This window comes from Sphingobium abikonense NBRC 16140, assembly GCF_001598335.1.
GTDB classification, from domain to species: Bacteria; Pseudomonadota; Alphaproteobacteria; order Sphingomonadales; family Sphingomonadaceae; genus Sphingobium; species Sphingobium abikonense.
Genome location: NZ_BCYT01000019.1, coordinates 1 through 55,439 on the forward strand (window position 1 = coordinate 1; position 55,439 = coordinate 55,439).

Consider the following 55,439-nt stretch of genomic DNA (forward strand, 5'->3'; position numbering starts at 1 on the left):
AACACTCCCACCTTAGCGCGATACCGGCGACTGGGCCTGTCGAAGCAATATGCAACTACAAATTTGATACCTCAGTTTTACCGCAAATTCAAATCCGCGCATAAAGTTCTGGATGTGTCTGAGCCAGCTTGAGCCTCGCGGCTCGCGCCACCTCGAGTCGAGGAACGGTCGCCTCCCAGGCTGCCAACACCGCAACGAGATGCCCAGATCGTTGCAGAATTCGATCGGCCAATTCTACGACAACGAGATTGGGTGTAGCCTCAGGGCGGACCGCCAGCATGCGATCGAGCGCTTCGCGCTCTGCGCCCGGACCAAGCCGGTCGGCAATTATGGCCAGAGCGATCGCTGCAGATCGCCCGACGCCATGAAAGCAGTGAACCAATATTGATCCTTCGACATAAAACCGCGCAAATTCGATCGCCTCACGAACCTCTTCCAAGGTTGCGACCCGGATGCCTAGGCTCGTGACATCTACATCTTCGAACGTGAGGACGAGATGCGCCGGCGCAGGCTTCCCGCCAAATCGGAGCCGCAAATTTTGACGTGCATGTGGATCTTCAAGTGTGATGACAGCGTCAAATCGCCGCTTGTGCCTCTTTGCCTGAGCAAGGCTCCCGACCGCGATGGAGCCAGGGGCAGGTTCACTAATTTGCGATGACATGTTTCGATCTACCTCATTTCGTCTAACCTGCTAGGCTTACGTCGTTTGGCGCCCAAAATTTGACTTCAGAACCTTTCCGCCGGTCTGCAAGCCATCAAGGTAGTTCGACCAGTGCCGCATCATCCTCACACGCTCATCCCAATGGGTGCCGCGCGCATAGGCGCGGCGAACATCGTTGGATTCGACGTGGGCTAGCTGGCGCTCAATGGCGTCCGGATGCCACTTGCCCATTTCGTTCAGAAGCGTGCTGGCGGTGGCTCGGAACCCATGAGCCGTCACCTCGTCTTTCCCGAATCCAAGCCGTCGGAGCGCTGCATTCAGAGTATTGTCGGTAATTGGCCGCTCTGCGGAACGAACGCTGGGGAAAAGAAATTTACCACCGCCAGTGATCGGTTCCAGTTCGGCCAGCATGTCCAGAACCTGCTGCGTGAGCGGCACCTTGTGAGGACGACGCATCTTCGTCTTCGGCGCCGGTATGGTCCAGACGGCCGCCTCGAAATCGAATTCCTTCCATTCGGCCATCCGGAGTTCGCCGGGTCGGGGAAACATGTGCGGCAGCATCTTCAGCGCGATTCGCACAGTGGGCTGGCCGTCATGAGCATCGACCGCGCGAAGGAGGCCGCCGAGCGCCTTGGGTTCCAAGATTGCCGCTCGGTGTTGCGGCTTCGGCGTGATCAGCGCACCGCGAAGATCGACTGCTACGTCCCGCTGCGCCCGCCCGGTCACTATCGCGTAACGAAAGATCGTGCCGAAGGTGCTGCGAAGGCGGTTAGCCGTCTCATACCGCCCACGCAACTCAACCGTGCGGAGGACTTCCAGCAGTTCGGGTGCAGTGAGGTCTGCGATGGGCCGGTTGCCAATGAGCGGGTAGGCGAGATCGAGCAGCCAGCGCATCTTCTGGAGCGTCTTGGACGCGCGCCCTTCGATCTCTAGGCGGGCAAGCCATTCATCGGCGATCGCCTTGAAGGTCTCTTCCGATTTGGCCTTCGCCTCGCGAACCTTGGCCTTCCGCACTTCAGCCGGGTCTTGCCCGTCTGCCAGCGCCTCTCGCGCCGCCGTTCTCTTCTCGCGAGCCTTAGCGAGAGACACTTCGGGGTAGCTGCCGAACGAGAGCGTCTTCTGTTTTCCGAGGAAGCTATAGTTCATCCGCCAAAGGCGGCCGCCGTTCTCCTTGACCAGAAGATACAGGCCCAAGCCATCGGTCAACTTGTAGGGTTTATCCTTTGATTTTGCTGCATTTATCGCCGTCACTGTGAGGGCCATCATGGTATCTCCGAAATGGCAAATTGCCGGATACCATGAAAATACCATGATCAGTGTGTGGCTGACAGTGCACCCCCGGGGACGTGCGGGGACGATGGGTTATTCAAAAACCCACGTTTTCCGCCATTTTCTGGATGGCTCTGGATGCTGCTGGATGAGGGAAAAAGAACAAATGGTGCCCGGGGACGGAGTCGAACCGCCGACACTGCGATTTTCAGTCGCATGCTCTACCAACTGAGCTACCCGGGCACGGGATTTCGGCGAAGCGTGCGCCGATTGGAGGCGTGCCTATAGGCGTCAATCGAAGGGGCTGTCCAGCCCTTCGTCGCGGTTTTTTTGCTGCATGTCGTCGGCGGGGGGACCAGCCACGCGATACCCCTCGCCCAGCCATTGCAGCAGGTCCCGGTCGCGGCAGGCCGCACTGCAAAAGGGACGGCTTTCGGGCCGGGAGGGCGCCGAGCAAATGGGGCAGGTGGCGGGTTTAGGCGACATGGCCGCCCGATATGGTCAGGGCCGGGTCCGCGCGCAAGCCCACCTCTCCGCCCCGCCGCCGCGCGAGCAGATCGATCCACTCGGACCGCTGGCGCAGCAGGTCGATGACGGCGGGCGCGGCGATCAGCGTCGCCGCGCCGCCCGTCCCATGCCGCTCAGCCCGGCGCAGCAGGGCCAGTGCGGCCGTCAACACCGGATTTTCGCGCAGCAACTCCATCACATTTGCGCGCTCGCGGCGGCGAATGATCTGCAGGAAGCCAAAGCCGTTCACCGCCGTCCGTTCAAAGGGCAGCGACAGATATTTGTCGATCTGGGCGGCGGCGATCATCCGCTCGTCCTTGTTGTTCATCGTGGGCAGGTCGATGCCGATCGACCCGCATAGCCCCATGCGCCGGATCGTCTGCGCCGCGAGCTTCGCGCCCTTTGGCCCCAGCTGCGCAGGGGGCAGGGAGCCGTCGACATCGATCAGCAGCATGGCAGGCGTCAGATAAAGGCGCAGGGCGGCCGCTTCGGTGCCCACCTCCCCGCTCATCGCCTCCTCCATCAATTCGCTCCAGCCATGCGCCTCCAACCGGTCCTCCTCATGCGCCGGGCATGGGACGACGGGCACGCCGGTCGCGCGGATGCGCTGGAGCAGGCTGGGGCCGGGATGCGGCTTGACGCCGGGCGGCGCGACGCGGGCCTTGGCGCGCTTGGGCCGCCCCTCTTCCGCAATCGCCTCCCGCAGGATTTCGACCAGCACATTGGCCCCTTCGGCCAAGCGCGGCGGGATCGGCTCCAACAGCGCTTCCTCGCCGGAAAGCAGGCGAACGACGCCGCGCTTCTTGGGAATAAGGGTAGCGATCAACCGCCCCTGTACGACAGAGCCAGCGCGCGCAGCGTCCGTTTCCCGCTCGATCAGCGCCTCGACCAGTCGGCCATGTTCGATCAGCCCGGCCCGCGCCTCGCCAATTCCTTCTTCATAAAGCCATTCGGCCATTATCTGTCCTAGTCGAGAGGATAGCCCGCAGCCTTCAGCAGCGCGCGGGTTTCATAAAGCGGCAGGCCCATGATCGCACTATGGCTGCCCTGGATCGCGCGGATCAGACCAGCGGCCCGGCCTTGGATAGCATAGCCGCCCGCCTTGCCGCGCCATTCACGACTGACGATATAGGCGTCGATCTCGGTCGGGTTCAAAGACTTGAACGTCACCATATTGGTGGACAGGCGATGGCGCGCCACGCCCTTGCCGTCGATCAGCGTGATGGCGCTGAACACGCGATGCCGCCGCCCCGAAAGAAGGCTGAGACAATCACGCGCCTCATCCTCCGCCTCGGTTTTGGGGAGAATGCGTCGCCCCGCGGCCACGACCGTGTCGCCCGAAAGAATAAGCGCGCCAGCATGGCGACCTGCGACCAAGGCCGCCTTTTCGGCCGCCACGCGCGCGGCATAGGCGGCTGGCAATTCCGCCTTTTGGGGGGTTTCGTCGATATCGGCAGGGTCCACCGCGTCGGGAACAACGCCGATTTGCCCCAGAAGGTCACGCCGTCTGGGGGAAGCCGAAGCAAGGATGAGCCGCATCGTGTCTGCGGCTTATTTGAAGCGGTAGGTGATCCGACCCTTGGTCAGGTCGTAGGGTGTGAGTTCGACGAGCACTTCGTCGCCCACGAGCACGCGGATGCGGTTCTTGCGCATCTTGCCGGCCGTGTGGCCGAGAATTTCGTGATCATTTTCCAGCCGCACGCGGAACATGGCGTTGGGGAGAAGCTCCACAACCTGTCCGCGCATTTCAAGCAGTTCTTCTTTGGCCATAATATCCCGGATATGCGAAAAATCGCGCCGCCATAGCGTTAAACGGTGCAAAATGAAAGTCAGGCGTGCGAACCGAATTTTTCGCCGGCCGCATGCAGCGCCGCGAAGATCCTATCGAGCTGATCAGCATCGAGACAATATGGCGGCATCAGGTAAATGGTGTTGCCCAGCGGCCGAAGCAAGAGGCCGCGTTCCAGAAAGAAAGCGCGCAGCCGCGGCGCCAGATCCGACAGATAGCCCGCGTCCGGCGTCACCAGGTCGATCGCGACGATCGTGCCGGCCTGGCGGGGATTGGCAAAGGCGGGCTGGCGCGCAAGAGCCGCGAGTCGATCCGCCATGGCCTGCGCCAATCGCGTGATCCGGCCCAGCACATCCTCCTCGCGCCAGATCGCCAGATTGGCGACCGCCGCGGCGCAGGCGATCGGGTTGGCGGTGTAGCTCGACGAATGGTAAAAGAGCCGGGCGCGATCGGTCGACCGGTGCGCTTCGAAGATCGGCGCGGTGGCCAGCGTCGCCGCCAGCGGGATTGCACCGCCCGTAATCCCCTTCGCCACCGCCATGATGTCCGGAACGACCCCCGCCTGTTCGCAGGCAAAGACCGTGCCCGTCCGCCCCCACCCCGTCATCACTTCATCCGCGATGAACAGCACGCCGTGACGGCGGCAAATGGCCGCCATCTCGCGCAGGACTTCGGCGGAATAGACGAACATGCCGCCCGCGCCCAGGATCAGCGGCTCGACGAGGAAGGCGGCGGGATGGCGGGCGCAGGCGGCCTCCAGCGCATCCAGGCACGCCTGTTCCTGGCCCGGCGCGGGAAAGGGGATGGTGTCGACGTCGAACAGAAGCGGGGCCCAGGCGGCATTATAGACACCTCGTTCCCCCACCGACATCGTGCCGATCGTGTCGCCATGATAGCCATGCTCCAGCACCAGAATGCGGCTGCGCGCCTGGGCCGCCCCTTCCAGTGCCATATTGTGCCAGTAGCCTAGCGCCATCTTGAGCGCGACTTCGACCGCCGTGGAGCCGCTGTCGGAATAGAAAACATGCGCCAGTTGCGGCTGGTCATCCGCGCGGGGCGCCAAAGCAATCAGGCCCCGCGCCACCTCTTCGGCCGGTTCGTGAGTGTAGCCGGCAAAGATCAGCTGATCGAGCGTCCCGGCCTGCTGCGCGATGGCTGCGGCGATGCGGGGATGGCAATGGCCGTGCGTCGTCACCCACCAGCTGGAAATGGCGTCGATCAGCGTCGAACCATCGGTCAGATGCAGCAGCGCGCCTTCGGCGCGAACCACATGGGGTATGGCTTCGTTGAGGCCATGCTGGAAAAAGGGATGCCAGACAGGAGAGGTCATGGACGCCCCTTAATCCAAGGTCCGGTTGAAGACTATGGCGACTTGGGGGCAGCTTTGGGCGCAGGATCGGCGGCGTTGGGCGCGACCGGCAGCGGGACCACCACCGTGGGCAGGGCGACCGTCACGTCCACGCGGCGGTTCTTCGCCTGGCCTTCGGGATCGTCGCTGCCGTCTTCCCGGACATTGGGCGCAACCGGCCGGCCTTCGCCAATGGCGATGAGGGTGATGCGGTCCTTGGCCACGCCCTTTTCGACCAGATAATCGCGCACCAGTTCGGCTCGCTTGGCTGAGGCGACCTTGTTGTCGCCATCGGCCCCGCGCGAATCGCTATGGCCCCGCAGCGTGATGGGGCCGCCAGCCTTCATCGCCGGTGTGGCGATCAGCGAGTCGAGCGCCTGCCGGGCGGCGTCATCCAGCTTCATCGGTGTTTCGCCAAAGCCGATCACTGCCTGCGCCGGCTCGATCTTGGGAGGCTCTTCCGGCTCGGCCACTTCGGGACGCAGGATGGATCGCTGCGGTTCTGCGGCGTTGGCGCTTTCATTGGCGCCCGCCATCACCGAAACCGCATTGTCGGCGTCGTCGACCGCGACATTGGTCCCATTGGCCGGATCAGTCGCCTCGGGCGGCTGACAGGCACATAATGCGCCCAGCAGCAGGAGGGCTGGAGCCAGTTTTGTCATTCATCCTCTCCTTTCGGCTTCGGCTTGGACGGCGGCACATAGGTCAGGATGGTGTCGCCCGGTTGCGGCGTCGGCCGCGACGCGTGGGTGAAGAAGCGCAGCGCGCCGCTTTTGCGCAAAAGCAGAAGCATGTCGCCGCCTTCGGACAGGGACGCTTTGGCCGCATCGAAATCGAACTGCTCGCTGATGCGCGTCTTGCGGAAGGTCCAGCCCTGCTCCTCGCGCTGGATGATGTCCTCCACACCATGGCCGGCGGAAAACAGCGCCCGTCCGCGCAGCGATTCGGGCAAGGCGCGCGGGTCCTCGTCATTGCTCGCGTCGCCCAGCTGATACACATTGTCGCGGCCGATTTCCGGCGCGAACTCGGTGCAGACGAGCGCATTATAGGCTTCATTGTCGGTGGTTGCGGCCAGCACCTGAAATTGCGCCAGGTCCAGCCGTTCGTCCGTCGCCTCCGACAAAATCTCGCCATGATAGGTGGGAATGCCGGCATGGCGCGCAGGGGACAGGCGCTGCCAGCTATTGTCCGCGATCGTCACCGGCACTTCCAGCTGCCGCAACTGCGTCGCCAGCTCCAGGCTGAACGGCGTCGCCCCGACGATCAGCAGGCCGCGCTCGGCCGCGCCCGTCACCTTGAGCAATCGCGCCACCGGTCGGATCGAAAAGCCGTGGAACAATATGGTCGCCACCACCACGGCAAAGGACAATGTCACCAGGATCGACCCGTCGCTATAGCCCAGCCGATCGAGCCGCAGCGCAAACAGGCCGGAAATCGCGACCGCGACGATACCGCGCGGCGCGATCCAGGCGACCAGCAGCCGCTCGTTCCAGGGGACCTTGGTGAAGGCCAGGCTGATCAACACGGTCGCGGGCCGCACCAGGAACATCAGCACCAGCAGGAAGGCCAGGAAGCGCCATTCGAACTGGCGCAGCGCCTCGAAATCCAGCGAGGCGGACAGGATGACGAACACGCCCGATATGAGCAGGACGGTGACATTCTCCTTGAACGGCTGAATGTCGCGCAGGGAATCAAGCCGCATATTGGCGAGCGCCACGCCCATGATCGTGACCGCCAGTAGCCCGGTTTCCTGCTGGATCGCGTTGGAAAGCACGAAGACGCCGATCACCGCGACCAGCAGGACGGGCGCCTTCAGATATTCAGGCACATGACCGCGCGGAAAGGCCCATCCAAGTGCCCTTGCCGCCAGCCAGCCGATCAGGCCCGCGACCACCGCCGCCGCGACCAGTGCGAAGATGACCGAGGCGAGCGAACCGCCTTCCCCAGCGCGCCGCAGATATTCATAGGTCACGACGCCCAGCAGCGCGCCGACCGGATCGTTGACAATCGCTTCCCATTTCAGGATCGCGCGCGGCCGCGCCGCGACATTGGACTGGCGCAGCAGCGGCAGCACCACCGTCGGCCCTGTCACCACCAAAATGCCGGCGAATAATATGGCCACCGGCCACACCAGGCCCGCGACATAGAAGCAGGCAACCGCCCCCAAAATCCAGCCAATCGGCGCACCCAGCAGGACCAACCGCGTGACCGCGCCGTCGGTCTTGCGCAATTCGCGGAAATTGAGGCTGAGCCCCCCTTCGAAAAGGATCAGCGCGACGGCCACCGACACCATCGGTTCCAGCAATTCGCCGAACACATGCTCGGGATTGATGAGATGCAGCACGGGCCCGCTGATGACACCGGCCGCCAGCATCAGCGCGATGGCGGGCCAACCAGTGCGCCAGGCGATCCATTGCGCGCCGATGCCGAAGATTCCGATCAGCGCAATGGATAGGGCCTGGTCATGCATGGCGCGGAGCATAATCAGACTGGATCGTTGCCGTCACCCCCGATATTTTCTCACGCGCCGGGAACCAATTTTGTGCGCTGGATACGCCAAAGGGCAGCCTCCTTTCGGAAACTGCCCTCCTGCTCTGCTATGCCGTATGGCTTATTGGGGCGGCTGAGCCGGCTCGGCCGGTTGCATCGCGCCCGCCTCCGGTGCGGCCGGGGTTGCAGGCGCGGCGGGTGCCGATGCCTGGATACGCTGCTGAAGCGCGGGATCGGCCGCTGCGGCCTGCCCGATCTGGTTGAACTTCTCGGGCGGAAGGCCCGACGACTGCACTGCGGCCAGCATCTTGGGCTGCTTGTCCGCTGCCGAAATCGTGCTGTCCTGCTGAATTTTCGTCACTTCGACGGCTGCGGCGGCAAATTGCTTGATCTCCGCATCCGTGAAATTGCCTGCGCCAGCCGCGGGCGCTGGTGTCGCCGATGGCGCCGCAGGCTCTGCGGGGGCTGCCGGGCTCATCTGCGCATAAAGCGGGGTGGCGACCAGAAAAGCGGCCGATACAAGACCGGCCTTGGTCAAACGGGATTGGATCAGACCCTTCATGTTCAGTCTCCTGCATGTCATTACCCAATCAAAATGGGTGAAGCGTGCAGGGGAGGAAAGACCCTTTTGGCTGAATCGAGCCATTCGATAGACGACTGCCCGGTTCCATTCAGCCGACCCGTTTTTCGTCACGGCCTATCGGCGTGACATCATGGACAAGGCCGGCGAATTTCTCCGCCGGCCGTCGTTATTCTTACCAGATCTTCACGCGATTTTCCGGCGTCAGATAGATTTTGCCATTGGGCGACGGCTTGAATGCGTCATACCAGGCATCGAAATTACGCACGATGTCGGTGCGATATTGCGACGGTGCGTGCGGGTCCGTGACCAGCCGCTGACGCAGATTGGCTTCGCGGTAATTGCGCCGCCACACTTGTGCCCAGCCCAGGAAGAAACGCTGATCGCCGGTCATTCCGTCGATCACCGGCGCCTTCTTGCCGCCCAGCGAGGCATGATAGGCGTCCAGCGCGACCGCCAGACCGCCCAGGTCGCCGATATTCTCGCCCAGCGTGAAGGCGCCCTTCACATGCGCGCCGGGGAAGGGTTCATAGGCGTCATATTGCTTGACCAGCTTGTCGGTCAGCCCCTTGAAATTGGCGACATCCTGATCGGTCCACCACTGGTTGAGCTTGCCCGTCTCGTCATATTTCGCGCCTTGGTCGTCGAAATGATGGCTGAGTTCATGGCCGATCACCGCGCCGATGCCCCCATAATTGACGGCCGGGTCCGCCTTGGGATCGAAGAAGGGCGGTTGCAGGATGGCGGCCGGGAAGACGATTTCCACCATGCCGAAATTGGCATAGGCGTTGATCTCCATCGGGGTCATGCCCCATTCCCAGCGATAGATGGGCTTGCCGAGCTTGCCGATATTATAGTCGAACTCAAACGCGTTGGAGCGCATCGCATTGCCGAGCAAATCGTCGCGCTTGATGTCCAGCCCCGAATAATCGCGCCATTTGTCGGGATAGCCGATCTTGGGCGTGAAGGCCGCCAGCTTCTTGTGCGCGCGCGCCTTGGCCGTATCGCTCATCCAGGGCAGCGCGTCGATGCGGCGGCCCATGGCGGCGAGCACATTCTTGACGAGGTCGTCCATCGCCGCCTTGGTTTCGGGCGGAAAATATTTGGCGACGTAGATTTTGCCGACTTCCTCGCCCAGCGATTCCTTGAGGAAGGTGACGCCGCGCTTCCACCGCTCCTCGCGTTCGGGCGTGCCCGACAGGGTCGTGCCGTAAAAAGCGAAGTCCGCGTCGGCGACCGTATCGGGCAGATAATCGGCATAGGCGTGCAGGCTGGACAGCAGCAACCCGTCCTTGAGCACCTGCATCGGCGCCTTGGCGATCAGCGCCGCTTCGCCGGTAATGGCGCTGGGCTGCGCGACCAGCAGACTCGTCGGCTTGAGATTATTCGCGGCATAATAGCCCGCAAAGTCGAAGCCCGGCGCGGCCTGCTCCAGCTGCGCCAGCGTCATCTTGTTATAGGTCTTGTCGGCATCGCGGCTGTCGATCTGGGTCCAGTGGACCTTGGCGATCTCCGTTTCAAACGCCATCAATGCGGCCGCGCGCGCCTTTGCGTCGCTCTGGCCGGCCAGAGTCAGCATCTTTTCCAGATGGGCGACATAGGCGGTGCGGATCGCCGCCATCTTCTCACCCTGGTCGAGATAATAGTCGCGATCGGGCAGGCCAAGGCCGCCCTGCATCATCGAGAGGATGTAGGTTTCAGGGTCCTTGTCATCCTGTCCGACATAGAATCGGAACGGGCCGCGAATGCCGGCGCGCGCGGCTTTCGCCGCAACCTTGGCATAGCCGGCGCGATCCTTCACCGCCTCGATTTCGGCAAGCCATGGCTTGATCGGCGCCATGCCCTTCGCCTCGACCGCGGCCTTGTTCATATAGGCGGCATAGGCATTGCCGATCTTGCTGTTGGGATCGGTCTGCGCGGCCTCCAATATCCCCTTGGTGCGCTCGCGCGACAGGTCGTCCAGGATATTGAACGCGCCATAGTTGGACTTGTCGGCCGGAATCGGCGTGTTCTTCGCCCAGGTGCCATTGGCATAGTCGTAGAAATCGTCGCCCGGCTTGACCGACCTGTCCATGCCGCTTTCATCAAAGCCATAGCTGCCATAAGTCGGCTTCGCGGTGGCGGACGATGCAGATGCCGGCGTCGCGGCCTGATCGGCATGGGCCGCAGTCGCGGCCAGGGCGAGCGCGCTGACAGCGGCCCCCAGAATATATTTGGTCATCAAAGCGTCCCTTGCTTGGCATAGACTGGGCGCGCCTGTGACACACCCGGCATGAGCGGGACTTGAACGCCCGTGCAACAGGCTTGTCCATGTCGTTGGTCGAAAATTATGGCAGGTTGATGTGCCGGGCAAAGGCGTGCGCCAGCGCGTCCGGCGTCATCTCGGCCAGCATCGGCAACCGGCCCAGCGCCGGCACCTTGGCCAGCGCGGGAATGATCCGTTCATTTTCGGCATGTTCGTCGCCAATGAAGGCAATGCCGGCAATCGGCACGTCGCGGGCGCGCAACGCCTCGATGCTGAGCAAACTGTGGTTGATGGTGCCAAGGGCGGTGCGCGCGCACAGGATGACCGGCTGGCCCCAATGGGCAAACAGGTCGATCATCAGCATCGTTTCGCTGATCGGCACCATCAGCCCGCCTGCCCCTTCGACCACCAGCGGCCCGTCGACGCGCGGCAGCGCCAGCCGGTCGAGCCGTATGTCCACCCCGTCGATCCGTGCGGCAAGATGGGGCGATGCCGGCGTCGCCAGCCGATAGGCCTCGGGCAATATGCGTTCGGCCGGCAGACCGGACAGGGCGGCGACGGTTTCCTTGTCGCCTTCCGGATCGACGCCGGCCTGGATCGGCTTCCAGTAACAGGCGCCCAGCGCGCCGGCCAGCCCGGCGGAGAACACGGTCTTGCCAATGCCGGTATCGGTTCCCGTCACGATGAAGATGGTCATGCGACGTGACTCCGCAACAACTCGCCCAGCGCCAGCACATCGTTGCGACCGACATTCAGGCTGAGCGAAATGCGCAGCCGGCTGGTCCCCGCCGGCACGGTGGGCGGGCGAATGCCGCGCACGTCGAACCCTGCCTCCTGCAAGGCGGCGGCGGTTGCCATGGTGCGGGCGTCATCCTCCAATATGACGGGGATGATCTGGCTGCGCGGGCGCGGCAGGCCGAGCGGCGCGCAGATCGCTTCCGCCGCATCCTGGCGCAGCGTCGCCAGCCGGTCGCGGCGATTGTCCGCCGCCTCGATGCGGTCGATCGCGGCGGCGGCCGCGACCGCCATCAATGGCGAGGGCGCGGTCGAATAGATGAAGGGCCGGGCGCGATTGACCAGATAATCGATCAGGATGCGCGGGCCACAGATCAGCGCGCCCTCCGCGCCCATAGCCTTGCCACAGGTGTGCAGCGTCACGACATTGTGCAGCCCGTCCAGACCCGCCGACAGACCACGGCCGGACGGGCCGAAGACGCCGGTGCCATGCGCTTCATCCAGCAGCAGCATCGCTTCATGCCGGGCGGCGAGCTTTGCCAGGTCCGCCAGCGGCGCCATGTCGCCATCCATGGAATAGAGCGTTTCCACCGCGATCCACACCCTTCCCTTGCCCCCTTCGGCGCGAAAAGCGGCGATCAGGTCGGCAAAACTCTGCACATCATTGTGCCGCGCGAACACCGCGCTCGCCTTGCTCATGCGGATGCCGTCATGGACGCTGGCATGCACCAGTTCGTCAACCACGATCAGGTCGCCGCGCTGTGGCAGCGCCGACAGCAACGCCAGATTGGCGACATAGCCATTGGCCAGGAACAAGGCCGCCTGGGTGCGGAAAAAGTCCGCCGCCTTCGCCTCCAGCCCTTCATGTTCGGGCGCATTGCCGCGCAGCAGTCGCGATCCGCCCGACCCCAGCGGCACGCCCCGCGCGACCGCATCGGCCACCGCCTGCGCGATCATAGGGTCGCTGGAAAGGCCGAGATAATCGTTGGAGGCGAAATCGCGACCGGCGCGGGGTGAAAGCCGGCGCAGGCGCCCGCGCTGTTCCAGCGCGGCAAGCTGGGACCGGAAGGGTTCGGCATTCATGGCGCGGGCTATAGGCGCGCCCGGAAAGGGGGGCAAGCAAGCCGCTGCGCAGGTGCAGCAAGGACGCGAGATCTACCATGAAAACATGCCGGCCCCGCTGGTGTAACGGAGCCGGCACGGTCGGCCAATACAGGCCTATGTCAGTCAGCCTATCCGGTCATCCCCCATGCGCCAGCGCGGCGAGCAATAGCAGCGCGACGATATTGGTGATCTTGATCATAGGGTTGACCGCAGGACCGGCGGTGTCCTTGTAGGGATCGCCCACCGTATCGCCCGTCACGGCGGCGAGATGGGCAAAGCTGCCCTTGCCGCCATGATTGCCGTCCTCGATATATTTCTTAGCATTGTCCCATGCGCCGCCGCCCGACGTCATCGACAGGGCGACGAACAGCCCCGACACGATCACGCCCAGCAGCAACGCGCCCAGTGCGGCAAAGCCATTGTCGATGCCCGCCACCGCCGCGATCGCGAAATAGACGATGATCGGGGCCAGCACCGGCAGCAGGCTGGGCACGATCATTTCGCGGATCGCGGCGCGCGTGACCAGATCGACCGTGCGCGCATAATTGGGCCGCGATTCGCCGCGCAATATGCCATGGTCGGTGGCGAACTGGTGGCGCACATCTTTCACCACATGCCCTGCCGCTCGGCCGACCGCCGTCATCCCCATCGCACCGAACAGATAGGGCAGCAGCGCGCCCAGCAGCAGCCCCACGATCACATAGGGGTTGGACAGGCTGAAATCGACCGGCGCGGTCAGGCCCAGCGCCGAATTATAGAATTTCAAATCCTCGGTATAGGCGCCGAACAGCACCAGCGCCGCCAGCCCCGCCGACCCGATGGCATAGCCCTTCGTCACCGCCTTGGTCGTATTGCCGACTGCATCGAGCGCATCGGTCTTCACCCGCACCGTCTCGTCCATGTGGCTCATTTCGGCGATGCCGCCGGCATTGTCCGTAACCGGGCCATAGGCGTCGAGTGCCACCACCATGCCCGCCAGCGCCAGCATCGCGGTCGCGGCAAAGGCGATGCCGATCAGCCCTGCCGCCTGATAGGCCAGGATGATGCCGACGACGATCACGAGCGTCGGCAGCGCGGTCGCCTCCAGGCTGACCGCCAGCCCCTGGATGACATTGGTGCCATGGCCGGTTTCCGACGCCTTGGCGATGGAGCGGACCGGGCGGTAATTGGTGCCGGTATAATATTCGGTGATCCACACGATCAACGCTGTGACGCCCAGCCCCACCATCATCGACCAGAACAGCGCCATGCCGCTATAGCCGCCAACGCCGTCCAGATCGGCGCCGAACACCGTCGTCATGTCGCCCAGCACCCAGTTGGTCGCGAGATAGATGGCCGGAATCGACAGGATGGCAGTGGTCCAGAAGCCCTTGTAAAGCGCCCCCATGATCGACTGCGACCGGCCCAACCGCACCATATAGGTGCCGATGATCGACGTGATGATACACAATCCCCCGACGATAAGCGGCAGGCCCATCAGCTTCATCAGGAATGCATTGTCCACGCCTGTCACCAGCAGCGCGGTCAGCACCATCGTCGCACCGACGGTCACGACATAGGTTTCGAACAGGTCGGCTGCCATGCCGGCGCAATCGCCCACATTGTCGCCGACATTGTCCGCGATGACGGCGGGGTTGCGGGGGTCATCCTCGGGGATGCCCGCCTCCACCTTGCCCACCAGGTCCGCGCCGACATCGGCCGCCTTGGTGAAGATGCCCCCGCCCAGCCGCGCGAAGATGGAGATGAGCGACGCGCCGAAGGCCAAGGCGACCAGCGAATCGATGACCAGCCGGTCGTCGGGCGCATGGCCCGCCGGGCCGGTCAGGAACCAGAAAAAGCCGCTGATCGCCAGCAGCGCCAGCCCCGCCACCAGCATCCCGGTGATCGCGCCCGCGCGAAAGGCGACGGTCAGGCCGCTCTGCAACGATCCGCGCGCCGCTTCGGCGGTGCGCACATTGGCCCGCACCGAAATGGTCATGCCGATGAAACCGGCCGCGCCCGACAGGATCGCGCCGATCAGGAACCCGATCGCGGACGTCAGCCCCAGGAACAGCGCGACCAGAACAGCGACGACGACGCCGACGACGGCAATGGTGCTATATTGCCGCCCCAGATAGGCCTTTGCTCCTTCCTGGATCGCACCTGCGATCGCCTGCATCGTGGCGTTTCCCGGCGACGCGGCCAGCACCTGCCGTGCGGTGAAAAGGCCATAGAGCACGGCCAGCAGGCCGCATCCTATGGCGATAAAGACTATCTCCATGCTTGATCCTCTCCCCCTGTCGTTGCTGTCATCGGCCGCTCCGCAGGGAATGACGGGCGAACGAAGGGCGCAAGGGCGGGCGGCCGGACAAATGGCGTTCGGCATCTGGCACCGCGTCAATCAGCATCGGGCGTCACGCATGGCACGTGCCTTCCAACCAACTGAGAAATAGGCAGCGATCAAGCTACAGGCGCGATGGCGCGCGTCAAGATGGTCGCGGAACATGGCGCAACCGGCCGCCGATGCTCTGGGTCAATGTTCCCAGCCAAGTCTTTCGGGCAGCGGCATGGCCGCGCCGTCGATCATCAGCGTCAGGCCGGCGCCGGACGACACATGGCCGATGGGAATGGCGCGCACGGGCGGAGCGACGCCGCGCGGCAGGGTAAAAAGCAGTTCATAGTCATCGCCCGCCCGTGCCGCCGCCATCTGGACGGCGGTGCTCGCGCCGCGCGCCTTTTCCAGCGCCGGGGACAGCGGGACATGATCGATGGTGATCGCGACCTGGCTGGCCTGCGCCATGCGCGCCGCATCGATCAGCAGCCCGTCCGACAGGTCCATCATCGCGCTGACCACCGGCGCGAGCAGAGTGCCTTCGGACAGGCGCGGACGCGGCCGGCGATAGGCGTCGACCAGCGGTCCCGACGCCGCCGGATCGGCGCGGGCCAGGTCCAGGCCAATGCCTGCGTCGCCGACCGGGCCTGTCACATAGAGCCGATCCCCCGCCCGCGCGCCGGCGCGGCTGGGCACCGCGGCCCGCGCCTCCCCCATGGCGGTCAGGCTGTAGCTGCGCGCCGACCCCGCTGGCATCTTGACCGTGTCGCCGCCCAGCAGCGGCATGGCATGGCGGTCCAGCAGGTCGTGCAGCCCGCCAAGAAAGGCCGCGTCCCACGCCGCGTCGCCCGACAGCGCATAATTGAGCATGCACCCCACAGGCCGCGCCCCTTTGGCTGCCAAATCCGACAGGTTCACCGCCGCCAGTTTCCAGCCAATGTCGGCAGGCGGATCGGCGGGCAGATAATGCACCCCCTCCACGATCGTGTCGCTGGTGAGGACGAGGCGCGTCTCGCCAAGGGGCAGCACCGCCACATCATCCATCAGTCCTCGCGCGCCATCATGGACGATACGGCTTCTTAGCAATGTCAGGAATTCGTATTCATCGGACATGGGATGCCATCCTAGGGCATGGGCAGGAACAAGACCATGACGAACGAGGAGGGTGGTTGATGCGCTGGGTCGGGTTGGTCGCCCTGTGGTTGAGCGCCCTGTGGCTGAGTGCTCTGTGCGCCGGGACGGGAAATGCGCAGACGCCCTCGACCGGGCGGATCGTCACCATCGCGGACATGCCGTCGGCCTTCGTCGCGCCGCGCACCATCACCATCTGGCTGCCGCCAGGCTATGACGCGGGCGCGCGGCGCTTCCCGGTCCTCTACATGCACGACGGGCAGAATCTGTTCGACGCCACAGCGGCCAATTTCGGCGTCGAATGGTGCATGGACGAAGCGATGACGCGACTGTCCATGCTTCGGGCCGGCCGCCCCGCCATCATCGTCGGCATGGCGAGCACGGACGCGCGCTACCGCGAATATATGCCAAAGGGCGTCCATGACCGGCTGCCCGCAGCCTATGCCCGCATGGTGCGCGACAGCCATGGCGGCGAACCGCTGTCGGACGCCTATCTGCGGTTCATCGTCGAGGAACTCAAGCCCCGGATCGACCGCGACTATCGCACCCTGCCCGGCCGCGACGACACCGCGATCATGGGATCGTCCATGGGCGGGCTGATCTCGCTCTATGCGCTGGGGCGCTATCCTCACATCTTCGGCCAGGCCGCTGCGCTATCGGTTCACTGGCCGCTGGTCGGAGCAGGCGTCGCCGGGGATGTGCCGGCCGATGCCCCCGCCATCGTGGTGGCGGCCTTTTCCGCCTGGTTGCAGGACAGCGGCGTCGATCCGGCCGTCAACCGCCTCTATATCGATCATGGCACCGCCACGCTCGACCGCTATTACCCGCCCTTCGCGCGCGCAATGGAGTCGGTTCTTGCCCGGCGCGGCTGGCGGACCGGCCCCGCCTTCCAGAGCAGGACCTTCACCGGCACCGCCCATGACGAGCGCGCCTGGAGCGAGCGGGTTGATATTCCGCTGCTGTTCCTGCTCGCGCGGCCTGACCGCTGATCAGTCGCGAACGTCCTTCGCCACGCCGTCGAGCAGGCCGTTGACGAACCCGGCTTCGCGCTTGTCGTAAAAGGCGTGGGCGACATCGACATATTCGCTGATGACCGTCCCGGTGCCGACATCCTTGCGCGCCAGCAATTCATAGGTGCCCGCGCGCAAAATCTGGCGCATCGGCTTGTCCAGCCGATCCATCGACCAGCCGCTCGACAGCCGCGCGGCGACCAGCCCGTCAATCTCCGCCCGGCGCTTGTCCACGCCCGTCACGATATCGTCGAAGAAGCTTTCCTCCGCCTGCGCATAGGTCACGTCCTCGATGGTCGCGCCCAGGCGATGCTGGTGGAATTCATGCAGCAGGCTGGCGAGCGGCGTGCCCTCCATGTCCAGCTGGTAAAGCGCCTGGACCGCGGCAAGGCGCGCGGCGGAGCGGGATTTGGAGCGGTCGTTCATACGCCTAGATAATCCGTTCGGTTCGAGCCTGTCGAGAACCCTGTTCCTCCGGTTCTCGACAGGTTCGAACCGAACGGGGATGGTTGTCAGGACAAACGCAGCGCCACGGACGCTGCGTGGGCCGGCAACCCCTCCGCCCGCGCCAGCGCGACGGCGGCCGGGCCGATCGCGCCGATCGCATCGCGATCAAGGCTGAGGAAGCTGGTGCGCTTCATGAAATCGAGCACGGACAGCCCCGAGGAGAAACGCGCGCGCCGGCCGGTCGGCAGCACATGGTTCGGCCCAGCGACATAATCGCCCACTGCTTCGGGCGTCATCCGGCCCAGGAACACCGATCCGGCATGGCGCACCTGCGCGAACAGGGGTTCAGGGTCCTCCACCGCCAGTTCCAGATGCTCCGGCGCCAGCCGGTCGACCAGCGGCATCGCTTCATCAAGGTCGCGCACGATGATGATCGCGCCATTGGCGTCCCAGCTGGTCCGCGCAACCGCGCTGGTGGACAGCGCTGGAATCTGGCGCTCCACCGCTGCGGCGACGGCATCGGCAAAGGCGGCGTCGTCGGTGAAGAGGATCGACTGGCTGGTCGGGTCATGTTCCGACTGGCTGAGCAGGTCGGCCGCGGTCCATTCAGGATCATTGCGGCCATCGGCGACGACGACGATTTCCGACGGCCCCGCCACCATGTCGATGCCGACCACGCCATACAGCTGGCGCTTGGCTTCGGCGACCCAGGCATTGCCAGGACCAGTGATGACGTCCACCGGCCTGATCCGATCGGTGCCATAGGCGAGCGCGGCCACCGCCTGCGCCCCGCCCACGCGCCAGATTTCCTCGATTCCCGCGATCTGCGCGGCGGCAAGGACGAGCGGGTTGATCTCGCCCCCCGGCGTTGGCGTCACCATCGCGATGCGCTGGACGCCCGCGACCTTGGCCGGGATGACATTCATCAGCAGCGAGCTGGGATAGGCGGCGCGCCCGCCCGGCACATAAAGCCCGGCCGCATCGACCGGCGTCCAGCGCGCGCCCAGCCGCACGCCCGCCGCGTCCACGCCGTCGCTGTCCTGGGGCTTCTGCTTTTCATGATAATCGGCGATGCGCGCGGCCGCGAGTTCCAGCGCGTCGCGAAGCTCTGCGGAGATCCCGTCGAGCGCAGCGCGTGTTTCCGCCGCCGTCACCGCCCAGCCGCTGACATTCAGGTCATGCCGGTCGAACCGCTGCGTATAGTCGGCCAGCGCCGCGTCGCCGCCGGCGCGCACGGCCTTGAGGATCGCGGTCACGTCACGCGACACATCTTCATCCGCTTCCCGCCGCGCATCGACCAGGGTGGTGAAGGCGGCCGGAAAATCGGCGTCGCTGGTGGAAAGGCGAAGGGTCATGTTGACGGCCCTTGCATCAAAGAGCGGCGTGTTCCTGCGAAGGCAGGAACCCAGCTCCGCCCTCTCGCCTGGGCTCCCGCCTGCGCGGGAGCATGGACTGTTGAATCACGCCGCATCCTTCACCCCCACGGCGGCGCGGAAGGCTTCGACCAGCGGCACCAGGTCGGCCGACCGCATCTTGTAGGCAGCGCGGTTGACGATCAGCCGCGCGGAAATCGGCATGATGATATCGGTTTCGACAAGGCCATTGGCTTTCAGCGTCGCACCCGACGACACCAGGTCGACGATCCGGCGCGACAGGCCCAGCGACGGCGCCAGTTCCATCGCGCCATTCAGCTTCACGCATTCGGCCTGAAGCCCGCGCGCCTCATAATAGCGGCGGGTCAGGTGCGGATATTTGGTCGCGACGCGCACATGGCTCATCGCCGCCGGGTCTTCATCGGCCAGGCCAGCCGGCTCGGCGACCGACAGGCGGCAATGGCCGATATCGAGGTCGACCGGCGCATAGAGTTCGGAGTAGCCGAATTCCTCCACCACGTCGGATCCCACGATGCCGATCTGCGCCGCGCCATGCGCGACAAAGGTCGCGACGTCGAAGGCGCGCACGCGGATGATCGACACGTCCGCCCGATTGGTGGCGAAGCGCAGCGCCCGGCTCTTCTTGTCATGAAATTCCGCCTCCGGCTCGATACCGGCCCTGGCAAGCAAAGGCAGCGCCTCATCGAGGATGCGCCCCTTGGGAATGGCGAAAGTGAGCGAACGAGTCATGACGCGCGGCACTTAAGCGCGAGGGCGCAAAAGGGCAAGGTTTGGGGGCTGTGACCAAATCAGGACATCGACAAAAGCGAAAAGCGCGATCCAGATGGTGACGCCCACATAAAAGAGGACAGAACTTCCGCCTTTTCGGATTTCCGTCAATGCACCGCCACGATATCAAATAAATCTATCGCCCGGCCATCCCGCGAGCAAATTCCTATCCGTCATCCCGGCCTTGAGCCGGGATCCCACTGCTTTTTTTGCGCCAAAATTGAAGCGGGATGCCGGGTCAAGCCCGGCATGACGTTGTGAGAAAGGTCAAGCCGCCTGCGCCATCGCGCTTTCCGTGCTGGCGATCCAGCCGCCGCCCAGCACGCGGTCGCCGGCATAAAGGACCGCCGCCTGCCCCGGCGCGACGCCATATTCCGGCGCGTCGAAGATCAGCCGGTCGCCGTCGAGGCGCGCGGGGACGGGTTTCGCCATGGAGCGGACCTTGGCGGTCAGCGGCCCCGTAAAATCCCCGCCCAGCCAGTTGATATCCGACAGAAGCGCGCCCGACACCGCCAGCGCCGCCTTTGGCCCCACGATCACGCGACGCGCCTCCGCCTCCAGCCGCACGACATAGAGCGGGTCGGGCTGGCCACCGATTTCCAGCCCCTTGCGCTGGCCGACCGTATAATGGATCAACCCCTTGTGCCGGCCCAGCACGCGGCCGTCGACATGGACGATGTCCCCGCCTTCATCCGCGTCGGGGCGCAGTTTCCGAACGATCTTGGCGTAGTCGCCATCGGGAACGAAGCAGATGTCCTGGCTGTCGGGCTTTAACGCGACGGACAGGCCGAGTTCGGCGGCGATCTCGCGCACTTGGGCTTTGGGCAGGCCACCCAGCGGGAAGCGCAGATAGTCGAGCTGCGCCTGGGTCGTCGCGAACAGGAAATAGCTCTGGTCGCGCGCCGGATCGGCGGCACGGTGCAGCTCCGCCCCGGCCGCGCCCTCGACCCGGCGGACATAATGGCCGGTCGCCAGGCAATCGGCGCCCAGGTCGCGCGCGATCTGGAACAGGTCGGTGAACTTCACGCCCATATTGCATTTGACGCAGGGGATAGGCGTGCGCCCGGCCATATATTCATCGGCAAAGTCGGCGATCACCGAATCGCGAAACCGGCTTTCATAATCAAAGACATAATGGGCGATGCCGATGCGGTCGGCGACCGCGCGCGCGTCGCGAATATCCTGCCCCGCGCAGCAGCTGCCCGTGCGGCCGACCGACGCGCCATGGTCGTATAGCTGCAGCGTGACGCCGATCACTTCCGCGCCGGTCCTGGCCGCGAGCGCGGCGACCACGCTGCTGTCCACGCCGCCGGACATGGCGACAACGATTCGCCGCCGGTCGAGCGGCGGGGGAAGCTGAAACTCTGGCTGCATGGGCGCGCATATAGGGCCAAGCGCTGCCGCGCGCAAAAGTTAACGAAATATGACGCGCTTTCTTCGTTTTACCGCCAGAATGACTCGCAGAACGGGGTGAAGCGTTGGCCGAGTTTACTCTCGATTATCCATTGCCCGCTACAAGCATCCTCCATGGACTTGAGTTTCCTCCGGGCAGGCGGGCTGACCCCCGCCAACGCCAGAGTGACCGGCTGGCCGCGCGTGCCGGTCTGGCCCTTCCTGCGCGCCGCCACCGCGGCGGCCCAGGCGGCCAGCCCGACCGCCAAGGCCGTGGCGGGAAGCCTGCGGGGGCAGGATGGAGGCGATGATTGGGTCCAGGGACTGGCGGATATTTTTGCGCCACGTCCCGGCGGCATGATCGAAGCCGAGCGATTGTCGGGCAGTTTCAACCCGGTGGTCGCAGGTCGTCTGACAAGGGGACAGGAGGAATGAAGCCGGTGTTTACCTTCGCGCTTTAGCCCCTGTTCAGGGCTGATGGAGATAACAGGGTTTCACGGCAGAGTTCGGCAAGGCCAGCGCCGCAAATTGAGGTAAGAATGATCGAGAACCAGAAAATCAGGCCAGCCCAGGTCGTCGGTCCGCTCGGAGAGCCGCTGACGCTCGACAGCCTGCCGCCGCGCGACACGACGCGATGGGTGGTGCGGCGCAAGGCCGAAGTGGTCGCCGCCGTCAATGGCGGCCTGCTCAGCGTGGATGAAGCCTGCGCCCGCTATAATCTGACGCTGGAGGAATTTGCCGGCTGGCAGCGCGCGGTCGACCGGTCGGGCATGCACGGCCTGCGTGTGACGCGCATCCAATATTATAAGTCGCTCTACGAGCGGCAGCAGAAATACTGACCTCCCCCGGCTGATCGCCGCCCCTGCGGCAAGGACGACAGCTTATCCTTAAAGCCGCCGGCGCGCTCCGGCGGCTTCTTTTCTTTGGCGCATGAAAAAGCCTGCTCTAACGGGCGGAAAGCGAAGATGGTTTCAATCCCGGAATCATTTTTGTGCGATGGAACGCGATGCCCCTTGCTCCGTTGAATAGGCACCCAACCCGATGGGGGCCTGGTCAAGGAGAGTAACATGGGAATCATCTTGTGGCTGATCGTCGGCGGCATCATCGGCTGGCTTGCCAGCATGGTCATGCGCACTGACGCACAGCAGGGCATCTTGCTCAATATCGTCGTCGGCATCGTCGGCGCGTTCATCGGCGGCCTGATCTTCAGCGGCGGTTCGATCAATGACGGCCTGACCGTCTACAGCTTCCTCGTGTCGCTGGTCGGCGCGATCATCCTGCTGGCGATCGTCAATCTGGTGCGTCGCGGCTCGATGCGCTAAGCGCGAAAGCGCCTTAATCCTAAAAGGCCGTGCCCGCCGGGCGCGGCCTTTTTTGCGTGCGCTTAACGCCGGGCGATAGTCAGCCGATACAATATCAAGATCGCCGCCGATCCCATTAAAGCCGCAATAAAACCCGCTCTCTGATCCGCGCCGTAAAGCCCCATCAGTCTACCCGTGAAGCCTGCGAGCAACGCGCCCGCGATCCCCAGCAAAATCCTCACCACATGACCGCCCGGATCGCGCGCCGGCATCCGGAAACCCGCCACCACGCCCGCAAGTAGGCCGATGACAATCCACCCCAGCACGTCCATGACGCACTCCCCTCATGCCTGAATATGCGACCCGCGCGGATAGCGCCACAAAAGCGCGCGGTTGGCAAGTCGATGCGCTATCGAAACGGCCCAATCCGTGCTATGGCGTCGCCACGACGAAAGGCCCGGTTAAGGCTGGCCGACGGTCACATTATCGCTTTGCCCTGTCCCCTGCCCCCATGATAAATGGGCTTGAGGCAGGTGATATATTCATATAACACAGTCGCCAACAGGGGCAAAGCGCCGGAGAGATGGAATCGGCATGAACTACGAAACCCAGCTGCTGGGCGACTCGGCAATCATCATGGACGGGGATGATCGGCGCCGCAGCAGGAAGAAGCTCATCATCGGCGCTGGTGTCGTCGTTGCGCTGATCGCGGTCGCCGCCGCCATTTCGATGCGCGGCGGTGATACTGCCGTGACGCCTGCGCCGGGAGCGGTCGCGCCGGTCGTCACCGTCACCAGCCCTGGCCAGTCGACGGTCGCCCGCACCGTGCGCGCCACGGGCTCGCTCGCCGCGCGCGTCGACATGCCGGTCGGCGTCGTGGGCGAAGGCGGCATGGTCAGCCGCGTTCTGGTTCAGCCGGGCGACTGGGTGAAGGCGGGCCAGACGCTCGCGACGATCGAACGGTCGGTGCAGAGCGAGCAGGTGCGCTCGCTCGCCGCGCAGGTCGAGGTCGCCCGCGCCGACGCCAAGCTCGCCCAGGCGCAGCTTGATCGCGCCAAGGCGCTGGTCGGCCGCGGCTTCATCAGCGCCGCCGACATCGACCAGCGCACCGCCACCCGCGACCAGGCGGAGGCGCGCGTGCGCGTCGCCCAGGCGCAACTGGCCGAACAGCGCGCCCGGACGGGCCGACTGGATATTCGCGCGCCTGCCGCCGGACTGGTGCTGACGCGGTCGGTCGAACCGGGTCAGATCGTGCAGGCGGGCAGCGGCGTGCTGTTCCGCATGGCCAAGGGCGGCGAGATGGAAATGCAGGCGCAGGTCGCGGAGGGTGACCTCGCAACGCTGCGTCCCGGCAACAGCGCCGTCATCACCCCCATTGGCAGCGATGTGCAGCTGACGGGTCGCGTCTGGCAGGTGTCGCCCGTGGTCGATCCCCAGACGCGCCAGGGCATCGCGCGCATCGCCATTCCCTACAGCAAGGCGGTCCGTCCGGGCGGCTTTGCCTCCGCCACCATCACCAGCGGATCGGGCAGCGCCCCGCTGCTGCCGGAATCGGCGGTGCAGAGCGATCCCAAGGGCAGTTTCGTCTATATCGTCAATGGCAAGAATCAGGTCGAACGGCGCAATGTCACGGTGGGTCAGGTGTCCGATGACGGCGTCGCCATCACCAGCGGCATCACCGGCGCGGAAAAGATCGTGACCTCGGCCGGCGCCTTCCTGACGCCGGGGCAGAAGGTGAAGCCGGAGCTGGCGAAGGGTCGCTGAGGCGACAGGGTCGGTCCCGGCCCGGCAAGGACAGACAAAGCGATCGCCAAGGTTGGCGGTCGGTGAAGGAAGCGCGTCATGAACTTTCGCAACATTTCCGCATGGTCGATCCGTAATCCGGTGACGCCGCTGGTGCTGTTCGCCGCCCTGGTGCTGGCGGGCGTCGTCAGCTTCATGCGGATGGACGTGAACCAGAATCCCGACGTCAGCTTCCCCATGGTCAGCGTCACCGTGGTCCAGCCGGGCGCCGCACCGACCGAGCTGGAAACCCAAGTCACGCAGCGCGTCGAGGCCGCCGTCCGCGGCATCAGCGGGGTGGAGGACATCACCTCCTTCGCGTCCGAAGGCCAGTCGCTCACCAACGTCCAGTTCCAGATCGGCACCCCGGTCGACCGCGCGGTCAATGACGTCAAGAACGCCGTCGACCAGATTCGCAGCGACCTGCCGCAGGGCATATTGGAGCCGCAGGTCCAGCGAATCGACGTGGATGGCGGCCCGATCGCCTATTTCAGCGCCGAAGCGACCGACATGACGCTGGAGGAATTGTCCTGGTATGTGGACAATACCATCGCCAAGCGCCTGCTGAGCATCAGCGGGATGGCGGCGGTCAATCGCGGCGGCGGCGTCAGCCGCGAAATCCGCGTGATCCTCGATCCCGCCAAGCTCCAAGCCTATGGCATCACCGCCGCGCAGGTGAATGCGCAACTGCAACAGGTGAACATCAATTCGGCGGGCGGCCGCACCGAAATCGCGGGCGCCGAACAATCGATCCGCGTTCTGGGCAATGCCCGCAACGCCACCGCGCTGGGCGAAACCCAGATCGCCATTTCCGGCGGCCGCACCGTCAAGCTCGCCGACCTTGCCACCGTGCGCGACATGTATGCCGAACAGCGCAGCCTGTCGCTGATGAACGGCCGTCAGGTGACAAGCTTCAGCATCGCCAAGGCCAAGGGCGCATCGGACGTCACCGTCTATGACGAAGCGATGAAGGTGCTGGACCAGCTGAAAAAGGAAAATCCCAAGGTCCAGTATAAGCAGCTTTACAGCAGCGTCGAATATACGCGCGGCCAGTATCACAGCGCCATGTCGGCGATGATCGAAGGCGCGGTGCTGGCGGTCGTCATCGTCTTCTTGTTCCTGCGCGACTGGCGCGCGACGATGATTTCCGCGCTCGCCATTCCCTTGTCCGCGATTCCGTCCTTCTGGTTCATGGATATGATGGGCTTCACGCTGAACGGCATCTCGCTGCTGGCATTGAGCCTGGTCGCGGGCGTGCTGGTCGATGACGCGATCGTGGAGATCGAAAATATCGTGCGCCACATGCGCATGGGCAAATCCGCCTATCAGGCGTCGATCGACGCGGCGGACGAGATTGGCCTCGCCGTCCTGGCCACCACCATGGCGATTGTCGCGGTCTTCCTGCCCGTCGCGCTGATGCCGGGCCTTGCCGGCCAGTTCTTCATCCAGTTCGGCATGACCGTGGTCGTGTCCGTCCTTATGAGCCTTGCGGTCGCGCGGCTTATCACCCCCATGGTCGCAGCCTATTTCCTCAAGGCCCATGGTGAAGCGAGCCATGGCGAAGGCTGGATGATGGACCGCTATATGGGCGTGCTGCGCTGGTCGCTCGAAGACCGCAGGGCCAAGGCGCGCCACGCGCGCGGCGGCGTGCGCAATCATCTGGCCGGCTTTTTCACCGACCACCGAGTCTGGACGCTGGGCGCGGGCGTCCTGGCCTTCATCGCCACGATCGCCGCCTTCGCCACGCTGCCCATGACGTTCCAGCCGACGATCAACACCGATTTCAGCCAGGTGAAGATCGAAACCGTGCCGGGCAGCACGCTGGAACAGACCACCGCGATCACGCGCAAGGTCGCCGACATGCTGGCGGCCGACACGCAGACGGTCGAAGCCGCCTTTGCCGACATCAATCCGACCAGCGCCGATATTTTTCTGACGCTCAAGAAGGATCGGCCGATGACGTCGGTGGAATGGGAACGCAAGGTTGCGCCCAAATTCCAGACGATCGCCGACGCGCGCGTCAATTTCCAGTCGCAATCGGGCGGCGGCTTTGGTCGCGACGTCATCATGATGTTCGGATCGGACGATCCGGCGCTGCTGGAACGCACCGCCAACAAGCTGGTCGGGGAAATGAAGGGCCTCAAGGAACTGCGTGACCCACGCGTCCAGGGCGACATGCAGCGGCCCGAAATCATCATCGAGCCGCGCATGGACCTCGCCGCCAGCATGGGCGTGACGACGGCGGCGCTCAGCCAGTCGATCCGTATCGCCACCATCGGCGATATCGACCAGAATGTCGCCAAATTCTCGCTGTCGGACCGCCAGATCCCGATCCGCGTGTCCCTGTCCGAAGACAGCCGGCGCGACCTGTCGACGATCCAGAACATGCCCGTGCCTACAGTATCGGGCGGCACCGTGCCGCTGCGCGTGGTGGCCGATATCAGCTTCGGCGCCGGGCCAACCCAGATCCGCCGCTACAACCAGATCCGCCGCATCGTCGTCGGCGCCGACCTCGCCCCCGGCCTCGTCACCAGCCAGGCGATGACCAAGATCAACGCGCTACCGACGATGAAGGCGATCAACGAAGGCCGCATTCAGGGCGTGCAGAAGATCAACGCGGGCGACGCCAAATGGCAGCTGGAAATGCTCCAGAACTTCGTGATCGCCGTCTTTTCGGGCGTGTTGCTGGTGCTCGCTGTGCTGGTCCTGCTGTACAAGCGGATCATGCCGCCCTTCGTCAACCTTGGCTCGCTGTTGCTGGCGCCGCTTGGCGGGGCGTTGGCGCTGCATGTCGCGGGGCAACCGCTGTCGATGCCCGTCTTCATCGGCCTGCTGATGCTGCTGGGCATCGTTGCAAAGAATTCCATCCTCGTCATCGACTTCGCGCTCGAGGAAATGGAAAAGGGCGTGCCCAAGAAGGAAGCGATCATCGATGCCGGCCACAAGCGCGCCCAGCCGATCGTCATGACCACGGTGGCGATGGTCGCGGGCATGGTGCCCACCGCCCTGTCGCTGTCGGGCGATGCCGCCTGGCGCGCGCCCATGGGCATCACCGTGATCGGCGGCCTCATCCTGTCGACCATCCTGACGCTGGTCATCGTGCCGGCGGTGTTCAGCCTGGCGATCGGTCTGGAAAGCTGGGTCGGTCCGCGCCTGGGTCGCGGGTTGCTCACCTACAAGCCCGGTGACGACGGGCGGCCGGTGCCTGGCCATGCGCCCGCCGAATGAATGCACCCGGCCAGGCGGCAATGACTGTTCGACCAAAAGAGAGGCTTGCCTGAACGAAACGGGCGCGTAACCGTTTCCTGCCCATGAAGCTGCTCGCCGCGCCCCGCCCGCCTCTGACCCCTGCGTCCCATCCGGCGCGGCGCATGCGGATCATGGCGACGGGCATGCTGGTCGCGATGGCGCTGCTGTTCATCCTTGCGCGTGCGACCGTCCATCTTCATCCCGCAATCGGCTTCGTCCAGGCCTTTGCCGAAGCCGCGATGGTGGGCGGCCTGGCGGACTGGTTCGCGGTGACGGCCCTGTTCCGCCACCCGCTCGGCCTCCCCATTCCCCACACCGCGATCATCCCGCGCAACAAGGACCGGATCGGCGACACGCTCGCCATCTTCCTGCGCGACAATTTCCTCACGCCCGCCGTCGTCGCGCGGCGGATGCAGCATATGGACGTGGCGGCAGCGGCCGGGCGCTTCCTGGCCAGCCCGTCGGGCGGCGACGGTCGACTGCGCGAAGGTGCATCCCGCCTGATCGCGGACATATTGGAGGCGCTCGACCAGGAACGGCTGGGTGGCATGGTCAAGGGCGCGATCGGCCAGAGGCTGCGCGCCCTCAATATCGCGCCGCTCACAGGACAGGCGATAGAGGCGGCGATGCGCGACGGCCGTCACGGTCCGGTCATGGACGGCATCATCCACTGGGCCGACCGTACGCTCGAAGCAAACGAGCATCTCATCCGCCAGATGGTGCATGACCGCGCGGGCAAGGTGCTGCGCTGGACCGGGCTTGACGAAAATCTGGCCGACGCCATCCTGTCGGGCCTGCGCAAGCTGCTCGCCGAAATGGCGCAGGACCCCGGCCATCCACTGCGGCTGAAGGCGGAAGAGGGCATGGCCAAGCTCGCCTTCGACCTGCAATATGATCTGGACATGCAGGCAAAGGTTGCGGGCATCCGCGACGAAATCCTCGACAATCCGGCGATGCAGCGCTGGATCGACGGCCTGTGGGAACAGGCGCGCGCCGGATTGCTGCGCGCGGTGCGCGATCCCGGTCGCGCCATGGCCGGGCGGCTGGGGGAGGCGCTCCGTGCGCTGGGCGGCACCTTGCAACAGGAAGCGCGGCTGCGGCTCGTCATCAATCGCTTCGTGCGGCGCGCGGCAGTGGGCGCGACCGCCAGCTATGGCGATTCGATCGTCCGCCTCGTCAGCGATACGGTACGCGGATGGGATGCGGGCACCGTCACCACCCGCCTTGAACATGCGGTCGGACGCGACCTGCAATATATTCGCATCAACGGCACGCTGGTCGGCGGGCTGGTCGGCCTTGCCATTCACGCCATCGACATGCTGCTGTGACGAATGGAGCCGGGACGCACCGGGCCAATCGGTGCGCCCCGGCGAGACCAGCCGCGCAGAGGAGAGAGTCAGGCGGCGGTCCCTGATCGAACCGAAAATCAGTCGGTCGGCGGCGCGGCCCGCTGGTCGGGTGCTTCGCCCTGCGGCGGGGGTGGCGGCAATTCCTCGGCGCTCAGCACGCCATCGCCATTCCGGTCCTCATCGCTGAACAGGGCGAGTGCAGGCGCCAGAAATTCGTCCCGCGAAATCTGGCCGTCATCATTGCTGTCTTCGGGCCAGGGCATGACGCGCCCGGGCCGGGGCGGCGGCGGGCCGGCATCCGCCCTGTTCCCGCGTGGCGGTTCGCCGCCAGGGGGCGGACCGCCGGGCGGCGGGCCACCTGCCCCGCCTGGACCACCGCGACCGCCATCGCCATCCGGTCCGCCGCCCGGACCACGTGCGCCCCGCGCGGCGCCTGGGCCGGGCTGTGCAGCAGGCCGCGCCTGCCGCTCATGCCCCAGCATCTTCTGCATCGCCTGTGCCGGGACCAGCCCGTCGCCGTCCGGGTCCATCAGGCTGAAGCGGCGCGCCATATAGGCGCGCATTTCCTCGCGCGTGATCTGCCCGTCCTGATCGCTATCCGCAGCCCACGGACCGCCGGCGTCGCCCTGCGGCTGCGCGATGGCGACGGACGGCGCGATCAGTCCGGTGGCAAGAAGGACAACTGGCAAACGCATGATGGCTCCTGACGATGATCCATGATGCGCCACCGCCTCGCACAGAGGCTTTGCCGTCATATGTCCCGTTGCAGCCTGAATGTTTCAGTTCCATCAAAATAATGTTGCAACATATCATTGTTTGATGTTGTATCATGTCTCCAGACACGGGCCAGAACCCGGCGGGAGAGGATGCAATTGATAAAGAGGAGCCAGCGATGCGACTCATGATGACGGCAAAATCAGCGCAGACGATGACGGCACACAGCCACGGCCCATCCCTGCGCTATGGGGCAGAGCGCCGGTCCCCCCTGGCATTGGGCGGCACGGTCGCGGTCCATGCCCTGGTGGTGGCCGCTTTCCTGCTGATCCCCAAGGAGGTGATCGATCGTTTCAACCCCGCCCCGCCTATCGACACCTACGCCGTGCCACCCGATCCGCCGCCCCCGCCCGTGGACCGGGTCGATCCTGCCCCTGACGCCGCCTTGCCCACCCGGCCGCTGCCAAAACAACCAACCGCGCCTGACACCATCGTTCCTCTGCCGCCCGCCGACAGCGGAGTGATCGGCAATATCGGGCCGGGCGATGCGCTCATTCCATTGCCGCCCGTCCTGCCGCCGCCGCCCGCCTTGCCCGAACCGGTGCTGACGCAGGCGACCATCGATCCGCGTGCGCTGCCGACATTTCAGCCCGACTATCCCGGCGCGATGATTCGCCAGCAAAAGGAAGGGACCGTCACCGTCCGCGTCACCATCAACGCGCAGGGCCGGGTGACGGATATCGAAAGGATCGAGGCGAGCGACGACAGCTTCTGGCTGGCAACGCAGCGCCACGCATTGCGCGCCTGGCGTTTCCGTCCCGCGACGCGCGATGGCGCGCCCGTGGCATCGACCAAGATACTGATGGTGCGCTTTACCCTGACCGATCGCTAAACGCCGCCGGGTCCCGCCTCGTCTCGCGAGACCCGGCGTCACGCTCAAGCGGACAGTTTTTGCATCCGTCCCGCCCTTGGCGTATAGGAAGACTATGGCGATCTTCCCCCGTCCCGTTTCCCCCAAGAATGCGCTTGGCGATTTCTGGAGCTATTTCCGGCAGCAGCGGCAGCATAAATGGCCGCTGCTCGGCCTGTCGGTGGCGATCACCTGGGTCATCATCTGGACCTTCGTGATCGACGCGAACACCAACACCATGCCGACCCGCAACAAGATCATCTATGTCGAAAGCTGGGACGCCAACCGGTCCGACGCCGCGATCATCCTCCAGCAGAAGATCGACTTCGCCAAGCGCGAAGCGGCGTTGGTGCGACAGCAGAAGCGGATGCAGGGTTATGCCGACGCCTTCGGCATCGAATGGCGCGAGGAGGAAAAGCGCAACACCGCCGAGCGCAAGCAGGCGGTCAAGGCGATCAACGAACTGCTCGACGACCGGCTGGTGAAGGCCGAATCGAGCGAGAAGGCCGCGCCGGCCACCCCTGGCGCGGCGGGGGTTGCCCGCCCCTGAAACCGCCCGCTCCCGCCGATGACCGGCGCTACATGGCTGCGGCGATCGCGTTGTCGCGACGCGGTCGCGGGCTTTCCACCCCCAATCCCAATGTCGGTTGCCTGATCGTGCATGACGGTCGCATCGTGGGGCGCGGCTGGACGCAAAAAGGCGGCCGCCCCCATGCCGAGGCGCAGGCACTGGACCAGGCGATGGAACAAGCGCGCGACGCCACCGCCTATGTGACGCTGGAACCCTGTTTCCATCTCAGCCCGCGCGGCCCGCGGTGCGCCGACCTGCTGGCGCGCGCAAGTGTCGCGCGCGTCGTTATCGCGCTGCGCGATCCTGATCCCCGGACGAATGGCCAGGGCGCGGCCTGGCTGCGCGATCGGGGCGTCGCAGTGGACATGGGGCTGATGGCGGATGAGGCGGCCGCCGCCATGGCGGGTTTCGTTCTGCGGCAAACGCTCGGCCGGCCGCATGTGACGCTGAAACTCGGCCTGTCGCTCGACGGACGCATAGCGCTCGCCAATGGGGCGAGCCGCTGGATCACCGGTCCCCAGGCGCGCGCCCATGCGCATCTGGAACGCGCGCGGCATGATGCAATCCTGGTGGGCGGCGGCACATTGCGCGCCGACGCGCCGCGCCTCGACGTGCGTTTACCGGGCCTGGCGGATCGCACGCCCCGCCGCCTCCTTTTGACGCGCGGATCAGCACCCGATGGGTGGGACCGGATCGGCGCGCCGGAGGAGATCGCCGCGCTCGACCGCGTCGATCATCTGCTGGTCGAAGGGGGCGCGAGCGCGGCGGCGGCCTTTCTGCGCGCCGACTTTGTTGACCGGCTGCTGCTCTATCGCGCGCCCATCCTCATCGGCTACGGGCTGGCCGGCATCGGCGATATCGGCCTTAGCGACCTCGCCCAGGCGCATGGTCGCTGGCGGCTGACCGACGATCGCGCGCTGGGCGTCGACCGGCTGGAGGTTTACGAGCGGGTTCGCAACGCCTAAGCGACCTTCCATTCTGCGTAGCGGGGCAAGGCATATGTTCACTGGCATCATCACCGACATCGGCACCATCCGCAGCCATGATCAGCGCGGCGACCTGCGGCTCGTCATCGGCTGCGGCTATGCGATGGACGGCGTGGCGATCGGCGCGTCGATCGCCTGTTCGGGCGCCTGCCTGACCGTAGTGGACAAGGGCGATGACTGGTTCGCGGTCGACCTGTCGGCCGAAACCGTCGCGCGCACCGCGCCGGGGCTTTGGCGGGAGGGCGGCCGGCTCAACCTTGAGCGCGCGCTCAAGGTCGGCGATGAATTGGGCGGCCATATCGTCACCGGCCATGTCGATGCCGTGGGCCATCTTGTGTCCGCGCAATCGGAGGGCGATTCGATCCGCCTCGTCATCCGTGCGCCGCAGCAGCTCGCGACCGCGCTGGCCGCGAAGGGATCGATCACCGTCGACGGCATCTCCCTGACCGTCAACAGCGTGGAGGATCGGCCCGACGGCAGTGTGGATTTCGGGCTCAACATCATCCCCCACACCGCCGTCGCCACGACTCTCGACAAACTAGAGGATGGTCGCGCCTTCAACCTCGAAATCGACGTGCTGGCGCGCTATCTTGACCGGATGCAGTCGGCGCGTCAGCGATCAGTGTGATCGGGCCTTGATTTAATCACATCACGATGTGATATGGTCGCTATCCCAAAATAGGGATTGGAGTCCTGCCATGTCGTCTGCCCTGCTCGATACCGTCCGCAATCTCGTCAATGAAGGCGGCATGTCCCGCTCCGGTCTAGCCCGCGCAGCCGGCCTTCATGCCAATTCCCTGCGCAAGCTGGGCGAAGCCGACTGGAACCCAACCGCCGAGACGCTGGGCAAGCTGGAAGCCTATCTGCTGAAGCGCGAAGGCGGCACCGCGCTCGCGAGTCCCGAGGAAATCATCAACGAAGCGCGCAACGGCCGCATGTTCATCCTGGTCGATGACGAAGACCGGGAAAATGAAGGCGACCTCGTCATCCCCGCGCAGATGGCGACGCCCGATGCGATCAACTTCATGGCGACTCATGGCCGCGGGCTCATCTGCCTTGCCATGACGCGCGACCGGGTCGACCATTTGGGGCTCGAACTGATGAGCCGCAACAACGGCACCCGGCACGAAACCGCCTTCACCGTGTCGATCGAGGCGCGCGAAGGCGTCACCACCGGCATCAGCGCGGCCGACCGCGCCCGCACCATTTCCGTCGCGATCGACGGGTCGAAGGGGCGCGCCGACATCGTGACGCCCGGCCATGTCTTCCCGCTGGTCGCAAAGGATGGCGGCGTCCTCGTGCGCACCGGCCATACCGAAGCGGCGGTCGATGTCGCGCGTCTGGCCGGCCTCAATCCCTCCGGTGTCATCTGCGAGGTGATGAAGGATGACGGCACCATGGCGCGGCTGGACGACCTCATCCCCTTCGCCCGCAAGCACAGGATGAAGATCGGGACGATTCGCGACCTCATCGCCTATCGCCGCCGCCACGACCATATGGTCGAACGGCGCGCCGAAACCAGCTTCACCAGCAAATGGGGCGGCGAATGGAAGGCGATCAGCTTCTACAACCGCGCGACCCGCACCGAACAGATGGTGCTGCAAAAGGGCCATGTCGTGCCCGACCAGCCGACGCTGGTGCGCATGCACCAGCTGTCGCTGATGGACGATATCTATGGCGCGCAGGGGAAACGCAGCGATCTGCTGGCCCGTTCGATGGACATGATCGGTCGCGAAGGCGCGGGTCTGATCGTCCTGCTGGCCGGATCGGATGCGGGCGATTTCCTGTCGACCTCCATCGCCCGCTATGCGGCCAAGGGCGCGGCGCCGGGCGACATGGACGAACTGCGCGACTATGGCGTGGGCGCGCAATTGCTCGCGGAACTCGGCGTGCATGACATGATCCTGCTGACCAACAGCCAGCACAGCCTGGTCGCGCTTGACGGCTATGACCTGGCCGTGGTTGGGCAGCGTCCGATCACAGTGTAAGGATTATCGACATGGCCAAATTCCTGATCGTCGAGGCACGCTTCTACGACCATCTCAACGACCTGTTGATTGAAGGCGCCAAGGCGGCGCTGGAGGAACAGGGGCATCGGCATGACGTCGTGACGGTGCCGGGCGCGCTTGAAATCCCCGGCGCAGTGGCGATGGCTGCTGAAACCGGCCGCTATGACGGCTTCATCGCCATCGGCGTCGTGATCCGCGGCGAAACCTATCATTTCGAAGTCGTGTCGAACGAAAGCGCGCGCGGCCTGATGGCGCTCAGCATGGACGGCATCGCCATCGGCAACGGCATCCTGACCGTCGAAAATGAGGAACAGGCGCTGGTGCGCGCCCGCCCCGATCAGAAGGACAAGGGCGGCGAAGCGGCCAAGGCCGCCATCGCCATGCTGGCCCTGCGCGATCGCTTCGGCGCATAGGCGAAAAGGGGTTCCGTCGCCGGAACCCCTCACCATCACGCAACCGTTTCTAGCGCCGGATAGTCGGTATAGCCTTCCGCCCCCTGGGTGTAGAAAGTCTTGGGGTCCCAATCGTTGAGCGGCGCGTCGATGCGCAGCCGCTCGACCAGATCGGGATTGGCCAGGAACGGGCGGCCAAAAGCGATGCCGTCCGCAACGCCGCTGTCGATCGCGGCCTGTGCGCTCTCCTTGGTATAATCGCTGTTGAGGATCAGCGGGCCCTTGAAATGCTGGCGGATGAGCGGCGACTGGCGCGGTACGTCGCTGCTGCCATAGGTGCCTTGCGGGGTCAGCTCGCGCAATTCCAGAAACGCGATGCCCAAAGCATCCAGCGCCCGCGCGGCGACCGGGAAAAGGCTTGCCGGGTCGCCGTCGTCCGTGCCCTGCGTCTCGCCATTGGGCGACAGGCGCACCGCAGTCCTATCCGCGCCGATCGCGTCGACGACGGTGCCCGTCACTTCCCGCAGCAGCCGCACGCGATTGTCCGCGCTGCCGCCATAGTCGTCGCTGCGCTGATTGACGCCATCGCGCAAAAACTCGTCGATCAGATACCCGTTCGCGGCATGGATCTGAACGCCGTCGAACCCGGCCGCGATCGCGTTGCGGGCGGCATGGGCATAGGTGTCGAGAAGATGCGGGATCTCGGCAACCTCCAGCGCGCGCGGCGTGGGATAATCCTTGTTGCCTTCATAGGTATGCGCGTGGCCCGGCGCTGCGATCGGGCTGGACGACACCGGCGCTTCACCGGTTACCGCAGGATGCACCAGCCGGCCCATATGCCACAACTGCGCGACGATGCGACCGCCCGCCTCATGCACCGCGTCGGTCACGGGCTTCCACGCCTCGACCTGCTGCTCGCTCCATAGACCAGGCGCATAGGGCCAGCCCAGCCCCTGCCGCGAAATGCCGGTCGCTTCGCTGATGATCAGCCCGGCCGAAGCGCGCTGACGATAATAATCGACCATCAGGGGCGTCGGCACATGATCGCGGGTCGCGCGGGCGCGGGTCAGCGGCGCCATCAGGATGCGGTTGGGCGCGGCAATCGCGCCAAGTTGGATCGGGTCGAACAGGCTGGGCACTCAGATATCTCCCTTGCTATACGGGTTTCATATTGAAACTATAATGGGTGCGGTCCGGCAATTGGGGAGTGAACCGCCCGGCTTCAACCCTTGATGCCGCCTTTTTGCGGAACCCTGCCCCAACGAACAGCCCGGCAAATGGTTGTGCGCCACGCGCGCGCGCCCTAGATTGCGGTCATGAGCGACACCGACGACCTCACCCTCGACGAAATCCGCGCGCTGCTCGCGCCGACACTCCCCCGTCACGCCGCCTTCGACGGCTGGCGGCCACAGGCTGTGGCAATGGCAGCGCAGGAAAAGGACGTGGATATCGATATCGCGCAACTGGCCTTTGCCGATGGCGCCATGGGGATGATCGACGCCTGGTTCGCCAGCATCGATGCGGCCATGCTGGACGCGCTGCCCGCCGAACAATTGTCCGCTTTATCGATCCGCCGCAGGATCATCGCGCTGGTCGAAGCGCGGCTCAACCTCCTTGCGCCCGACCGGGAAGCCTTGCGCCGGGCGCTGGCTGTTCTCGCCATGCCGGGCAATGTTGTTCACGCCGGCAAGCTGGGCTGGCGCGCCGCCGACGCGATGTGGCGGGCAGCGGGCGATACCGCCACGGACCTCAACCATTATACCAAGCGGATGACGCTATCGGCCGTCTACGCCTCGACCCTGCTCGTTTTCGTCAACGACGACAGCGACGACCATGCCGACAGCCGCGCCTTTCTCGCGCGCCGGGTCGAAGACGTGATGCGCTTTGAAAAGGCAAAGGCGAAATTCCGCAACGCCGGCGGCGGCGAACGGCTCAGCCTTGCGCGCTTCGTCGGCCGACTTCGCTATCCCGCCATCTGATCCCGCGCCGACACCGATTCCTCTGGCCATCGCGCACCGGTATTGATAGTCACTCGCAAAATCGTTTGATGAGTGACTATCCCTTGCGCCTGACCGACCTGCCGCTGCGCCAACCCGCCTATGTCGACCTGATCGACTGGACCAGCCTGTCCGCGACCGACGCGCAGCGCCTGCGGGAATTCGGCCTGTGCGAAGGCGCCAGCGTGGAAGCGCTGCACCATGGCGGGTTGCTTGGCCGCGGGCCGATCGCCTGCCGTGTCGGTCGCATGACCATCGCCATGCGCCGCGCCCATGCCGCCGCCGTCACCGTGCGCACGGGACCGGAGACGCTCGGGTCGGAGCCCGCAGCATGAGCGCCCTGCCCCTCGTCGCGCTGGTCGGCAATCCCAATGCCGGCAAGAGCGCGCTGTTCAACGCCCTCACAGGCGCGCGGCAGAAACTGGGCAACTATCCCGGCGTCACCGTGGAGCGCAAGGCGGGCCGCCTTTCGCTCGCCGATGGTCGCCCGGTCGAGCTGGTCGACCTGCCCGGCACCTACAGCCTCGATCCCGCCAGCCCCGACGAACAGGTGACGCGCGACGTCGTGATGGGAAAACAGGTCGGCGAAAAGCGGCCCGATGCGCTGGTCATCGTCGTCGATGCCGCCAATCTCGACAATCATCTGCGCTTTGCCCTCGAACTGATCGCGCTTGGCCTGCCCACCATCGTCGCGCTCAACATGGTGGATCTCGCCACGCGCGATGGGCTGGAACTGGACGCCGCCGCCCTGTCCCGCGAACTGGGCGTACCCGTCATTGCGACCGTCGCGGTGCGCAAGCGCGGGTTGGATCATCTGCGCACCGAATTGGAAGCGCTGCTGAACGGCGCGCCCGCCCCCTATCCGGCCACCGCCCAGCCCCATCGCGATTTCGACGCCACCCGGCAGGAAGCGCGACGCATCGCCCGCGCCGGGATCGTGCGCGAAACCCCCTCGCGCCGCCTGACCGCCGCTGTCGATCGCGTGGCCCTGCACCCGATCGCCGGCCTTGCACTGCTGCTGGCGCTGCTGTTCGTCATGTTCCAGGCCGTCTATGCCTGGTCCGAAGCGCCCATCGCCATGATCGAGGGCCTGGCCGAAGCCACCGCCACGCTGGTGCGCGACAGCCTGCCCGATGGCATAGTGCGCTCCTTCCTGGTCGACGGCGTCATCAATGGCGTCGGATCAGTGGTCGTCTTCCTGCCACAGATCCTGATCCTTTTCTTCTTCATCCTGATGCTGGAAGCGACCGGCTATATGGTCCGCGCCGCCTTCCTGATGGACGGCATCATGGCAAAGGTCGGCCTGTCGGGTCGCGCCTTCATTCCGCTCCTCTCGTCCTTCGCCTGCGCCATTCCCGGCATCATGGCGACCCGTACCATTGCCGACCCCAAGGACCGGCTGACCACCATATTGATCGCGCCGCTCATGACCTGTTCGGCGCGGCTGCCGGTCTATGCCGTCATCATCGGCGCCTTCATCCCGGCCCGCGACATAGGATATGGCATCGGCCTTCAGGGCTTCGTCCTTTTCTGCCTCTATCTGGCGGGGATCGTCGGCGCGATGCTGGTGGCGCTGGTGCTGCGCCTCACCGTGACCAGGGGCGCAAGCGGCAGCTTCCTCATGGAAATGCCCAAATATCAATGGCCGCGCCCGCAGGACATCCTGCTCGGCCTGTGGCAGCGCGCGGTGATCTTCCTCAAGCGCGCGGGCACGATCATCTTTACCTCCACCGTCATCCTGTGGGTGTTGCTCAGCTTCCCGCGCGTACCCGATGGCGATCCCGCCAGCCAGGTCGACCATTCGATTGCGGGCCGGGTGGCGAGCGGCCTCAACGTCGTCCTGGAGCCGATCGGCTTCAACCGCGACATTTCGCTGGCGCTGATCCCGGCGATGGCGGCGCGCGAAGTCGCGGTGTCGGCGCTTGCCACCGTCTATTCGATCGACGCGGGCGATGACGAAGCCGCGCTGGAACAGAGCCTGGGCGACCGGCTGAGCAGCCAGTGGCCGCTGCCCACCGCGCTCGCCTTCCTCGCCTGGTTCATCTTTGCGCCGCAATGTATTTCCACTATCGCGGTGACGCGACGGGAAACCAACGGATGGAAATGGCCGCTGTTCATGGTCGGCTATCTGTTCGCGCTCGCCTATGTCGCGGCGGGCCTGACCTACTGGACGGCCACAGCGATGGGCCTGGCCTAGCTTTGTTCTGGACCCTCGGATCAGGGCCACTATAACAGCCGATCAATCTATCGGAGGTAACATGGCAGGCTCGGTCAACAAGGTCATTCTGGTCGGCAATCTGGGCGCCGACCCGGAGGTCAAGAGCTTCCAGAATGGCGGCAAGGTGTGCAATTTGCGCATCGCCACGTCCGAAAGCTGGAAGGACCGCATGACCGGGGAGCGCAAGGAGCGCACCGAATGGCACAGCGTCGCCATCTTTTCCGAAGGGCTGGTGGGCGTGGCCGAACGCTTCCTACGCAAAGGCTCCAAAGTCTATATCGAAGGGCAGCTGCGCACCCGCAAATGGCAGGACCAGTCGGGTAACGACCGCTACACGACAGAAGTCGTGCTCCAGGGTCTTGGCTCTGTCCTTACCATGCTCGACGGCGCGCCGGGCGGTGGCGGCCAGGGCGGCGGCTATGGCGGTGGCGGCGGTGGCCGCTCGCAGGGCGTGAGCGACTGGCAAGGCGGATCGGGCGGCTTTGGCGGCGGCGATTATGACGATTTCGGCGGCGGGTCCGGCGGATCGGGCGGTGGCGGCTATGGCGGCGGCAACCGCTCGCAGGGCGGCGGCAATCGCGGCGGCGCGGGCAGCCCCAATTTTGACAATGACCTGGACGACGAAGTCCCGTTCTGATCGGGCGGGGGTCCAGCCATGGCAATCTTTGACGATCTGGGGGGCAAGCGCGCGCTCGTTACCGGCGCGTCGAGCGGCCTTGGCCGGCATTTCGCGCTGCTGCTGGCGCGCCATGGCGTCGCGGTCACGCTGGCCGCGCGCCGGCTCGACCGGCTGGAGGCCCTGGCAGCCGACATCGCCGCCACGGGTGCGCAGTCCGACTGCGTGCGCATCGACGTGCGCGATCCCGCCTCGGTGGACGCCGCCTTCGACCGGCCGGCCTTTGACATTGTCATCAACAATGCCGGCGTGGCGCAGGGCGGCCCGGCGCTCGCCATGGATGAAGCGGCCTGGGGCGATGTGATCGACACCGACCTTTCCGGGGTCTTCCGCGTCGCGCGCGCGGCCGGGCGGGCCATGGTCGCCGCGCAACGGGGCGGCAGCATCGTCAATACCGCATCGATCCTGGGCCTGCGCGTGTCGACCTATCTTGCCGCCTATGCCGCGGCCAAGGCGGGGGTGGTGCAACTCAGCCGCGCGCTGGCGCTGGAATGGGCGGGCCAGGGCATCCGCGTCAACGCGCTTTGCCCCGGCTATTTCGAAACCGACATCAATCGCGGTTTCCTCGCTAGCAAATCGGGCCAGGCGATGGTAGCGCGCATTCCCCAGCGCCGTGTCGGCCAGTTTGAGGATCTGGATGGCGCCCTGCTGCTGCTCGCCTCGGACGCGGGGCGCTATATGACCGGCGCCGAACTGGTGGTCGACGGCGGGCATATGGTGTCGACGCTGTAATCGCCTGACGCGATCATATTGACCGATATAATCGACGCGACCGCAGATGCGATCGTCCCTATATCCCTGCCATGTCCAGCATCGAACAGAGCATCGCCCTTCCCATCCGTCGCATGGTGCATCCGGCCCAGTTGGCCGTCGGGAGCGCCATCGCCATCAGCGGACTTGCCATCCTGCTGCACGGCGCGGTGGCGCTCGCCTGACCCGGCGGCTTAGCGCGCCAGTTCCTCCAGCGCGAAGGCGCGGATATGATCCTTCAAATCTTCGCGCTCCAGCGACAGCGCCAGATTGGCCTCGATATACCCCGCCTTTGACCCGCAGTCGAAGCGGCGCCCTTCGAATGTCACGCCATGGAAGGGCTGAGTGCCGATCATCGACGCCATCGCGTCGGTTAGCTGGATTTCCCCACCCGCGCCCTTCTCCTGCGTTTCCAGGATCTTCATGACCTCGGGCTGCAAGATATAGCGGCCCGGCACGATAAGGTTGGACGGCGCGGTGCCCAGCTTGGGCTTTTCGACCAGGCCCTTCACTTCCGTCAGCACGCCGTCGCGCGCGCCCGGATCGATGACGCCATAGCTGGGCGTTTCGTCCATCGGGATCTCCAGCGCGCAGACCAGGTTGCCGCCGACCTTGTCATAGGCGTCGACCATCTGCTTCAGGCATCCATTGCCCTTTGCGCCCTTCATGAATTCGTCGGGCAGCAGGATGGCGAAGGGTTCATCGCCCACGATCTCGCGCGCGACCCAGATCGCATGGCCCAGGCCCAGCGGCTCCTGCTGGCGGATGAAGACCGCATTGCCGGGCATCAGGCGCGTGCCCTCCAGCGCGCCCAGATCCTTGCCCCGCTCGCGCTGGGTCGCCTCTGTTTCATAGGCGATGTCGAAATAATCCTCGATCGCGCCCTTGCCGCGACCGGTGACGAAAATCATCTGCTCGATGCCCGCTTCCCGGGCTTCATCCACCGCATATTGGATCAGCGGCCGATCGACGACAGGCAGCAGTTCCTTGGGCACTGCCTTGGTGGCGGGCAGGAACCGGGTGCCAAGGCCAGCAACGGGAAAAATGGCTTTGCGAATAGGCTTGTTGGACATGCTGCTCCATTCTCGCTGCAATGCGGAAAGATATGCCTGAAATCGCGGGCGCAGCCGCAAAGGTCAAGCATTTGCGCACGCCCAAACGCGTCACACTGCCAGAAGTCGCTCCGCCACCGCCTCCAGAGCAGAAATTTCGCCATCCAGTTGATCCAGGGAAACATGGATGCGGTTATTGCGCGGGTCGCGGCAGGCAAAGCCGCCCGGCTCGGGCTGCTGGAACCCCTGGATGATGAGCGCGCGGAACCGGTCGATCCGCTGCATGTCCCGCTCGATCGCCGAAATTTCCGTGAGCGCGCTGGCGTTGCGGCGATCGCGCATGGCGACCATGGTGCGCAATTCGGTCATCAGCTTGGACATGCTGGGCCGGGTGCGCGCGCCCACGGTGCGCACATCGCCCATGCCCTCGCGCATCAGTCCGACCTTGGCCTCCAGGCTCTGTTCCAGCATCGTCCAGGCGCAGATCAGCCGCCCGACCGAACAGAGCAGCGCCGCGTCCTCCGGCGCATAATCTGATACCGGTTTCACATTTACGTCAGATACAAGATGCACACCCACGCCCCGAAATCTCCTTTATGAGGCTCGGTCCTGCACCCCGCAAAGACGCGAGGCCAGTGTCGGCGCGGCATGCTCCTCGCTTCTGTCGCACGGATCACCGGCAGCCGTGCAGGAAGGGCGGCGAATCGTGCGCCTTCTTCGGCTGGAGGCAATCGCCGCCAGGTCAGAAATCGATGGCGATGCCCTTGCGCTCCCAGTCGCCATAGCGAACGGGGCTCATCGCCTCGTCATGGGGCGTGGGATTGTCGATCGGGTCTGGCTCGGGCACCGGCGGGCTTTTCGACAGATGGTTGGGCGGCGTCACATGCGCGGGACGCTTGCCGTTGAAGGTTCCCATGAAACGGCCTTTCGATCGGGGGCGGCCAATTGCGAGCAGCGCTGATCCACCCCATATTCATCTATGCCCTGCTATCTGGGCGGGCAAGGAGCATTTGGCAAGTGAACGGCATCAAGACGACGATGTTGCTGGCGGCGCTGACGGCGCTGTTCATGGCATTGGGTTACACGCTGGGCGGCAGCGGCGGCGCGGTGATCGCGCTGCTGGTCGCGGCGGGTATGAACCTCTTCACCTTCTGGAATGCGGACAAGATCGTCCTCAAAATGCACAATGCGCGGGAGGTCGACGCCCACAGCGCACCGGACTTTTACGGTCTGGTCCAGCAGTTGGCGCAGCGCGCGGGCCTGCCGATGCCGCGCGTTTATCTGATCGACCAGGACGCGCCCAACGCCTTTGCCACCGGGCGCGATCCGGACCATGCCGCCGTCGCCGCGACCACCGGACTGCTGGCGATGCTCAGCCGCGACGAGGTGGCGGGCGTGATGGCGCATGAACTGGGCCATGTGAAGAACCGCGACACGCTCATCATGACGATGGTCGCGACCATCGCGGGCGCCATTTCCATGCTCGCGCAATTTGGCCTCTTCTTTCGCGGCGGCCGTGACGAAGGCCATGGCAATATCCTCGCCACCCTGCTCGCGGTGATCGTCGCGCCCTTCGCCGCGATGATCGTGCAAATGGCGATCAGCCGCACGCGCGAATATGGCGCCGACCGCGCCGGCGCGGAAATCAGTGGCAATCCTCGCGCGCTCGCCTCCGCGCTCGCCAAGATTTCAGGGGCCGCGCAGGCGATCCCCAACCCGGTCGTTGCACGCAACCCCGCCACGGCACAGCTTTACATCGTGCCCACCCATGTCAGCGAACTCTTCTCCACCCACCCCGCCACCGAAAAGCGCATCGCCGCGCTGCAGGATATCGCCAGCGACATGGGATCGGTCGGAGGGATCGCACCCACCCCGGTCCCCCAGCCCCGCACATCCGCCCTGTCACCGATCGCCCCCGCGCGCCGCCGCAGTGCTCTCGATCCGCACGGGCGCCCCTAAGGGGCGATAATCTCCGTTCATTTCGAGCATAGTCGAGAAACGCGATCACGCGGTGCGCTACCCGCTTCTCGACGCGTCAGGCGCGAACGGAGGTTGCTTTTGCGCGCAATGGGCCTAACCGCCTTCCATGCCTCCCCGTCCTTCGTCCCGCCCGTCCCGCCCCCGTCCCGATGACGTCCCCGGCCTGCCCGCCCGTCGCGCGGCGCTGAGGTTGCTGGACGCGGTGCTGCGCCGGGGCGAACCGCTGGAATTGGCGCTGCACGGCGCGGCGCAGGGTTTGCCGCGGGAGGATCGCGCGCTCACCCATGCGATCGCCGCCGAAGTCTTGCGCCATCTGCCTGATCTCGACGCGCTGATCGACGGCGCAACCCGCCAGATCCTGCCCGACGATGCCAAGGCGCGCATGGTGCTGCGCATTGCACTGGCCCAGACCTTGCGGATGGACACGCCGCCCCATGCCGCGATCGCGACCGCCCTGCCGCTTGTCGACGGCGGCCCGCGCAAGCTGGTCCATGGTGTGTTCGGCACGGTGACGCGCAGCAACCCCGTGCTGCCCGATCCGCCAACCTTGCCCGCCGAAGTGCTTGCGCGCTGGAGCGATCAGTGGGGCGCGGGGATGCCGCAGGCGGCGGCCCATGCCTATGCCGTGCGCCCGCCGGTGGACGTCACCCTGCGCGACGCAGGCGAGACGGCAATATGGACAGAGGCGCTGGGCGGCACATCCTTCGCCCCCGGCCATGTCCGCCTGCCCGCTCACCCCGTTGACGGCGGCGCGGCCATCCCCACCCTGCCCGGCTTTGCCGAGGGCGCCTGGTGGGTGCAGGACATTGCCGCGTCCTGCGCCGCACGGCTGCTGGGTAAGGGCGGTGGCCGCCCGGCGCTAGACCTCTGCGCCGCTCCGGGCGGCAAGACGATGCAGCTGGCCGCCGCCGGCTGGCGCGTCACTGCCCTGGACCAGTCGAAAAAGCGGCTGGAGCGACTGTCCGAAAATCTGGCGCGCACGGGTCTGGCGGCCGACATCGTCGCGGCGGACCTGCGGCAATGGCAGCCACCCGCGCCCGTCGACGCCATTCTGCTCGACGCGCCCTGTTCGGCGACCGGCATCTATCGCCGCCATCCTGACGTCCTGCACCGCATCGGCCCGCGCCAGATCATGGAGCTGGCCGACTTGCAGGCGCAATTGCTGGCGCGCGCCGCCGACTGGCTGACGCCGGGCGGGCGCATCATCTACGCCACCTGCTCGCTCGAACGCGCGGAGGGGGAGGATCAGGTCACGCGCTTCCTCGACGCGCGAGCGGACTTCGTGCTGGACCCGATCGCGCCCGATGAAGTGCCCGAAGGCATCGCGCCCGACCCGCAGGGCTGGCTGCGCACCCTGCCCGACACGCTCGCCAACATGGGCGGCACGGATGGATTTTTCATCGCCCGGCTTGTCAAGCGCGCACACTGACCTTTAACCATGATGGCGTAAGGCTGCGACAGCATCCCTTTTACCAGCCCAAGGTTCATCCATGCGCCCGATCGAGCCATTGCCCCTTAATCATAGCTGGCCGCTCTATGATCTGCGCACCCATCTTGCCCCGGTCCTGCTGAACCCGGACATTGCCCGCAACGACGCGGCGCTGGCCGAACGCGGGCTGGGCCTGTGGCGATGCGACCTTGTCGACAACCGGCTGGAATGGACGGCGGGCGTCTACGACATATTCGGGCTGGAGCGCGACCTCAACGTGCCGCGGCCGCTCGCGGTGTCGCTCTATGCCCCGGACTCGCGCGAACCGATGGAGCGGCTGCGCGATTATGCGATCCGGCACAAGCGCGGCTTCACGATCGATGTCGATATCGATCAGGCCGATGGCCAGGGCCGCTGCGCGATGCGGCTGATCGCCGCACCCGTGCTCGACGACGCGGAACAGGTCATCGGGCTGCATGGCGTCAAGCAACTGCTGCCGCAGGGCGCGCCCGCCTCGCGACGGCTCGACCCGACCATTTTCGTCATGCTCTGACCCGGCCTTCGGCTCCCGGCCTGATCGGCCCGGACGGTCGGGAAAATCGCCGTTGCCTCCCGCACCGCGCGCCACTAAGGCGGGGGGTTGATGACCCATCCCATCCTTATCTCACCCTCGATCCTGTCCGCCGACTTCGCGCGCCTTGGCGAGGAAGTGCGCGCCATCGACGAAGCGGGCTGCGACTGGATCCATATCGATGTCATGGACGGGCATTTCGTGCCCAACATCACCATCGGCCCGGCCGTGGTGAAGGCGCTGCGCCCGCACAGCCAAAAGCCGTTCGACGTCCATCTGATGATCTCGCCGGTGGACCCGTATCTCGATGCCTTCGTTCAGGCCGGGGCGGACATCATCACCGTCCATCCCGAAGCGGGTCCGCACATCCACCGCACCGTCCAGCATATCAAGTCGCTGGGCGTGAAGGCGGGCGTGGTGCTCAATCCCGGCACCCCGGCCAAGATGCTCGACTATCTGATCGACGATGTCGACCTCATCCTGGTGATGAGCGTCAATCCCGGTTTCGGCGGCCAGAGCTTCATCGAGAATCAGCTGCGCAAGATTGAGGCGATCCGCAAGATGATCGACAAGTCGGGCCGCGACATTCGCCTTCAGGTCGATGGCGGCATCGACCTCACTACCGCGCCCAGGGCGATCGCTGCGGGCGCGGACGTGCTGGTCGCCGGCACCGCGACCTTCCGTGGCGGCCAAAGCGCTTATGCCGACAATATCCGTCAATTGCGGGGCGGGTGAGCGACCCGCGACGCCTGTCGGCCCGCTCGGGCCAGGACCTGCCGCCCGAAGAGGGCGCGGACGGCATCGAGCAGGGCAAGCGCCTCATCCGCGTCGCGGATGACAAGGGGCTGTCGCTGACGCAGAAGATCGCGCATCATGTCTATCTGCTCAGCTGGAAAACGCCGATCCACGGTCGCCGGCTGCGGGGCAAATATCCGCTCAAGCTGCTGGCCGTGCCCGACGACGACATTGTCGGCGACGGCCGCGCCGGGGCGGCGATGCGCGCGGGCTATTTCCTGTTTCGTGGGCAGAAATTGCCGATCGACCGGCTGGACTTTGCCCGGCCGGGCGTCGGTCCGGCCTTTAGCGATTATCTGCACAGCTTCCGCTGGCTGCGCGACCTGTCGGTCAGCGCCTCGCGCGAACAGGGCGCACCGATCGCCGAAGGCGTGCTGCGCAAATGGCTGGCCGTCTATGCCGAAACGCCCAGCGAGCCGGCCTGGCGGGCGGACAATGCCGGCTGGCGGCTGCTGTTCTGGACCGCCCACGCCCCGCTCATCCTTTCGTCCAGCGACCTTGTCTATCGCTCGCTGGTGCTCAACTGCATCGCGCGCACCGCTCGGCATCTGGACCGGGGTGCGGACAAGGCGCCGCTGGGCCTGCCGCGAATCGTCGCCTGGTGCGCGATCATCGCCGCCGGGCTGCTGATCCCGGGCGGCGAAACCCGCCGGCAATTCGGCGAAGCAGGTCTGAAACGCGCGATCGACAGCGGCATCCATGCCGATGGCGGCATCGTGTCGCGCTCTCCGCTGGCGCAGATGGAAACGATCATGGCGCTCTCCATGCTGCGCGCCGTCTATGACGTGCGCCGGGAAAAGCCCCCCCTCTTCCTTGGCGATGCGCTGGCCCGCACGGTCCCCGCGCTGCTGGGCCTTGCCCATGGCGATGGCGGGCCAGGCAGCTGGCAGGGGTCGGGCGCCATCGCGCCGCAGATGGTGGACAGCGTCGTGCAGGCCAGCCGCGTGCGCGCCCGTCCGCTGCGCCAGGCGCGCGACTGGGGCTATCAGCGGATCGCCGCCGGCGCGACCGTGGTTCAGGTGGATGCCGCCCCGCCGCCGGTGGCGCGCCTGGCCGACGCCGGCTGCGCCTCGACCGGCGCGATCGAGATCAGCGACGGGCGGCAGCGGCTGATCGTCAACTGCGGCGGCGCGGCGCTGGAGGGCGCGTGGATCACCGCCGATCTGGCGCAGGGCCTGCGCACCACCGCCGCGCACAGCACGCTTGTGCTCAATGACAGCAACTCCACCGCGCTGCTGCCCGGCGGCACGCTGGGCAAGGGCGTGACCGAGGTCGAGCTGAACCGGCAGGAAATGGACAATGGCAGCCGGCTGGAACTCAGCCATGACGGCTATGTCCGGCGCATGGGCTATGTCCATCGCCGCCTGCTGATGGTGAGCGGCGATGGCCGCGAAGTGCGGGGCGAGGATATGCTCACCCCGGCCGAACGCCGCCGCAAGCCCGGCCGCCAGCCGGTGCAGATCCGCTTTCACCTCGCGCCCGGCGTCGAACCCACGCTGACCGCCGACAATCAGGCCGCCGTGCTGCGCATCGACCAGGGCGCGCTCTGGCAGTTCCGCACCGGCACGGGCCTGCTCAGCGTCGAGGACAGCCTGTGGGTCGATGGCGATGGCCACCCCCATCCCACCCGCCAGCTGGTCGTCACCGGCGAAGCCCTGCCCGGCGGCTCCAGCATCGGCTGGCTGTTCAAACGCATGGGATAAGGGCGAAACCGCCCCCTCCCGCTGTCACCAAAGCCGTCCATCGCCCGCCTCTGCAAGGATATCACCGCATGACCCCGACCGACCTGCTCGTCCCCACTTGGCGCCAGATGCTGGGCGCGCTGTCCGACTGGCTTGCCAAGGCCGAAGTGCAGATGCCCGGCGGCGCTGCCGACGCGCTGCTGTCCGCCCGGCTTGCGCCCGATATGTTTCCGCTCGCAACGCAAGTGCGCTTCGCCTGTGTGCAGGTGTGGGAAGGGGCGCATCGCCTGCGCGACGAGCCGCTGCCTGACCGGGTGATGGCGCTGCTGGACGAAGGGCGGCAGGCGGGCGACCAGCCCGGCACCATGGCCGACGCACGGGCGCGCATCGCCGAAACCCTCGTCCTGCTCGACAGCTTGGCCGCCGACGCGCTGAACCGGTGCAGCGACGCCCCGCTCGCCCATGACCTGCCCAATGGCATGATCTTCGACCTGACGTCCGACAGCTATGCGCGCGACTGGGCGCTGCCCCAATTTTATTTTCACGTCATGACCGCCTACGCCATCCTGCGCGCGCAGGGCGTGGAGCTGGGCAAGGCGGATTATGTCGCGCACATGCTGCCCCGCCTGCGCCAGCCGGGCGCGCCGCAGGACTGACCCCACATCCCAAGGCTGTATTTTTCCGCCGACCCGGCCTAAGGGACGGCCCATTCTTCCTGTCCTGCGATAAGAAAGCCTGCCTCATGTCCGACGTCACCATCAAGCGCGCCCTCCTGTCCGTGTCGGACAAGGCGGGCCTCATCGAACTGGGCCAGGCGCTGGGGAAGCATGGCGTCGAACTGGTGTCGACCGGCGGCACGGCGAAGGCGCTGCGGGAGGCGGGCCTGACGGTCAAGGATATTTCCGACCTCACCGGTTTCCCCGAAATGATGGACGGCCGCGTCAAGACGCTGCATCCCAAGGTCCATGGCGGCCTGCTCGCCGTGCGGGGCAACCCGGATCATGTCGCCTCAATGGACGAACATGCGATCGGCGCGATCGACCTCGTCGTCGTCAATCTCTATCCCTTCGCCGCCACCGTCGCCAAGGGCGCGGATCGCGAGGAGATTATCGAGAATATCGACATTGGCGGCCCGTCGATGGTCCGCTCCGCCGCGAAGAATCATGAAAGCGTCGCGATCGTCACCGATCCGGCCGACTATGCCCGGCTGATCGCCGAGATGGACAAAAAGGGTGGCGCGACCAGCTATGACTTCCGCCGGATGCTCGCGGCCAAGGCTTATGCCGCCACCGCCGCCTATGATTCGATGATCGCCAGCTGGTTCGCTTTTGCCGACCAGGGCGTCACCTTCCCCGAAACGCTCAGCCTGGCGAGCACGCTGGGCGCGACGTTGCGCTATGGCGAAAATCCGCATCAATCCGCCGCCCTCTATCTGCCGGTCGGTCCCACCGCGCGCGGCATCGCCCAGGCGCAGCAGATCCAGGGCAAGGAACTCTCCTACAACAACTACAACGACGCCGACGCCGCGCTGGAGCTGGTCAGCGAATTTCGCGACGGCCCGCCGACCGTTGTCATCGTCAAGCACGCCAATCCCTGCGGCGTCGCCACCGGCGACACGCTGATCGAAGCCTATGAGGCCGCACTCGCCTGCGACAGCGTCTCGGCCTTTGGCGGCATCATCGCGGTCAACCGCCCGCTCGACGGCCCCACCGCCGAGGCGATCAGCGGCATCTTCACCGAAGTCGTCGCCGCGCCCGATGCGGATGAGGACGCCAAGGCGATCTTCGCGAAGAAGAAGAACCTCCGCCTGCTGCTGACCGGCGACCTGCCCGATCCGGCGCGTCCAAGCCTTCAGGTCAAGAGCATCGCGGGCGGCATGTTGGTGCAGAGCCGCGACAATGGCCAGGTCAGCCGCGACGCGCTCAAGGTCGTGACACAGCGCGCGCCGACCGAACAGGAGCTTAAGGACTGCCTGTTCGCCTGGACCGTCGCCAAGCATGTGAAATCGAACGCCATCGTCTATGCCAAGGACGGCAGCACGGCGGGCGTCGGCGCAGGCCAGATGAACCGCCTTGAATCCGCGCGCATCGCCGCCTGGAAAGCAAAGGATGCCGCCGAAAAGGCCGGCTGGGCGCAGCCGCGCACCATCGGTTCGGCGGTCGCCTCCGACGCTTTCTTCCCCTTCGCCGACGGCCTGATGGCGGCGGTGGAGGCCGGCGCGACCGCGGTGATCCAGCCCGGCGGATCGATCCGCGACGACGAAGTGATCGCGGCGGCGGACGAAGCGGGCCTCGCCATGGTCTTCACCGGCATGCGCCACTTCCGGCATTGAGTCTCATGCAGGTGCGAACGCATCCTGTTCGCACCTGCAAAATCGCGCAAATCCGCCACTTTTTGCCAAGTGGCCTCTTTTCATCCCGTCCTGCCGCGCCTATTTAAGGCGCGACCCTACTTCCACGTCAGACGTGGGGCACAAGACAAGAAAACATGTTCGACAGGAGACAAGGATGAGCATGAAGACGCTGGCGGCCCTTGCCGCCACGATGGCCCTTGCGCTGCCCGCTATGGCCAGCGCCGGCAGCACCAATAATGACGTGATTGTCGATGGCACCAGCGGCACGGAAACCCGGTCGATGACCGTTTCGCTCGCCGATCTCAATCTCGCCCGCGCGGGCGACGTGCGCCGCGCCGATTATCGCCTGATGCGCGCATCCAAGAAAGTGTGCGGTTTCGTCAATGGATCGGTCATCCCCGTGACCGACGATTATCGCAACTGCTACGGCGCCGCGATCGACGGCGCACGCAGCGACCTTACCGCCCTGACGCAGCGTCTGGGCTGATCGGGCCATTGCCAGAGCGCGCCCGTCGCGCCTGATCCTTCCCCCACGAAGGGGACTGCAGGGGGCCGTTCCGCATCATGCGGGGCGGCCCTTTGTCCTGCGCGACGCACCGTCATGCTTACCGGCGGTTAACCACTCCTTAGAAGATTTCCTTCACTCCGGTCGGCACGAAGACCATCGGGGGACCATATTGCCATGCCGCGTACCGATCAGAAGGTGGATGTTGCCATTATCGGGGCTGGCCCGGCCGGCCTGACCGCCGCCTATCTGCTGACCAAGCAGGGCTATAGCGTTGCCGTGATCGAAAAGGACCCGACCTATGTCGGCGGCATCAGCCGCACGGTGGAGTTGAATGGCTTTCGATTCGACATTGGCGGCCACCGCTTCTTTTCCAAGTCGCAGCAGGTGGTCGACCTCTGGAACGAGATATTGCCCGACGATTTCATCCAGCGCCCGCGCATGAGCCGTATCTATTATGAGGGCAAATATTACAGCTACCCTCTGCGCGCGTTCGAAGCGCTGCGCAATCTCGGGCTCTGGCGCTCGACGCTCTGCATGGCGAGCTTCGCCAAAGCGAAACTCTTTCCCAATCGCGATATTCGCTCCTTCCAGGACTGGACCGTCAACGCCTTCGGGCACAAGCTGTTCTCGATATTCTTCAAGACCTATACCGAAAAGGTCTGGGGCATGCCCTGCGATGAAATGTCGGCCGACTGGGCAGCGCAGCGGATCAAGGGCCTGTCGCTCTGGGGCGCGGTCAAGGATGGGCTCAAGCGCAGCCTTGGCCTCAACAAGACGCCCAATGACGGCATGGCGACCAAGACGCTGCTGGAAAGTTTCCGCTATCCGCGCCTTGGCCCCGGCATGATGTGGGACGCGGCGCGCGATTATGTGGTCGCGGGCGGCAACCAGGTGCTGATGGCGCACAGCTTCAAACGGCTGGAGGAAGACCAGACGCATGGCACGTGGCGGCTCATTGCCGACGGCCCCGATGGCGACGTCACCATCCGCGCCGGCCATGTCATTTCCTCCGCGCCGATGCGCGAACTGGCCGGCCGCATCCACCCGCTGCCCGCTACGCTGCCGCAGGCGATGGACCTTAAATATCGCGATTTCCTGACCGTCGCGTTGATGGTGAAGGGGGATGATATCTTCCCCGACAACTGGATCTACATCCATGATCCGCGCGTGCAGGTCGGCCGCATCCAGAATTTCCGCAGCTGGTCGCCCGAAATGGTGCCCGATCCCACGCTCGCCTGCGTGGGCCTTGAATATTTCTGTTTCGAAGGCGACGGCCTCTGGTCCTCGACCGATGCCGATCTGATCGCGCTGGCGACACGGGAAATGGCGCAGCTTGGCCTGTGCGACCCGCAGGATGTTGTCGGCGGCGCGGTGGTGCGTCAGGAAAAGGCCTATCCCGTCTATGACGACGCCTATGCCGCCAATGTGTTGGCGATGCGCACCGAATTGGAGGCGCGCTATCCCACGCTCCACATGGTCGGGCGCAACGGCATGCACCGCTATAATAACCAGGATCATGCGATGATGACCGCGATGCTGACGGTGCGCAACATCATCGCCGGCCGCCGCGTCCATGACGTGTGGCAGGTCAATGAGGATGCCGAATATCATGAGGCCGGCGCAGAAGGCCAGGATGCCGACGCGCAGGTCGCGCTCGCCAGCGTCCGCGCCGTCCCGGCCCGGCTCAAGGCGGCCTGAGCCCATGGCCCCCCGCCTGCGGGCGGCGGTCCTGCCGGTCACGCGCCTGATGTTCGCCCGCTATCTGCTGGCCAGTATCATCGCGCTCGCCAGCGACTTCGCCCTGTTCCTGCTGCTGGACCGCCTGGGCCTGCCGCCGGTCGCGGCGGCGTGCGGCGGCTATGCCGGCGGCCTGCTGGTCCATTGGGCGATCAGCGTTCGCTTCGTCTTCGACACCGGCGCAGGGCCATCGCATGGCCAGCGCCTCGCCTTCATCGCCAGCGCGCTGCTGGGCATGGGCATGACGATGGCGATGGTCGGCGCGCTCAGCCTCGTCGGCACCACGCCCGCGCTTGCCAAGCTCCTGTCCGTCCCGGTCAGCTTCCTCACCGTCTATGCGATTCGCAAATATGGCGTCTTCGCCCGCGCCTGAACTGCGCCGCGCCGCGTTCTGGGCAGGGCTGGCCTGGCTGGCCTGCTGCCTCGTCCTGCTGTGGCTCTCCCATGGCCGCTTTTCCGCGCTTGCCTTTCGCGATCCCGATGATGCGATGCGGCTGGTGCAGGTGCGCGACTGGCTGGCCGGCCAATCCTTTTTCGATGTGTCCCAGCATCGGGTGAACCCGCCTTATGGCGGGCCGATGCACTGGTCGCGAATCGTCGACATGCCGATCGCGGCCCTCATCCTCCTCCTGCGGCCGCTGCTCGGCGCGGCGAGCGCCGAGCTTGTCGCCAGCATCGCCGTGCCGCTGCTTTTGCTGGGCGGCCTCGTCGCTGCCGCCTTCACCGCCGCGCGCTGGGTCGCGGGCAGCGCCGTGGCGCTGGTCGGCGTCATCCTGCTGCTGACATCGCCCAGCATCCTGGTCCAGTTCGCGCCGCTGCGCATCGACCATCATGGCTGGCAGATCCTGCTTGCCGGCGTCGCGCTGATGGGCGCGTTCGATGGGCGCCCGGCGCGGGGCGGCGTCATCGCCGCCCTGGCGCTGTCGACATGGCTCCAGATTTCAATCGAGGCGCTCCCCTATGCCGCGCTGTTCGCCGCTCTGTTCGCGCTGCGCCACTGGATCGAGCGGGATCAGGGGCCGCGCTTCCTTGCCTTCGCCGTCACGCTCGGCCTTGCCGCGGCGATCCTGCTCGCGCTCCTGCGCGGGCCGGGCGCGCTGCTCGCCACCCATTGCGACGCCCTGTCCTATGCCTATGTCTGGCCGCTCGTCGCGCTGGCCCTCGCCGCTGCGCTCGTCGGGCGCGTCATCGGCCTCGATACGGCCAGGCGGCGGCTGATCGTCGCCGCGCTGGCGGGCGGCGCGGCGGTCCTGACCTTCCTTGGGACGGGCGGCCCCTGCCTGGCGGGCGATCCCTTCGCCGCGCTCGGCCCGGTCGCCTATCGCCTCTGGTATCTCAAGGTGATGGAGGGGCGGCCGATCTGGGCGCAGGACCTTGCCATGCGGGGCGCCATCCTGCTGCCGGCGCTCGCGGGTCTGGCCGGCGCACTGCTGGCGGCATGGCGCTCATCCGGCGCGGCGCGGGCGCGCTGGGTGACGCTTGCGCTGCTGATCGTCGGCGCGACGCTCGTGGCGACGTTGGTGATGCGCGCCCTGTCGGTCGCCCATCTCTTCGCGCTGCCGGGCATCGCCTGGCTCATCGCCCTGCTCTTTCGCCGCGCGCAGGCCGCGCGCAGCCCGATCATCCGCGTCCTTGGTTCAGCAGCGCTGGTGCTGCTGTCGCCAGCGGGGCTGAGCGCTGGCTGGATCGCGCTTGTGTCCCGCCACCCGGCCGAGGATAAGAGCGCCGCCGCCGACTGCCGCGCCCAATTCCTCCTCGCGCCGCTCGACCGCCTGCCGCCCGCCACGCTGTTCGCGCCGATCGACATGGGCCCCGACATCTTGCTGCGCACCCGCCACAGCGTCATCGCCACCGCGCATCACCGCAATGTCGCGGGCCTGACGGAGGTTATCCGCGCCTTCGTCGCCGACCCACAACAGGCGCAATCCATCGTCGCGGGCAGCGGCGCGACCTATCTGGTCGGCTGCGATTCGCTGACGGAACTGCGCTCCTACGCGCGCGAAAATCCTAAAGGGCTGGCCGCCATGGTCCGGCAGGGCCGCGCGCCCGACTGGCTGGAACCGCTGCCGGGCAAGGGGCCACTGCGGATATGGCGGATCAGGCGGGCTGGAAGCTGAGCGCCACGCCGTTCATGCAATAACGCTTGCCCGTGGGCTTGGGGCCATCGTCGAACACATGGCCCAGATGTCCGCCACAGCGCGCGCAATGCACCTCCGTGCGCGGATAGCCCAGCGCGAAGTCGCGACTGGTGCCCACCGCGCGCGGCAAAGGCGCCCAGAAACTGGGCCAGCCCGTGCCGCTGTCGAACTTGGTCTTGCTGCTGAACAATTTTTGCGTGCACCCCGCGCACGCGAAGATGCCCGCGCGATGCTCGTCATTGAGCGGGCTGCTATAGGGGCGCTCGGTCGCTTCCTGCCGCAACACCTTATAGGCCCAGGGGCTCAGCTTCTTGCGCCACTGCGCGTCGCTCAGCGTGTAGGCATAGGCCGCCTCCGCCTCGCCCGGCAATAATTGCCACAGCGCCACAGCGCTCACGCCGCTGGCGATACCGCCCAGGAAATGCCGTCTGTTCATGGCCACGGCATAGCGCAATCAGCCTGTCGCCGGCCTGAACAGCTGCTTCCACCAGCGCCCGCCCGACTGCATCACATGCCGCCGGAACAGCAGCACGCCCACGCGGATGATCAGCGCCACGAACGCCGCCTGCCATAACAGCGCCAGCAGATGTGGCCACACCGCCGCCTCCTGCCCCGCCCGCGCGATCATCGCGAAGGGCGAACTGAACGGGAAGATGCACGCCGCGATCTCGGCCGGCGATCCCATATGGTCGACGGCATAGCTGGCGAAGAAAAAGATCAGCATCTGCCCCATGGTGATCGGCATGTTGAGCGTCTGCACCTCGCGCACGGTCGCCGCCTGCGCGCCGATCCCAAGGAACAATGACCCCAGCAGCGTATAGGCCATGGTGAAATAGGCAAGCGCCAGCGCCAGGAAGATCGGCCATCCCACCGCCGGCGCGGGCAATGCCGCCGGCTGCCCGCCCGCCGCCAGGAAGATGGCGAGCGCCGTCCCGCCCCAAAAGGCGATGCCCACCAGGCTCATCGCCAACATCGCCATCAGCTTGCCCAGGAATATCGCGTCGATCGGCACGGCCGTCGCCAGTATCTCGATGATCTTGTTCGTCTTTTCCTCGACCAGGTTGGACAGGATCATGCCCGCCAGCAAAATGGTGAGGAAAAATATCACC

General features: G+C 65.6%; 57 protein-coding genes and 1 tRNA gene (1 of these 58 running past the window's edge). 30 read left to right on the top strand and 28 right to left on the bottom strand.

From position 1 onward, the window contains the following. Positions 1–88: 88 nt before the first annotated feature. The 16 genes from SAB01S_RS18200 to thiL form a co-directional block, all read right to left on the bottom strand. Complete coding sequence (locus SAB01S_RS18200) at positions 89–661, bottom strand: tyrosine phosphatase family protein (RefSeq protein ID WP_083951381.1); 573 nt, start codon at positions 659–661, stop codon at positions 89–91. 36 nt (positions 662–697) lie between these two features. Then, a complete protein-coding gene (locus SAB01S_RS15440) occupies positions 698–1,924 on the bottom strand; it encodes a tyrosine-type recombinase/integrase (RefSeq protein ID WP_062734201.1) in 1,227 nt (408 codons plus the stop codon). Between the two features lie 173 nt (positions 1,925–2,097). After that, positions 2,098–2,173, bottom strand: a tRNA-Phe gene (locus SAB01S_RS15445). 48 nt (positions 2,174–2,221) lie between these two features. Then, positions 2,222–2,416 carry a DNA gyrase inhibitor YacG gene (locus SAB01S_RS15450; protein ID WP_062734100.1) on the bottom strand — a complete coding sequence of 65 codons (195 nt, stop codon included), beginning with the start codon at positions 2,414–2,416 and terminating at the stop codon, positions 2,222–2,224. Further along, positions 2,406–3,395: a hypothetical protein gene (locus SAB01S_RS15455; RefSeq protein ID WP_062734102.1), complete on the bottom strand. Its 990-nt coding sequence runs from the start codon at positions 3,393–3,395 to the stop codon at positions 2,406–2,408. Before SAB01S_RS15455 ends, SAB01S_RS15450 begins: the two co-directional genes overlap by 11 nt. 8 nt (positions 3,396–3,403) lie before the next feature. Further along, positions 3,404–3,976, bottom strand: a complete 573-nt coding sequence (locus SAB01S_RS15460) for a Maf family protein (RefSeq protein WP_062734103.1) — start codon at positions 3,974–3,976, stop codon at positions 3,404–3,406. Between the two features lie 12 nt (positions 3,977–3,988). Then, a complete protein-coding gene (gene infA / locus SAB01S_RS15465) occupies positions 3,989–4,207 on the bottom strand; it encodes a translation initiation factor IF-1 (RefSeq protein WP_003049127.1) in 219 nt (72 codons plus the stop codon). Between the two features lie 59 nt (positions 4,208–4,266). Continuing rightward, on the bottom strand, positions 4,267–5,556 hold the full coding sequence (locus tag SAB01S_RS15470) for an adenosylmethionine--8-amino-7-oxononanoate transaminase (RefSeq protein ID WP_062734105.1): 1,290 nt from the start codon (positions 5,554–5,556) through the stop codon (positions 4,267–4,269). 32 nt (positions 5,557–5,588) lie between these two features. Further along, positions 5,589–6,236: an OmpA family protein gene (locus SAB01S_RS15475; RefSeq protein ID WP_062734107.1), complete on the bottom strand. Its 648-nt coding sequence runs from the start codon at positions 6,234–6,236 to the stop codon at positions 5,589–5,591. After that, positions 6,233–8,044 (bottom strand): cation:proton antiporter, encoded by a 1,812-nt coding sequence (locus SAB01S_RS15480; protein ID WP_245646505.1) that lies wholly within the window; start codon positions 8,042–8,044, stop codon positions 6,233–6,235. The genes SAB01S_RS15475 and SAB01S_RS15480 overlap by 4 nt, the downstream gene beginning before the upstream one ends. A gap of 141 nt (positions 8,045–8,185) precedes the next feature. Then, entirely contained in the window at positions 8,186–8,626 is a 441-nt protein-coding gene (locus SAB01S_RS15485) for a DUF4168 domain-containing protein (RefSeq protein WP_062734109.1), read from the bottom strand. Between the two features lie 193 nt (positions 8,627–8,819). Further along, the gene (locus SAB01S_RS15490; protein WP_062734111.1) at positions 8,820–10,865 is read right to left on the bottom strand and encodes a M13 family metallopeptidase; all 2,046 of its coding nucleotides are present in this window, start codon (positions 10,863–10,865) and stop codon (positions 8,820–8,822) included. Between the two features lie 106 nt (positions 10,866–10,971). Further along, positions 10,972–11,586: a dethiobiotin synthase gene (gene bioD, locus SAB01S_RS15495; RefSeq protein WP_062734112.1), complete on the bottom strand. Its 615-nt coding sequence runs from the start codon at positions 11,584–11,586 to the stop codon at positions 10,972–10,974. Next, positions 11,583–12,707: an 8-amino-7-oxononanoate synthase gene (locus tag SAB01S_RS15500; RefSeq protein ID WP_062734114.1), complete on the bottom strand. Its 1,125-nt coding sequence runs from the start codon at positions 12,705–12,707 to the stop codon at positions 11,583–11,585. The genes bioD and SAB01S_RS15500 overlap by 4 nt, the downstream gene beginning before the upstream one ends. A gap of 157 nt (positions 12,708–12,864) precedes the next feature. Continuing rightward, positions 12,865–14,988, bottom strand: coding sequence for a sodium-translocating pyrophosphatase (locus SAB01S_RS15505; RefSeq protein ID WP_062734116.1), 2,124 nt, complete (start codon positions 14,986–14,988; stop codon positions 12,865–12,867). Positions 14,989–15,240: 252 nt separating this feature from the next. Continuing rightward, positions 15,241–16,152 (bottom strand): thiamine-phosphate kinase, encoded by a 912-nt coding sequence (thiL, locus tag SAB01S_RS15510; protein WP_062734118.1) that lies wholly within the window; start codon positions 16,150–16,152, stop codon positions 15,241–15,243. 59 nt (positions 16,153–16,211) lie between these two features. Between thiL and SAB01S_RS15515 the strand changes: the two genes are divergently transcribed. Continuing rightward, positions 16,212–17,159 (top strand): alpha/beta hydrolase, encoded by a 948-nt coding sequence (locus SAB01S_RS15515; RefSeq protein WP_062734120.1) that lies wholly within the window; start codon positions 16,212–16,214, stop codon positions 17,157–17,159. Here SAB01S_RS15515 and nusB read toward each other — a convergent pair whose 3' ends face one another. The 4 genes from nusB to mnmA form a co-directional block, all read right to left on the bottom strand. Next, positions 17,160–17,606: a transcription antitermination factor NusB gene (gene nusB, locus SAB01S_RS15520; protein ID WP_062734122.1), complete on the bottom strand. Its 447-nt coding sequence runs from the start codon at positions 17,604–17,606 to the stop codon at positions 17,160–17,162. 86 nt (positions 17,607–17,692) lie between these two features. Beyond that, entirely contained in the window at positions 17,693–18,982 is a 1,290-nt protein-coding gene (gene hisD, locus SAB01S_RS15525; protein ID WP_062734123.1) for a histidinol dehydrogenase, read from the bottom strand. Positions 18,983–19,087: 105 nt separating this feature from the next. Continuing rightward, positions 19,088–19,750, bottom strand: a complete 663-nt coding sequence (gene hisG / locus SAB01S_RS15530) for an ATP phosphoribosyltransferase (protein WP_021226262.1) — start codon at positions 19,748–19,750, stop codon at positions 19,088–19,090. Between the two features lie 306 nt (positions 19,751–20,056). Then, positions 20,057–21,163, bottom strand: a complete 1,107-nt coding sequence (gene mnmA / locus SAB01S_RS15535) for a tRNA 2-thiouridine(34) synthase MnmA (RefSeq protein ID WP_062734125.1) — start codon at positions 21,161–21,163, stop codon at positions 20,057–20,059. Between the two features lie 153 nt (positions 21,164–21,316). On the opposite strand from mnmA, the gene SAB01S_RS15540 reads away from it, so the two are divergent. The 3 genes from SAB01S_RS15540 (at position 21,317) to SAB01S_RS15550 (ending at position 22,503) form a co-directional block, all read left to right on the top strand. Beyond that, positions 21,317–21,616: a hypothetical protein gene (locus SAB01S_RS15540; RefSeq protein WP_062734127.1), complete on the top strand. Its 300-nt coding sequence runs from the start codon at positions 21,317–21,319 to the stop codon at positions 21,614–21,616. A gap of 104 nt (positions 21,617–21,720) precedes the next feature. Next, on the top strand, positions 21,721–22,020 hold the full coding sequence (sciP, locus tag SAB01S_RS15545) for a CtrA inhibitor SciP (RefSeq protein WP_009820412.1): 300 nt from the start codon (positions 21,721–21,723) through the stop codon (positions 22,018–22,020). 228 nt (positions 22,021–22,248) lie between these two features. Next, entirely contained in the window at positions 22,249–22,503 is a 255-nt protein-coding gene (locus SAB01S_RS15550; RefSeq protein ID WP_009820411.1) for a GlsB/YeaQ/YmgE family stress response membrane protein, read from the top strand. Positions 22,504–22,565: 62 nt separating this feature from the next. Here SAB01S_RS15550 and SAB01S_RS15555 read toward each other — a convergent pair whose 3' ends face one another. Further along, positions 22,566–22,814, bottom strand: coding sequence for a GlsB/YeaQ/YmgE family stress response membrane protein (locus SAB01S_RS15555; RefSeq protein WP_062734129.1), 249 nt, complete (start codon positions 22,812–22,814; stop codon positions 22,566–22,568). Positions 22,815–23,076: 262 nt separating this feature from the next. Between SAB01S_RS15555 and SAB01S_RS15560 the strand changes: the two genes are divergently transcribed. From SAB01S_RS15560 to SAB01S_RS15570, 3 genes are all read left to right on the top strand, one after another. Continuing rightward, positions 23,077–24,246, top strand: coding sequence for an efflux RND transporter periplasmic adaptor subunit (locus SAB01S_RS15560; protein ID WP_062734131.1), 1,170 nt, complete (start codon positions 23,077–23,079; stop codon positions 24,244–24,246). A gap of 78 nt (positions 24,247–24,324) precedes the next feature. Then, on the top strand, positions 24,325–27,492 hold the full coding sequence (locus SAB01S_RS15565) for an efflux RND transporter permease subunit (RefSeq protein WP_062734133.1): 3,168 nt from the start codon (positions 24,325–24,327) through the stop codon (positions 27,490–27,492). An 83-nt stretch (positions 27,493–27,575) separates the two neighbouring features. Then, positions 27,576–28,841, top strand: a complete 1,266-nt coding sequence (locus SAB01S_RS15570) for a DUF445 domain-containing protein (RefSeq protein ID WP_062734135.1) — start codon at positions 27,576–27,578, stop codon at positions 28,839–28,841. Between the two features lie 98 nt (positions 28,842–28,939). Here the strand turns inward: SAB01S_RS15570 and SAB01S_RS15575 are convergent, their stop codons facing one another. After that, complete coding sequence (locus tag SAB01S_RS15575; protein WP_062734202.1) at positions 28,940–29,557, bottom strand: EF-hand domain-containing protein; 618 nt, start codon at positions 29,555–29,557, stop codon at positions 28,940–28,942. A gap of 197 nt (positions 29,558–29,754) precedes the next feature. Between SAB01S_RS15575 and SAB01S_RS15580 the strand changes: the two genes are divergently transcribed. From SAB01S_RS15580 to ribH, 6 genes are all read left to right on the top strand, one after another. Next, complete coding sequence (locus SAB01S_RS15580) at positions 29,755–30,468, top strand: energy transducer TonB (protein ID WP_083951385.1); 714 nt, start codon at positions 29,755–29,757, stop codon at positions 30,466–30,468. A gap of 94 nt (positions 30,469–30,562) precedes the next feature. Continuing rightward, positions 30,563–31,036, top strand: a complete 474-nt coding sequence (locus SAB01S_RS15585; protein ID WP_021226253.1) for a hypothetical protein — start codon at positions 30,563–30,565, stop codon at positions 31,034–31,036. Beyond that, the gene (gene ribD, locus SAB01S_RS15590; RefSeq protein WP_281179056.1) at positions 31,033–32,022 is read left to right on the top strand and encodes a bifunctional diaminohydroxyphosphoribosylaminopyrimidine deaminase/5-amino-6-(5-phosphoribosylamino)uracil reductase RibD; all 990 of its coding nucleotides are present in this window, start codon (positions 31,033–31,035) and stop codon (positions 32,020–32,022) included. Before SAB01S_RS15585 ends, ribD begins: the two co-directional genes overlap by 4 nt. A 34-nt stretch (positions 32,023–32,056) precedes the next feature. Further along, complete coding sequence (locus tag SAB01S_RS15595; protein ID WP_062734139.1) at positions 32,057–32,671, top strand: riboflavin synthase; 615 nt, start codon at positions 32,057–32,059, stop codon at positions 32,669–32,671. Between the two features lie 70 nt (positions 32,672–32,741). After that, positions 32,742–34,031: a 3,4-dihydroxy-2-butanone-4-phosphate synthase gene (gene ribB / locus SAB01S_RS15600; protein WP_062734141.1), complete on the top strand. Its 1,290-nt coding sequence runs from the start codon at positions 32,742–32,744 to the stop codon at positions 34,029–34,031. A gap of 11 nt (positions 34,032–34,042) precedes the next feature. Then, positions 34,043–34,465 (top strand): 6,7-dimethyl-8-ribityllumazine synthase, encoded by a 423-nt coding sequence (gene ribH, locus SAB01S_RS15605; protein WP_062734143.1) that lies wholly within the window; start codon positions 34,043–34,045, stop codon positions 34,463–34,465. Between the two features lie 35 nt (positions 34,466–34,500). Here ribH and SAB01S_RS15610 read toward each other — a convergent pair whose 3' ends face one another. Continuing rightward, complete coding sequence (locus tag SAB01S_RS15610; protein ID WP_062734144.1) at positions 34,501–35,583, bottom strand: alkene reductase; 1,083 nt, start codon at positions 35,581–35,583, stop codon at positions 34,501–34,503. A 177-nt stretch (positions 35,584–35,760) separates the two neighbouring features. Here SAB01S_RS15610 and SAB01S_RS15615 point away from each other — a divergent pair, with 177 nt between their 5' ends. The 6 genes from SAB01S_RS15615 to SAB01S_RS18995 all read left to right on the top strand — a co-directional run bounded on the left by SAB01S_RS15615 (position 35,761) and on the right by SAB01S_RS18995 (position 40,270). Next, positions 35,761–36,423 (top strand): COQ9 family protein, encoded by a 663-nt coding sequence (locus SAB01S_RS15615; protein WP_062734146.1) that lies wholly within the window; start codon positions 35,761–35,763, stop codon positions 36,421–36,423. Positions 36,424–36,506: 83 nt separating this feature from the next. Continuing rightward, entirely contained in the window at positions 36,507–36,776 is a 270-nt protein-coding gene (locus SAB01S_RS15620; protein WP_062734206.1) for a FeoA family protein, read from the top strand. Continuing rightward, positions 36,773–38,638, top strand: coding sequence for a ferrous iron transporter B (feoB, locus tag SAB01S_RS15625; protein ID WP_062734147.1), 1,866 nt, complete (start codon positions 36,773–36,775; stop codon positions 38,636–38,638). The genes SAB01S_RS15620 and feoB overlap by 4 nt, the downstream gene beginning before the upstream one ends. Positions 38,639–38,699: 61 nt before the next feature. Beyond that, positions 38,700–39,296, top strand: coding sequence for a single-stranded DNA-binding protein (gene ssb, locus SAB01S_RS15630; RefSeq protein WP_021226244.1), 597 nt, complete (start codon positions 38,700–38,702; stop codon positions 39,294–39,296). 18 nt (positions 39,297–39,314) lie between these two features. Next, the gene (locus SAB01S_RS15635) at positions 39,315–40,067 is read left to right on the top strand and encodes an SDR family NAD(P)-dependent oxidoreductase (RefSeq protein WP_062734149.1); all 753 of its coding nucleotides are present in this window, start codon (positions 39,315–39,317) and stop codon (positions 40,065–40,067) included. 71 nt (positions 40,068–40,138) lie between these two features. Then, positions 40,139–40,270, top strand: a complete 132-nt coding sequence (locus tag SAB01S_RS18995; RefSeq protein WP_021226242.1) for a hypothetical protein — start codon at positions 40,139–40,141, stop codon at positions 40,268–40,270. 9 nt (positions 40,271–40,279) lie between these two features. Here the strand turns inward: SAB01S_RS18995 and SAB01S_RS15640 are convergent, their stop codons facing one another. From SAB01S_RS15640 to SAB01S_RS18205, 3 genes are all read right to left on the bottom strand, one after another. Further along, on the bottom strand, positions 40,280–41,158 hold the full coding sequence (locus tag SAB01S_RS15640) for a UTP--glucose-1-phosphate uridylyltransferase (RefSeq protein WP_062734151.1): 879 nt from the start codon (positions 41,156–41,158) through the stop codon (positions 40,280–40,282). A gap of 90 nt (positions 41,159–41,248) precedes the next feature. Beyond that, the gene (locus tag SAB01S_RS15645; protein WP_174525671.1) at positions 41,249–41,710 is read right to left on the bottom strand and encodes a hypothetical protein; all 462 of its coding nucleotides are present in this window, start codon (positions 41,708–41,710) and stop codon (positions 41,249–41,251) included. A gap of 169 nt (positions 41,711–41,879) precedes the next feature. After that, on the bottom strand, positions 41,880–42,053 hold the full coding sequence (locus SAB01S_RS18205) for a DUF1674 domain-containing protein (RefSeq protein ID WP_083951386.1): 174 nt from the start codon (positions 42,051–42,053) through the stop codon (positions 41,880–41,882). 101 nt (positions 42,054–42,154) lie between these two features. On the opposite strand from SAB01S_RS18205, the gene htpX reads away from it, so the two are divergent. From htpX to SAB01S_RS15700, 11 genes are all read left to right on the top strand, one after another. Continuing rightward, positions 42,155–43,096, top strand: coding sequence for a zinc metalloprotease HtpX (htpX, locus tag SAB01S_RS15650; RefSeq protein WP_174525669.1), 942 nt, complete (start codon positions 42,155–42,157; stop codon positions 43,094–43,096). A 127-nt stretch (positions 43,097–43,223) separates the two neighbouring features. Next, a complete protein-coding gene (locus SAB01S_RS15655; RefSeq protein ID WP_062734154.1) occupies positions 43,224–44,546 on the top strand; it encodes an RsmB/NOP family class I SAM-dependent RNA methyltransferase in 1,323 nt (440 codons plus the stop codon). A 61-nt stretch (positions 44,547–44,607) separates the two neighbouring features. Beyond that, positions 44,608–45,099: a hypothetical protein gene (locus SAB01S_RS15660; protein WP_062734156.1), complete on the top strand. Its 492-nt coding sequence runs from the start codon at positions 44,608–44,610 to the stop codon at positions 45,097–45,099. Between the two features lie 90 nt (positions 45,100–45,189). Then, positions 45,190–45,852: a ribulose-phosphate 3-epimerase gene (rpe, locus tag SAB01S_RS15665; RefSeq protein WP_021226235.1), complete on the top strand. Its 663-nt coding sequence runs from the start codon at positions 45,190–45,192 to the stop codon at positions 45,850–45,852. Then, on the top strand, positions 45,849–47,615 hold the full coding sequence (locus tag SAB01S_RS15670; RefSeq protein WP_174525670.1) for a heparinase II/III family protein: 1,767 nt from the start codon (positions 45,849–45,851) through the stop codon (positions 47,613–47,615). The genes rpe and SAB01S_RS15670 overlap by 4 nt, the downstream gene beginning before the upstream one ends. Before the next feature lie 68 nt (positions 47,616–47,683). Continuing rightward, positions 47,684–48,250 carry a DUF1993 domain-containing protein gene (locus tag SAB01S_RS15675; protein WP_062734159.1) on the top strand — a complete coding sequence of 189 codons (567 nt, stop codon included), beginning with the start codon at positions 47,684–47,686 and terminating at the stop codon, positions 48,248–48,250. 86 nt (positions 48,251–48,336) lie between these two features. Then, entirely contained in the window at positions 48,337–49,926 is a 1,590-nt protein-coding gene (gene purH, locus SAB01S_RS15680) for a bifunctional phosphoribosylaminoimidazolecarboxamide formyltransferase/IMP cyclohydrolase (protein WP_062734161.1), read from the top strand. A 175-nt stretch (positions 49,927–50,101) separates the two neighbouring features. Beyond that, the gene (locus tag SAB01S_RS15685; protein ID WP_062734166.1) at positions 50,102–50,434 is read left to right on the top strand and encodes a UrcA family protein; all 333 of its coding nucleotides are present in this window, start codon (positions 50,102–50,104) and stop codon (positions 50,432–50,434) included. 195 nt (positions 50,435–50,629) lie between these two features. Then, positions 50,630–52,153 carry an NAD(P)/FAD-dependent oxidoreductase gene (locus SAB01S_RS15690; protein ID WP_062734167.1) on the top strand — a complete coding sequence of 508 codons (1,524 nt, stop codon included), beginning with the start codon at positions 50,630–50,632 and terminating at the stop codon, positions 52,151–52,153. 4 nt (positions 52,154–52,157) lie between these two features. Then, complete coding sequence (locus SAB01S_RS15695) at positions 52,158–52,565, top strand: GtrA family protein (RefSeq protein ID WP_062734169.1); 408 nt, start codon at positions 52,158–52,160, stop codon at positions 52,563–52,565. Continuing rightward, positions 52,543–54,309 carry a hypothetical protein gene (locus SAB01S_RS15700; protein WP_062734170.1) on the top strand — a complete coding sequence of 589 codons (1,767 nt, stop codon included), beginning with the start codon at positions 52,543–52,545 and terminating at the stop codon, positions 54,307–54,309. Before SAB01S_RS15695 ends, SAB01S_RS15700 begins: the two co-directional genes overlap by 23 nt. On the opposite strand, the gene msrB is transcribed toward SAB01S_RS15700, so the two are convergent. Next, on the bottom strand, positions 54,290–54,766 hold the full coding sequence (gene msrB / locus SAB01S_RS15705) for a peptide-methionine (R)-S-oxide reductase MsrB (protein WP_062734172.1): 477 nt from the start codon (positions 54,764–54,766) through the stop codon (positions 54,290–54,292). The genes SAB01S_RS15700 and msrB overlap by 20 nt on opposite strands. Positions 54,767–54,784: 18 nt before the next feature. Then, positions 54,785–55,439: the 3' portion of an ABC transporter permease gene (locus SAB01S_RS15710; protein WP_062734174.1), read on the bottom strand. 536 nt of this gene lie beyond the right edge of the window; 655 of the gene's 1,191 nt are visible here — the last part of the coding sequence; its start codon lies beyond the right edge, outside the window — the gene reads right to left on this strand; its stop codon occupies positions 54,785–54,787.

Excerpts from the sequence above, each read along its gene's own strand:
- SAB01S_RS15490 (WP_062734111.1), bottom strand. The coding sequence starts at position 10,865 with ATGACCAAATATATTCTGGGGGCCGCTGTCAGCGCGCTCGCCCTGGCC.
- mnmA (WP_062734125.1), bottom strand. The coding sequence starts at position 21,163 with ATGCAGCCAGAGTTTCAGCTTCCCCCGCCGCTCGACCGGCGGCGAATC.
- SAB01S_RS15460 (WP_062734103.1), bottom strand. The coding sequence starts at position 3,976 with ATGCGGCTCATCCTTGCTTCGGCTTCCCCCAGACGGCGTGACCTTCTG.
- SAB01S_RS15580 (WP_083951385.1), top strand. The coding sequence starts at position 29,755 with ATGCGACTCATGATGACGGCAAAATCAGCGCAGACGATGACGGCACAC.
- SAB01S_RS15675 (WP_062734159.1), top strand. The coding sequence starts at position 47,684 with ATGACCCCGACCGACCTGCTCGTCCCCACTTGGCGCCAGATGCTGGGC.
- SAB01S_RS15585 (WP_021226253.1), top strand. The coding sequence starts at position 30,563 with ATGGCGATCTTCCCCCGTCCCGTTTCCCCCAAGAATGCGCTTGGCGAT.
- ssb (WP_021226244.1), top strand. The coding sequence starts at position 38,700 with ATGGCAGGCTCGGTCAACAAGGTCATTCTGGTCGGCAATCTGGGCGCC.
- bioD (WP_062734112.1), bottom strand. The coding sequence starts at position 11,586 with ATGACCATCTTCATCGTGACGGGAACCGATACCGGCATTGGCAAGACC.
- SAB01S_RS15635 (WP_062734149.1), top strand. The coding sequence starts at position 39,315 with ATGGCAATCTTTGACGATCTGGGGGGCAAGCGCGCGCTCGTTACCGGC.
- SAB01S_RS15560 (WP_062734131.1), top strand. The coding sequence starts at position 23,077 with ATGAACTACGAAACCCAGCTGCTGGGCGACTCGGCAATCATCATGGAC.
- SAB01S_RS15640 (WP_062734151.1), bottom strand. The coding sequence starts at position 41,158 with ATGTCCAACAAGCCTATTCGCAAAGCCATTTTTCCCGTTGCTGGCCTT.
- SAB01S_RS15695 (WP_062734169.1), top strand. The coding sequence starts at position 52,158 with ATGGCCCCCCGCCTGCGGGCGGCGGTCCTGCCGGTCACGCGCCTGATG.
- hisD (WP_062734123.1), bottom strand. The coding sequence starts at position 18,982 with ATGACCCTTCGCCTTTCCACCAGCGACGCCGATTTTCCGGCCGCCTTC.
- SAB01S_RS15660 (WP_062734156.1), top strand. The coding sequence starts at position 44,608 with ATGCGCCCGATCGAGCCATTGCCCCTTAATCATAGCTGGCCGCTCTAT.
- SAB01S_RS15565 (WP_062734133.1), top strand. The coding sequence starts at position 24,325 with ATGAACTTTCGCAACATTTCCGCATGGTCGATCCGTAATCCGGTGACG.
- SAB01S_RS15570 (WP_062734135.1), top strand. The coding sequence starts at position 27,576 with ATGAAGCTGCTCGCCGCGCCCCGCCCGCCTCTGACCCCTGCGTCCCAT.
- SAB01S_RS15700 (WP_062734170.1), top strand. The coding sequence starts at position 52,543 with ATGGCGTCTTCGCCCGCGCCTGAACTGCGCCGCGCCGCGTTCTGGGCA.
- SAB01S_RS18205 (WP_083951386.1), bottom strand. The coding sequence starts at position 42,053 with ATGGGAACCTTCAACGGCAAGCGTCCCGCGCATGTGACGCCGCCCAAC.
- SAB01S_RS18995 (WP_021226242.1), top strand. The coding sequence starts at position 40,139 with ATGTCCAGCATCGAACAGAGCATCGCCCTTCCCATCCGTCGCATGGTG.
- SAB01S_RS15450 (WP_062734100.1), bottom strand. The coding sequence starts at position 2,416 with ATGTCGCCTAAACCCGCCACCTGCCCCATTTGCTCGGCGCCCTCCCGG.
- SAB01S_RS15655 (WP_062734154.1), top strand. The coding sequence starts at position 43,224 with ATGCCTCCCCGTCCTTCGTCCCGCCCGTCCCGCCCCCGTCCCGATGAC.
- feoB (WP_062734147.1), top strand. The coding sequence starts at position 36,773 with ATGAGCGCCCTGCCCCTCGTCGCGCTGGTCGGCAATCCCAATGCCGGC.
- SAB01S_RS15685 (WP_062734166.1), top strand. The coding sequence starts at position 50,102 with ATGAGCATGAAGACGCTGGCGGCCCTTGCCGCCACGATGGCCCTTGCG.
- SAB01S_RS15615 (WP_062734146.1), top strand. The coding sequence starts at position 35,761 with ATGAGCGACACCGACGACCTCACCCTCGACGAAATCCGCGCGCTGCTC.
- thiL (WP_062734118.1), bottom strand. The coding sequence starts at position 16,152 with ATGTCCGATGAATACGAATTCCTGACATTGCTAAGAAGCCGTATCGTC.
- sciP (WP_009820412.1), top strand. The coding sequence starts at position 21,721 with ATGATCGAGAACCAGAAAATCAGGCCAGCCCAGGTCGTCGGTCCGCTC.
- SAB01S_RS15485 (WP_062734109.1), bottom strand. The coding sequence starts at position 8,626 with ATGAAGGGTCTGATCCAATCCCGTTTGACCAAGGCCGGTCTTGTATCG.
- SAB01S_RS15690 (WP_062734167.1), top strand. The coding sequence starts at position 50,630 with ATGCCGCGTACCGATCAGAAGGTGGATGTTGCCATTATCGGGGCTGGC.
- ribH (WP_062734143.1), top strand. The coding sequence starts at position 34,043 with ATGGCCAAATTCCTGATCGTCGAGGCACGCTTCTACGACCATCTCAAC.
- SAB01S_RS15475 (WP_062734107.1), bottom strand. The coding sequence starts at position 6,236 with ATGACAAAACTGGCTCCAGCCCTCCTGCTGCTGGGCGCATTATGTGCC.
- SAB01S_RS15555 (WP_062734129.1), bottom strand. The coding sequence starts at position 22,814 with ATGGACGTGCTGGGGTGGATTGTCATCGGCCTACTTGCGGGCGTGGTG.
- SAB01S_RS15540 (WP_062734127.1), top strand. The coding sequence starts at position 21,317 with ATGGACTTGAGTTTCCTCCGGGCAGGCGGGCTGACCCCCGCCAACGCC.
- rpe (WP_021226235.1), top strand. The coding sequence starts at position 45,190 with ATGACCCATCCCATCCTTATCTCACCCTCGATCCTGTCCGCCGACTTC.
- nusB (WP_062734122.1), bottom strand. The coding sequence starts at position 17,606 with ATGAACGACCGCTCCAAATCCCGCTCCGCCGCGCGCCTTGCCGCGGTC.
- SAB01S_RS15440 (WP_062734201.1), bottom strand. The coding sequence starts at position 1,924 with ATGGCCCTCACAGTGACGGCGATAAATGCAGCAAAATCAAAGGATAAA.
- SAB01S_RS15480 (WP_245646505.1), bottom strand. The coding sequence starts at position 8,044 with ATGCATGACCAGGCCCTATCCATTGCGCTGATCGGAATCTTCGGCATC.
- SAB01S_RS15470 (WP_062734105.1), bottom strand. The coding sequence starts at position 5,556 with ATGACCTCTCCTGTCTGGCATCCCTTTTTCCAGCATGGCCTCAACGAA.
- msrB (WP_062734172.1), bottom strand. The coding sequence starts at position 54,766 with ATGAACAGACGGCATTTCCTGGGCGGTATCGCCAGCGGCGTGAGCGCT.
- ribB (WP_062734141.1), top strand. The coding sequence starts at position 32,742 with ATGTCGTCTGCCCTGCTCGATACCGTCCGCAATCTCGTCAATGAAGGC.
- SAB01S_RS15550 (WP_009820411.1), top strand. The coding sequence starts at position 22,249 with ATGGGAATCATCTTGTGGCTGATCGTCGGCGGCATCATCGGCTGGCTT.
- SAB01S_RS15500 (WP_062734114.1), bottom strand. The coding sequence starts at position 12,707 with ATGAATGCCGAACCCTTCCGGTCCCAGCTTGCCGCGCTGGAACAGCGC.
- hisG (WP_021226262.1), bottom strand. The coding sequence starts at position 19,750 with ATGACTCGTTCGCTCACTTTCGCCATTCCCAAGGGGCGCATCCTCGAT.
- SAB01S_RS15505 (WP_062734116.1), bottom strand. The coding sequence starts at position 14,988 with ATGGAGATAGTCTTTATCGCCATAGGATGCGGCCTGCTGGCCGTGCTC.
- infA (WP_003049127.1), bottom strand. The coding sequence starts at position 4,207 with ATGGCCAAAGAAGAACTGCTTGAAATGCGCGGACAGGTTGTGGAGCTT.
- SAB01S_RS15515 (WP_062734120.1), top strand. The coding sequence starts at position 16,212 with ATGCGCTGGGTCGGGTTGGTCGCCCTGTGGTTGAGCGCCCTGTGGCTG.
- SAB01S_RS18200 (WP_083951381.1), bottom strand. The coding sequence starts at position 661 with ATGTCATCGCAAATTAGTGAACCTGCCCCTGGCTCCATCGCGGTCGGG.
- purH (WP_062734161.1), top strand. The coding sequence starts at position 48,337 with ATGTCCGACGTCACCATCAAGCGCGCCCTCCTGTCCGTGTCGGACAAG.
- SAB01S_RS15595 (WP_062734139.1), top strand. The coding sequence starts at position 32,057 with ATGTTCACTGGCATCATCACCGACATCGGCACCATCCGCAGCCATGAT.
- SAB01S_RS15575 (WP_062734202.1), bottom strand. The coding sequence starts at position 29,557 with ATGCGTTTGCCAGTTGTCCTTCTTGCCACCGGACTGATCGCGCCGTCC.
- SAB01S_RS15455 (WP_062734102.1), bottom strand. The coding sequence starts at position 3,395 with ATGGCCGAATGGCTTTATGAAGAAGGAATTGGCGAGGCGCGGGCCGGG.